The 57,060-nt window shown below is 64.2% G+C and carries 49 protein-coding genes and 2 tRNA genes; 31 read left to right on the top strand and 20 right to left on the bottom strand.

The features are described from left to right. Positions 1-852: 852 nt before the first annotated feature. From XH88_RS30955 to XH88_RS30945, 3 genes are all read right to left on the bottom strand, one after another. The gene (locus XH88_RS30955) at positions 853-1,074 is read right to left on the bottom strand and encodes an RNA-binding protein (RefSeq protein WP_271672017.1); all 222 of its coding nucleotides are present in this window, start codon (positions 1,072-1,074) and stop codon (positions 853-855) included. Between the two features lie 190 nt (positions 1,075-1,264). Further along, complete coding sequence (locus XH88_RS30950) at positions 1,265-1,492, bottom strand: hypothetical protein (RefSeq protein ID WP_271672016.1); 228 nt, start codon at positions 1,490-1,492, stop codon at positions 1,265-1,267. 124 nt (positions 1,493-1,616) lie between these two features. Beyond that, positions 1,617-1,775 carry a hypothetical protein gene (locus XH88_RS30945; protein ID WP_271672015.1) on the bottom strand — a complete coding sequence of 53 codons (159 nt, stop codon included), beginning with the start codon at positions 1,773-1,775 and terminating at the stop codon, positions 1,617-1,619. Between the two features lie 309 nt (positions 1,776-2,084). Between XH88_RS30945 and XH88_RS30940 the strand changes: the two genes are divergently transcribed. Further along, positions 2,085-2,279: a hypothetical protein gene (locus XH88_RS30940; protein ID WP_271672014.1), complete on the top strand. Its 195-nt coding sequence runs from the start codon at positions 2,085-2,087 to the stop codon at positions 2,277-2,279. A gap of 15 nt (positions 2,280-2,294) precedes the next feature. Here XH88_RS30940 and XH88_RS30935 read toward each other — a convergent pair whose 3' ends face one another. Together XH88_RS30935 and XH88_RS30930 are read right to left on the bottom strand one after the other, a co-directional pair. Continuing rightward, positions 2,295-2,720, bottom strand: coding sequence for a translational machinery protein (locus XH88_RS30935; RefSeq protein ID WP_271672013.1), 426 nt, complete (start codon positions 2,718-2,720; stop codon positions 2,295-2,297). A 165-nt stretch (positions 2,721-2,885) separates the two neighbouring features. After that, positions 2,886-4,064 carry an OpgC domain-containing protein gene (locus XH88_RS30930; RefSeq protein ID WP_271672012.1) on the bottom strand — a complete coding sequence of 393 codons (1,179 nt, stop codon included), beginning with the start codon at positions 4,062-4,064 and terminating at the stop codon, positions 2,886-2,888. Positions 4,065-4,317: 253 nt separating this feature from the next. On the opposite strand from XH88_RS30930, the gene XH88_RS30925 reads away from it, so the two are divergent. The 3 genes from XH88_RS30925 (at position 4,318) to XH88_RS30915 (ending at position 5,839) form a co-directional block, all read left to right on the top strand. Further along, entirely contained in the window at positions 4,318-4,623 is a 306-nt protein-coding gene (locus XH88_RS30925) for an ETC complex I subunit (RefSeq protein WP_271672011.1), read from the top strand. A gap of 204 nt (positions 4,624-4,827) precedes the next feature. After that, positions 4,828-5,322 carry an Lrp/AsnC family transcriptional regulator gene (locus XH88_RS30920; RefSeq protein ID WP_271672010.1) on the top strand — a complete coding sequence of 165 codons (495 nt, stop codon included), beginning with the start codon at positions 4,828-4,830 and terminating at the stop codon, positions 5,320-5,322. A 220-nt stretch (positions 5,323-5,542) separates the two neighbouring features. Further along, positions 5,543-5,839, top strand: a complete 297-nt coding sequence (locus tag XH88_RS30915; protein WP_271672009.1) for a DUF3551 domain-containing protein — start codon at positions 5,543-5,545, stop codon at positions 5,837-5,839. A 92-nt stretch (positions 5,840-5,931) separates the two neighbouring features. Here XH88_RS30915 and XH88_RS30910 read toward each other — a convergent pair whose 3' ends face one another. Further along, entirely contained in the window at positions 5,932-6,969 is a 1,038-nt protein-coding gene (locus tag XH88_RS30910; RefSeq protein WP_271672008.1) for an AraC family transcriptional regulator, read from the bottom strand. A gap of 169 nt (positions 6,970-7,138) precedes the next feature. Between XH88_RS30910 and XH88_RS30905 the strand changes: the two genes are divergently transcribed. From XH88_RS30905 to XH88_RS30890, 4 genes are read left to right on the top strand one after another with little or no spacing between them, the layout of a single operon-like run. Further along, positions 7,139-8,266, top strand: coding sequence for an isovaleryl-CoA dehydrogenase (locus XH88_RS30905; protein WP_271672097.1), 1,128 nt, complete (start codon positions 7,139-7,141; stop codon positions 8,264-8,266). Between the two features lie 24 nt (positions 8,267-8,290). Further along, positions 8,291-9,895: a carboxyl transferase domain-containing protein gene (locus XH88_RS30900; protein ID WP_271672007.1), complete on the top strand. Its 1,605-nt coding sequence runs from the start codon at positions 8,291-8,293 to the stop codon at positions 9,893-9,895. Positions 9,896-9,899: 4 nt separating this feature from the next. After that, a complete protein-coding gene (locus XH88_RS30895; protein WP_271672006.1) occupies positions 9,900-11,903 on the top strand; it encodes an acetyl/propionyl/methylcrotonyl-CoA carboxylase subunit alpha in 2,004 nt (667 codons plus the stop codon). 1 nt (position 11,904) lies between these two features. Next, positions 11,905-12,816: a hydroxymethylglutaryl-CoA lyase gene (locus XH88_RS30890; RefSeq protein WP_271672005.1), complete on the top strand. Its 912-nt coding sequence runs from the start codon at positions 11,905-11,907 to the stop codon at positions 12,814-12,816. A 108-nt stretch (positions 12,817-12,924) separates the two neighbouring features. On the opposite strand, the gene XH88_RS30885 is transcribed toward XH88_RS30890, so the two are convergent. Genes XH88_RS30885 through XH88_RS30875 form a run of 3 tightly spaced genes read right to left on the bottom strand, consistent with a single transcriptional unit; the run spans position 12,925 to position 15,853 of the window. Then, the gene (locus tag XH88_RS30885; protein WP_271672004.1) at positions 12,925-14,283 is read right to left on the bottom strand and encodes a TRAP transporter large permease; all 1,359 of its coding nucleotides are present in this window, start codon (positions 14,281-14,283) and stop codon (positions 12,925-12,927) included. After that, positions 14,280-14,834, bottom strand: coding sequence for a TRAP transporter small permease (locus XH88_RS30880; protein ID WP_271672003.1), 555 nt, complete (start codon positions 14,832-14,834; stop codon positions 14,280-14,282). Before XH88_RS30880 ends, XH88_RS30885 begins: the two co-directional genes overlap by 4 nt. Then, entirely contained in the window at positions 14,831-15,853 is a 1,023-nt protein-coding gene (locus XH88_RS30875; RefSeq protein WP_271672002.1) for a TRAP transporter substrate-binding protein, read from the bottom strand. Before XH88_RS30875 ends, XH88_RS30880 begins: the two co-directional genes overlap by 4 nt. A 342-nt stretch (positions 15,854-16,195) precedes the next feature. On the opposite strand from XH88_RS30875, the gene XH88_RS30870 reads away from it, so the two are divergent. Then, positions 16,196-16,438, top strand: a complete 243-nt coding sequence (locus XH88_RS30870) for a pentapeptide MXKDX repeat protein (protein WP_271672001.1) — start codon at positions 16,196-16,198, stop codon at positions 16,436-16,438. A 158-nt stretch (positions 16,439-16,596) separates the two neighbouring features. Here XH88_RS30870 and XH88_RS30865 read toward each other — a convergent pair whose 3' ends face one another. Beyond that, positions 16,597-16,944 (bottom strand): DUF6481 family protein, encoded by a 348-nt coding sequence (locus tag XH88_RS30865; RefSeq protein ID WP_271672000.1) that lies wholly within the window; start codon positions 16,942-16,944, stop codon positions 16,597-16,599. Positions 16,945-17,209: 265 nt separating this feature from the next. Here XH88_RS30865 and XH88_RS30860 point away from each other — a divergent pair, with 265 nt between their 5' ends. The 6 genes from XH88_RS30860 to XH88_RS30835 all read left to right on the top strand — a co-directional run bounded on the left by XH88_RS30860 (position 17,210) and on the right by XH88_RS30835 (position 21,611). Further along, the gene (locus XH88_RS30860) at positions 17,210-17,446 is read left to right on the top strand and encodes a hypothetical protein (RefSeq protein WP_271671999.1); all 237 of its coding nucleotides are present in this window, start codon (positions 17,210-17,212) and stop codon (positions 17,444-17,446) included. A 65-nt stretch (positions 17,447-17,511) separates the two neighbouring features. Then, positions 17,512-17,736 carry a DUF2273 domain-containing protein gene (locus tag XH88_RS30855; protein ID WP_271671998.1) on the top strand — a complete coding sequence of 75 codons (225 nt, stop codon included), beginning with the start codon at positions 17,512-17,514 and terminating at the stop codon, positions 17,734-17,736. A 201-nt stretch (positions 17,737-17,937) separates the two neighbouring features. Beyond that, on the top strand, positions 17,938-18,723 hold the full coding sequence (locus XH88_RS30850) for a hypothetical protein (RefSeq protein ID WP_271671997.1): 786 nt from the start codon (positions 17,938-17,940) through the stop codon (positions 18,721-18,723). A 667-nt stretch (positions 18,724-19,390) separates the two neighbouring features. After that, positions 19,391-19,609 carry a hypothetical protein gene (locus tag XH88_RS30845; protein ID WP_271671996.1) on the top strand — a complete coding sequence of 73 codons (219 nt, stop codon included), beginning with the start codon at positions 19,391-19,393 and terminating at the stop codon, positions 19,607-19,609. 185 nt (positions 19,610-19,794) lie between these two features. Then, entirely contained in the window at positions 19,795-21,072 is a 1,278-nt protein-coding gene (locus XH88_RS30840) for a hypothetical protein (protein WP_271671995.1), read from the top strand. 134 nt (positions 21,073-21,206) lie between these two features. Further along, positions 21,207-21,611, top strand: a complete 405-nt coding sequence (locus tag XH88_RS30835; protein ID WP_271671994.1) for a hypothetical protein — start codon at positions 21,207-21,209, stop codon at positions 21,609-21,611. Positions 21,612-21,659: 48 nt separating this feature from the next. Here XH88_RS30835 and XH88_RS30830 read toward each other — a convergent pair whose 3' ends face one another. The 3 genes from XH88_RS30830 to XH88_RS30820 all read right to left on the bottom strand — a co-directional run bounded on the left by XH88_RS30830 (position 21,660) and on the right by XH88_RS30820 (position 22,583). After that, positions 21,660-21,896: a hypothetical protein gene (locus XH88_RS30830; RefSeq protein WP_271671993.1), complete on the bottom strand. Its 237-nt coding sequence runs from the start codon at positions 21,894-21,896 to the stop codon at positions 21,660-21,662. A gap of 194 nt (positions 21,897-22,090) precedes the next feature. Then, a complete protein-coding gene (locus XH88_RS30825) occupies positions 22,091-22,306 on the bottom strand; it encodes a hypothetical protein (RefSeq protein ID WP_271671992.1) in 216 nt (71 codons plus the stop codon). A gap of 200 nt (positions 22,307-22,506) precedes the next feature. Further along, positions 22,507-22,583: transfer RNA gene (locus XH88_RS30820), tRNA-Arg, on the bottom strand. A 402-nt stretch (positions 22,584-22,985) separates the two neighbouring features. On the opposite strand from XH88_RS30820, the gene XH88_RS30815 reads away from it, so the two are divergent. The 6 genes from XH88_RS30815 (at position 22,986) to XH88_RS30790 (ending at position 34,162) form a co-directional block, all read left to right on the top strand. Next, positions 22,986-28,190, top strand: a complete 5,205-nt coding sequence (locus XH88_RS30815; RefSeq protein WP_271671991.1) for an alpha-2-macroglobulin family protein — start codon at positions 22,986-22,988, stop codon at positions 28,188-28,190. 147 nt (positions 28,191-28,337) lie between these two features. Beyond that, positions 28,338-30,398 (top strand): penicillin-binding protein 1C, encoded by a 2,061-nt coding sequence (gene pbpC / locus XH88_RS30810; RefSeq protein ID WP_271671990.1) that lies wholly within the window; start codon positions 28,338-28,340, stop codon positions 30,396-30,398. Positions 30,399-30,448: 50 nt separating this feature from the next. Continuing rightward, entirely contained in the window at positions 30,449-32,191 is a 1,743-nt protein-coding gene (locus XH88_RS30805; RefSeq protein ID WP_271671989.1) for an ArnT family glycosyltransferase, read from the top strand. Between the two features lies 1 nt (position 32,192). Next, on the top strand, positions 32,193-33,026 hold the full coding sequence (locus XH88_RS30800; RefSeq protein ID WP_271671988.1) for a phosphatase PAP2 family protein: 834 nt from the start codon (positions 32,193-32,195) through the stop codon (positions 33,024-33,026). 66 nt (positions 33,027-33,092) lie between these two features. Continuing rightward, entirely contained in the window at positions 33,093-33,827 is a 735-nt protein-coding gene (locus XH88_RS30795; protein WP_271671987.1) for a glycosyltransferase family 2 protein, read from the top strand. After that, on the top strand, positions 33,824-34,162 hold the full coding sequence (locus XH88_RS30790; RefSeq protein WP_271671986.1) for a lipid-A-disaccharide synthase N-terminal domain-containing protein: 339 nt from the start codon (positions 33,824-33,826) through the stop codon (positions 34,160-34,162). The genes XH88_RS30795 and XH88_RS30790 overlap by 4 nt, the downstream gene beginning before the upstream one ends. Before the next feature lie 9 nt (positions 34,163-34,171). Here XH88_RS30790 and XH88_RS30785 read toward each other — a convergent pair whose 3' ends face one another. Continuing rightward, complete coding sequence (locus XH88_RS30785) at positions 34,172-35,860, bottom strand: Na/Pi cotransporter family protein (protein ID WP_271671985.1); 1,689 nt, start codon at positions 35,858-35,860, stop codon at positions 34,172-34,174. Positions 35,861-36,013: 153 nt separating this feature from the next. Then, complete coding sequence (metC, locus tag XH88_RS30780) at positions 36,014-37,198, bottom strand: cystathionine beta-lyase (RefSeq protein WP_271671984.1); 1,185 nt, start codon at positions 37,196-37,198, stop codon at positions 36,014-36,016. A 397-nt stretch (positions 37,199-37,595) separates the two neighbouring features. Between metC and XH88_RS30775 the strand changes: the two genes are divergently transcribed. The 4 genes from XH88_RS30775 to XH88_RS30760 are packed head-to-tail and all read left to right on the top strand — an operon-like array spanning position 37,596 to position 42,108. Next, positions 37,596-38,612 (top strand): amino acid ABC transporter substrate-binding protein, encoded by a 1,017-nt coding sequence (locus XH88_RS30775; protein WP_271671983.1) that lies wholly within the window; start codon positions 37,596-37,598, stop codon positions 38,610-38,612. A gap of 24 nt (positions 38,613-38,636) precedes the next feature. Next, the gene (locus XH88_RS30770) at positions 38,637-39,842 is read left to right on the top strand and encodes an amino acid ABC transporter permease (protein WP_271671982.1); all 1,206 of its coding nucleotides are present in this window, start codon (positions 38,637-38,639) and stop codon (positions 39,840-39,842) included. Further along, the gene (locus XH88_RS30765; protein WP_271671981.1) at positions 39,839-41,359 is read left to right on the top strand and encodes an amino acid ABC transporter permease; all 1,521 of its coding nucleotides are present in this window, start codon (positions 39,839-39,841) and stop codon (positions 41,357-41,359) included. Before XH88_RS30770 ends, XH88_RS30765 begins: the two co-directional genes overlap by 4 nt. Before the next feature lie 11 nt (positions 41,360-41,370). Further along, positions 41,371-42,108: an amino acid ABC transporter ATP-binding protein gene (locus XH88_RS30760; RefSeq protein WP_271671980.1), complete on the top strand. Its 738-nt coding sequence runs from the start codon at positions 41,371-41,373 to the stop codon at positions 42,106-42,108. A gap of 225 nt (positions 42,109-42,333) precedes the next feature. Here the strand turns inward: XH88_RS30760 and XH88_RS30755 are convergent, their stop codons facing one another. After that, positions 42,334-43,368, bottom strand: coding sequence for a cysteine synthase A (locus XH88_RS30755; RefSeq protein ID WP_271671979.1), 1,035 nt, complete (start codon positions 43,366-43,368; stop codon positions 42,334-42,336). Between the two features lie 83 nt (positions 43,369-43,451). Then, entirely contained in the window at positions 43,452-44,681 is a 1,230-nt protein-coding gene (locus tag XH88_RS30750) for an SAM-dependent methyltransferase (protein WP_271671978.1), read from the bottom strand. Positions 44,682-45,461: 780 nt separating this feature from the next. Here XH88_RS30750 and XH88_RS30745 point away from each other — a divergent pair. From XH88_RS30745 to XH88_RS30725, 5 genes are read left to right on the top strand one after another with little or no spacing between them, the layout of a single operon-like run. Continuing rightward, complete coding sequence (locus tag XH88_RS30745; RefSeq protein WP_271671977.1) at positions 45,462-46,904, top strand: efflux transporter outer membrane subunit; 1,443 nt, start codon at positions 45,462-45,464, stop codon at positions 46,902-46,904. After that, positions 46,894-48,303: an efflux RND transporter periplasmic adaptor subunit gene (locus XH88_RS30740; protein WP_271671976.1), complete on the top strand. Its 1,410-nt coding sequence runs from the start codon at positions 46,894-46,896 to the stop codon at positions 48,301-48,303. Before XH88_RS30745 ends, XH88_RS30740 begins: the two co-directional genes overlap by 11 nt. A 36-nt stretch (positions 48,304-48,339) precedes the next feature. Beyond that, positions 48,340-51,489 (top strand): efflux RND transporter permease subunit, encoded by a 3,150-nt coding sequence (locus tag XH88_RS30735; protein WP_271671975.1) that lies wholly within the window; start codon positions 48,340-48,342, stop codon positions 51,487-51,489. Beyond that, a complete protein-coding gene (locus XH88_RS30730; protein ID WP_271671974.1) occupies positions 51,489-54,593 on the top strand; it encodes an efflux RND transporter permease subunit in 3,105 nt (1,034 codons plus the stop codon). Before XH88_RS30735 ends, XH88_RS30730 begins: the two co-directional genes overlap by 1 nt. A 37-nt stretch (positions 54,594-54,630) precedes the next feature. Continuing rightward, entirely contained in the window at positions 54,631-55,371 is a 741-nt protein-coding gene (locus XH88_RS30725) for a tRNA-uridine aminocarboxypropyltransferase (RefSeq protein ID WP_271671973.1), read from the top strand. Between the two features lie 9 nt (positions 55,372-55,380). Here XH88_RS30725 and XH88_RS30720 read toward each other — a convergent pair whose 3' ends face one another. The 3 genes from XH88_RS30720 to XH88_RS30710 form a co-directional block, all read right to left on the bottom strand. Beyond that, complete coding sequence (locus XH88_RS30720) at positions 55,381-55,527, bottom strand: hypothetical protein (RefSeq protein WP_271671972.1); 147 nt, start codon at positions 55,525-55,527, stop codon at positions 55,381-55,383. Positions 55,528-55,715: 188 nt separating this feature from the next. Further along, positions 55,716-55,789: transfer RNA gene (locus XH88_RS30715), tRNA-Cys, on the bottom strand. 85 nt (positions 55,790-55,874) lie between these two features. Then, positions 55,875-56,066, bottom strand: coding sequence for a hypothetical protein (locus XH88_RS30710; RefSeq protein ID WP_271671971.1), 192 nt, complete (start codon positions 56,064-56,066; stop codon positions 55,875-55,877). Between the two features lie 257 nt (positions 56,067-56,323). Between XH88_RS30710 and XH88_RS30705 the strand changes: the two genes are divergently transcribed. Beyond that, on the top strand, positions 56,324-56,587 hold the full coding sequence (locus XH88_RS30705; protein ID WP_271671970.1) for a hypothetical protein: 264 nt from the start codon (positions 56,324-56,326) through the stop codon (positions 56,585-56,587). Positions 56,588-57,060: the final 473 nt, after the last annotated feature.

The following is a 57,060-nucleotide window of genomic DNA, read 5'->3' as shown; positions in this document are numbered from 1 at the left end:
CTTGGTGTGAGCTAGCTCAATCTAAGCTTGTACCTCGAAGAGTATCGAGGACGCGGGAGCTACGCTAGAGGTTTCTCCGGATGCACTGGCCCTTGCGACATCGCGGTTACAGAGTTTCGGCCCATATGCCGGACTAGTCGCCGCCGTTCGTCTCGGAAATCTGAGATATCGATGCCAATGTGTATGCCTTTGCACGAACCGACAGCGTGGCATCTTCGATTCTTAGGCCTGTTTCCGGACGCCGAGGCAGCCGCAAACCCCGCTAATGCAGCTCTTTAACAATGTTGGCCAGTACGGCGGTGGTCGCCATGCAGCAACTGAAGAGGCTAAGAAGGCGTTGAGAGTCGGGCTGAGTTGAGCGCCCAAGTAGAATTCGCTTTTCTTGGGCCTTCCCGATCATCAATAAATGCCGGTAGGTCGAGATTGATATCGATTAACGCGGGGCGTGCCGTAGCGGTTCATTACATGCGGGTTAGCAGGCTCGCTCGGTGCTCTCGTTGCTTGCTCCAATGCGATACAAAACACCTCAAAGAAGCTCGTACGAGGTGCATGAGACGTTCAGCGCGCCGCCTGTGCCGCTGGACACCTGATATCGATGCGTGTTGTGCACTCGCTGCAAGCCGCAGCCTTCTTTGTCACGCTCTCCTCTAAGCACATGGTGCTTTGCCCCGGATTGATGCGAATACAATTACCATGACTTCGGCACGAAGGGCCCGATACAGCTGATCAGTCCGATCCAAGGCGTGACCGTGGCTCATCTCTAGGACACGATCCATGCTGCAATGATCGGCGTGAACTACCACTATTGATGTGATGGGCAGGGCCGGCGCGCCACGCCGGCCGGCACAGACTTCAGAACAACGCCCAATTCGCCAGGCGCCAGGCCAGCCAGCCCAGCGCGCAGATCCAGCCCATCATCGCGATCGCCGCGATCCCGAGCCAGCAGACTGCAAACAGTGACGTCCGGGGCTCTTTAGCCGCGGACAATTTCCCGGTCGTCTCAGCTTGGCTCACAGCATCCCCTTGGCCAGCGGCCTGTTCTTCATTGGTCTCGCATTGCTCGCGAAAATTCACCGGCCACGCTCCAGGTCACACGGACGTGAGACGGGATGACTGTCCATTGATGGCGTACCGAAGCTCATGGCGTAGGGAGGCGGGCGGCGAGCTGCTCGCAGGCATGTGGAAGGTGGGAAAACCCTGTAACGCGTGGCAGGGGGATTGGTTGCTTCCCGGAGGCGGAGGTGCGAGTGCGCGTCGACATGTTTCACGCATGCTTGGTTGAAGGGGTAAGACGGCACGCTAGCGCCGTGCCCTCGAATATCCCTTCAGGCGGGGTTTCCATGTCGATCGGTGCCATTGCCTCTTCGGTCAAGGCGTGGTCGCAAGGCCGGTCAGCCGCGACGTCAAACCCTCGGCGCCCCTCCTTCTCGTCGACGACCTTCTGCGCGATTTCCGCAAGGATTTGAATCGGTTGACGGCGCAGAATTGTCAAATCTTCTTCGAACCTTTGGGCGTCGCCATAGACACATGAGTGTTGGGGATTTCAGCGCCCAACGTCTAAACGGACGCCGCCAAGCGATGATACTCCGCTTGCGCGGCGTTGCGCCTTTTCCGATTCAATTCGAGGCGTGCCAGCCCGCCGGAAACGGGATCAGCGGCCAGACCGGATAATTGTCGTTGGCAACCTTCGGCGGCCTGTCCTGGGTCGGCTTGGTCATGGGTGCCAGGGGCGGCGAAATCATCGCCAGACGCAAATAGGCAGATTGGAAATCCATGAACGTCAACCAGCGCAATGAGCTTCTCAGAAAAGTTCAGTCCGAGCTCGAAATCACGAGGGCGGGCTTCCCAGGGCCTGCCTATTCTCAAATTGCGCAGATATCTTAGGAAAGACCGGCAAGCCTTTCAACCGGCAAGGCAGCTGCATGTCGGCGGGTAAGGTTGATCGGTTAGGTTAAACGCGAGCTGTCGTTGCGGCCGTCTTGATGACTGCTATCAAGGCGGTCCCGGCACGCGACGACGCCGCATCTGCGGCTCAGACGAGATCACATTCGTCGCGGCGTTTCGTCTCGCGCGAGTTGTTCGTCATGGCTTTCGATCTCAGCTCGAAAACTCCCCGCCAACCGTCGGATTGGACCGAGATCTGGCACCTCTGGACCGTTATCGTGCCGCGCCGCTCGATCAACGGGCAGCTCGCCTACGGCAAGGTCTGGCGCCGTCACGACGGCCGTGACTGGATCTACAAGAAATTCACCGAATACGACGGCGAGGCGGCGGCCTGAACTGGAGGCAATGCCTCAACCGGCGTGTCGCTCGCCCGCGGCCGCTCCTGGCGCCTGAATGCGTGGCAGCGGCAATTTGAAGTGACGTTTTGCGTAGGCGACGATCTCGTTGTCCGAGGGATGATCGGCTGCCTCCACCGCGGCAATCCGCTTGGCGACATCGGGCGCATGAGCGCGGATGTGGCTGGCGAGCTCCGCCTTCGCACCCGCCGGACCGATGATGAGGATCTCGCCGGCATCGGTGATGGCCTTGGTCACCTCGGCATAAAAGGCCTTGTCAGGTGCGGCATGACCACTGCCGATGGCGTTGGCCTTGTGATGAAGATGCCGCGTCGCGAGCTGCGGGTGCAAGGTGACTTCGTCGGAGCCGCTGAGGCCGAGATGGAAGATCCGGGCCTGCGAATGATCGATCCAGACGACGGCGTGAAAATGAGAGGGCATGTGCTTGGGCCTTGTCCGAGGGGAAGGCCGCCAACATCGCGGCGGCGTCTGTCGACCAGACACTAAGTCGGCCGGCGCCGCCGCCGGTTGACGCAGGTCAAGTCGCTCCTGAACTAGAAAGGCAGGGCAATCGACGTTCGACGCTCGCTTGAAAAAGCGGGCGTCTCAGGCTGCCTTGGCTGCCGGGCTCGCCGCGGGCTTCGCCGGCGGCGGCTTCAGCGGCTTGTCCTGCCGCTTCGACCAGGAGATGTAATAGGCGACCGTCGTCATGATCGCGATGCCCGCGATGGAGACGAACAGCTGCGCGAACACCGAGCCCGAGCTCATCGACAGCTCGAAATGGCCGACGAAGGACAGGAATACGCCGACGCAGAACACGGCAAGCGATTGCTGGCCGCAGACGATCAGCGGATCGAAGATCTTCCATTCCAGGCCCGGCCATTCCTTCGGCACGAAGCGGATCACCAGGATCACGATCACGACGAAATGGATGAAGCGGTAGGGCGCGAGGTTGGTCTTGTCGTTCGGATTGAACGTCGAGAACAGCCATTCCGGGAACATGCCCCCGAGGGTAGGGAAGCGGCCGGCCATGGTCATGACGAGCGCGAACAGAAGATAGCCGAGGCAGAGCCACAGCGTGACGGGCGCGTTGATCAGCGTCATCGAGCGGCGTGCGCCGCCCATCGCGCACCAGGCACCGAACACGAACAGCACCTGCCAGCAATAGGGGTTGAAGTACCACTGGCCGGCCGGATAGGCGTTCAGGTTCAGGTTGAAATGACGCGCAGTCAGCCAGAGAATGATGGACAGCCCCATCGTCAGATCGGGCTTGCGCAGCATGAACCAGAGCACCGGCGGAAACAGGCCCATCAGCACGATGTAGAGCGGCAGCACGTCGAGATTGAGCGGCTTGAAGCGCAGGAACAGCCCCTGGCGCAGCGTCTCGGTGGCGTTGTCGACGAGGCCGGCGACGTTGAACTCGTTGATCATCTCGGAATCGCCGAAGCGCAGCGCAAGATAGCTGATCGAAGCGATGTAGATCACGAACAGGATGATGTGGGCGACGTAGAGCTGCCAGACCCGCTTGGTGAGACGGGTGGCACCGACGATGAAGCCGCGCTCCAGCATCATGCGGGCATAGACGAAGGAGGCGGTGTAGCCGGAGATGAAGACGAACAGGTCGGCGGCGTCGGAAAAGCCGTAGTTGCGCGTCGTGATCCAGTTCACGATGTTGTCGGGGATGTGATCGAGGAAGATCGCCCAATTGGCGATGCCGCGGAACAGGTCGAGCCTGAGGTCACGGCCCTTTTCGGGCAGCGTGGCATTGATGTTCAGAAAGGCCATGCGACGGACGCTCTCGAAGGGGACGGATATGCTGGTGTTGGCGAGGCACAGCCGCCGGGCGGGATTCCCGGGCGGAAGGTGGGTACGCAATTGTCACAGTGCAGCATAATGACTATACCCATCGCTGAGGGACCCGGAGGGCCGGAATCACCGATCAGTTCCCGAAGGTGTCTCTATACTATGCCCACGGTTTCCACCAATCGCTACCGTGACGCACTAAAATCGAACGAAAGACCAAGAGGCCGGACCGCCAATGACCGCACGCATTTTCAAGCCCGCCAAGAACGCGATGCAATCCGGCCGGTCCAAGACCAAGGAATGGCAGCTCGACTACGAGCCGGAGCAGCCGCGCGCGGTCGAGCCGCTGATGGGCTGGACCTCGTCCGGCGACATGAAGCAGCAGATCACGCTGCGCTTCCACACCAGGGACGAGGCGGTCGCCTATTGCGAGCGGAAGGGCATCGCCTACCAGGTGATCGAGCCCAAGGAATCGCTGCAACGCCAGATCGCCTACGCCGATAATTTCTCCTTCCGCCGCGGCGAGCCCTGGACGCACTGAAGTCCACTTCACAATCCTCGACTTGGTCATGCCCGGGTTCGTCGCGGGCATCCGCGTCTTTGGGCAGCGTGAAAGAGCGTCGATGGCCGGGACAAGCCCGGCCATGACGACCTGGAAGGGGCGGTCGCCCGAGCCGGGCCCTTGGCACCCATCCCGCCGCGTGCTTCGCTGATGCGCATGACGGGACCATGATGAGGGCAGGGGATGGCCGGGCGTGACCAGCTCGACGGCGTCGATCTGAAGATCTTATCGGAGCTGCAGCAGGACGGGCGGGTTCGCAACAACGAGCTGGCACTGCGCGTCGGCGTGTCCGCGCCGAACTGCCTGCGGCGGCTCAAATCGCTGTTCAGCCGCGGCGTGATCCGCGCGGTGCGCGCCGTCATCGACGAGCGGCTGCTCGGCTACGAGGTGGTGTCGTTCGTCTCGATCCAGCTCGGCAGCCAGTCCCAGCCGGTGCTGGAAGCATTCGAGGGCTCGATATCAGCGATCCCGCGGATCCAGCAGTGCTGGCGCATTTCGGGCGACACCGACTATCTCCTCAAATGCGTCGCGCCGAGTGTCGAGAGCATGCGCCAGCAACTTTTGCATTTTGCCGCCATGCCGAACGTGAAAAACGTCCGCAGCTTTCCGGTGCTGGGCGTTGCCAAGGACGTGCCGCTTCCCGTGCCTGATGTCGTGGCTGCGACATCCGCAGGGTAGGGACCGGCGAAGCTCGCTTTCATGACAGGAATTATACAGCTTTGTGGAATTATCTAGCTTAGTAAATCACGTAACAAAGACATGTTATTTGCGAAGTGCTGCAATGCGCCGAGCCGTGATTGTCGGCTCACGGGCGCGGCCTACATCCGGGGTGTGAAGCCTCAGCCTGCGTCGCATGCCGAGGACTGTTTTGTGGGACTCCTTAAACAGGAAAGACAACATGACCTCGATATCGAAGACGTTTGCAGCTTCCGCTGCGACGCTGTTTGCATCTGCGTTCCTGGTTCTGACGGCGCCGACCGCAAAGGCTGACGACTACTGCATTACCAACGGCGCCCAGGCAGCTCACGGCTGCGGCTATCCGACCATGGAAGCCTGCCGGTCCGCAGCCAGCGGCATCGGCGGCACCTGCTCGCAGAGCGGCGGCGCGAAGACCACGAACGACGCGCTTGCCTTCCAGCCGAAGCAGACCAGGCATCCGAAGCTTCGTCCGGGCGCCCAGACCAAATCGAACTAACGCCAGGCGTTAGAAGCCGTTTCGAGCTTTGCGGCCTCCGAGGTGATCTCGGGGGCCGTAAATTTGTGACAAGCACGCGACACGCGGGCGCCTCAACGGTACCGCCCGCGAAACTCACGCGGGCTGGCGCCGGTCCAGTTGCGGAAAGCCCGCGAAAAGCTCTTCTCGTTGCGGAATCCCGCGATCTCCGCGATCCGCTTGATCGGGGCGCGACCGCGCATCAGCTCCAGCTTGGCGAGCTCGAGCTTTGCTTCCTCCTTGAGCTCGCGCAGCGAGGTTGCCTCCTCGCGCAGCCGGCGATGCATGGTGCGGGTGGACAGCGCGAGCTCGCTGGCCACATCCTCGGCGCCGAGACTGCGTCCGCGCGAGGCGCGCAGCACGCGCCGGACGCGCTCGACCAGGAGCCGGTCGCGGCGATAGGGCCGATAGGGCAGCACGGTCAGGCGCAGCGCGCCCTTGAGCATGCTGTCGAGGTCGGCTGCACTGCGCGTGAGCGGCAGCGAAAGATAGTGCCGGTCAAAGCAGATGCCGGCGCGGTCCGCGCCGAAGCGGACGGCCTTGCAGAAGATCGTCGGGTAGACCGAGACGTGGCCGGGCTCGTCATAGGGGAATTCCGCCGCGCGCAGCGCGATCGTGGAATCGACCGCCCAGCAAGAGAAGCCGAGCACATAGCGGAGCAGGGTGACGAGGCAGAACTCGCGCAAATCGCCGAGCTGGCGCTGCTCCCGAATCGAGATGGTCGCGGTCTCCTCGCCGACGGCCAGCTCGAACAGCACGTCTTCGGTCAGGAGGCGATGATGCCGGCACCAGCGCTTGAGCGCGACCTCGAGTGTGGGCGCGGTGATCGAGGCGCGGCACAGCATGCCATAGCTGCCCCAAGGCAGCCGGCGCGAGAACCAGCCGAGGGCCTCGTCGTCGAGCTCGCGCATGGCGTGGCCAGCGAGCGCCTCGAACTGGGCGGCCGTCACCCGCCCATCGCCCGATATGACGAGATCAGGGAGGACCTGACCCCTGTTCAACGCCTCGGCCGGATCCTTGCCGTAGCGGGCATAGGCCGCGACCACGCCCCGGACGAAGGCGGCGGGGGTCATGGCGCGGCGGGGGGTGCCGGTCGCGGCTTGAAGGGGCATCGAAAAATCCTTTGGAAAATCCTCGCCAAACTTGGCGGAAAATGCAACCTTTTCGACCGCCGGGGTGCCCAGGTGGGGGTAGGTTCGGACCGCAAGAACTTGCAAGATCCTTGGAGGAATCGCCTTGAACATCCCGAGCATCGATTTCGATCTGGGCGAAGACATCAGCATGCTGCGCGACACCGTGCGCGCCTTTGTCGAGGCCGAGGTGGCCCCGCGCGCGGCCGAGGTCGAGAAGGCCAATCTGTTTCCCGCCGACCTCTGGAAGCGCTTTGGCGACCTCGGCCTGCTCGGCATGACCGCGCCCGAGCAATATGGCGGCTCCAACATGGGCTATCTCGCCCATGTGGTCGCCATGGAGGAGATTTCGCGCGGCTCGGCCGCGGTCGGGCTGTCCTATGGCGCCCACTCCAACCTCTGCGTCAACCAGATCCGCCGCAACGGCAATGACGCGCAGCGCCAGCGCTATCTGCCGAAGCTGATATCAGGCGAATATGTCGGCGCGCTCGCGATGTCCGAGCCGGGCGCCGGCTCTGACGTCGTCTCGATGAAGCTGCGCGCCGACAAGCGCGGCGATCGCTACGTGCTCAACGGCTCGAAGATGTGGATCACCAACGGCGGTGACGCCGACGTGCTGGTTGTCTACGCCAAGACCGATCCCGAGGCCGGCCCGCGCGGCATGACCGCCTTCCTGATTGAAAAAGGCTTCAAGGGCTTCACCCACGGCCAGCATCTCGACAAGCTCGGCATGCGCGGCTCCAACACCTACCCGTTGTTCTTCGACGAATGCGAGGTGCCGGAAGAGAATGTGCTCGGCAAGGTGGGCGAGGGCGTCAAGGTGCTGATGTCCGGCCTCGACTATGAGCGCGCGGTGCTGTCCGGCGGCCCGCTCGGCATCATGGCGGCCTGTATGGATGCCGTGGTGCCCTACATGCACGAACGCAAGCAATTCGGCCAGCCGATCGGCGATTTCCAGCTGATGCAGGGCAAGCTCGCCGACATGTATTCGACCTGGCAGGCCACGCGTGCCTATGTCTATGCCGTCGGAAAGGCCTGCGACCGCGCCGATCACGCGCGCAGCCTGCGCAAGGACGCGGCCGCCGCGATCCTCTATTCCGCGGAGAAGGCGACGTGGATGGCGGGTGAAGCGATCCAGGCGCTCGGCGGCGTCGGCTATACGTCCGAGTTTCCGGTCGGCCGCCTCTGGCGCGATGCCAAGCTCTACGAGATCGGGGCGGGGACCTCCGAGGTCCGCCGCATGCTGATCGGCCGCGAGTTGATGTCCGAGACGGCCTAAAATCTTCACCTCATTGGAATCAACATGCCGCTCCATTCCAGCATCGATCCATCGTCGTCAGATTTTTCGCGCAATGCCGACGCCATGCGCGCGCTCGTCGCGGACTTGCGCGAGAAGCTCGCCCAGGTCGCTGGTGGCGGCGGCGAGGCCTCGCGCAAACGCCACACCGCGCGCGGCAAGATGCTGGCGCGCGAGCGCGTCGATCTGCTGATCGATTCCGGCACCTCGTTCCTGGAGCTGTCGCCGCTGGCGGCCCATGGCCTCTATGGCGGCGACGTGCATTCGGCGAGCATCGTCACCGGGGTCGGTCGCATCTCGGGCCGCGAATGCGTTGTTGTCGCCAACGACGCCACCATCAAGGGTGGCACCTATTATCCGATGACCGTGAAGAAGCATCTGCGTGCGCAGGACATCGCGCGGCAGAACAATCTTCCTTGCGTCTACCTGGTCGATTCCGGCGGCGCCTTCCTGCCGCTGCAGGACGAGATCTTTCCGGACGAGCGGCATTTCGGCCGCATCTTTTACAACCAGGCGCAGATGTCCTCAGCTGGCATTCCGCAGCTTGCGATCGTGATGGGCTCCTGCACCGCCGGCGGCGCCTACGTGCCTGCGATGTCGGATGAGAGCATCATCGTCCGCAACCAGGGCACCATCTTCCTCGGCGGCCCGCCGCTGGTGAAGGCCGCGACGGGCGAGGTCGTCAGCGCCGAGGAACTCGGCGGCGCCGACGTGCATTCGCGCCAGTCGGGCGTGACCGACCACTACGCCCAGAACGATGCGCATGCGATCGGCATTGCCCGCCGCATCGTCGGCACGCTCAAGCCATCAGTGCGGCCGAACCTCAACATGCACAAGCCGCGCGATCCGTTGTTTGCGGCGGAGGAGATTTACGGCGTGGTGCCGGTCGATGGCCGGAAACCGTTCGATGTGCGCGACATCATCGCCCGCGTTGTCGACGGCTCGGAGTTCGACGAGTTCAAGAAGCTCTACGGCACGACGCTGGTGTGCGGCTTCGCCCATATCTGGGGCTATCCGGTCGGCATCATCGCCAACAACGGCATTCTGTTCAGCGAGAGCTCGCTGAAGGGGGCGCATTTCATCGAGCTGTGCTGCCAGCGCGGCATTCCCTTGGTGTTCCTGCAGAACATCACCGGCTTCATGGTTGGCAAGAAATACGAGGCCGGCGGCATCGCGCGCGACGGCGCCAAGCTGGTGACGGCGGTTGCGACCGCCTCCGTGCCGAAATTCACCGTGGTGATCGGCGGCTCCTACGGCGCCGGCAATTACGGCATGTGCGGCCGCGCCTATTCGCCGCGCTTCCTCTGGATGTGGCCGAACGCGCGCATCTCGGTGATGGGCGGCGAGCAGGCCTCGATGGTGCTGAGCCAGGTCCGCCGCGACAATATCGAGGCCAAGGGCGACAGCTGGTCCAGGGAAGAGGAAGACAAATTCCGTGAGCCGATCCGCGCGCAATATGAGAGCCAGGGACACCCTTATTACGCGACCGCGCGGCTGTGGGACGATGGGGTGATCGACCCGGCCGACACCCGCCTCGTGCTCGGCCTCGGGCTCTCGGCGGCGTCGAACGCGCCGATCGAGCCGACGAAATTCGGCCTGTTCAGGATGTGATGCGATGGACCGTTCAAAGCTCTACCGTCGTTTTCGCACCCTCCTGATCGCCAACCGCGGCGAAATCGCCTGCCGCGTCATCCGCACAGCCCGCGCCATGGGCCTGCGCACCGTCGCTGTTTATTCCGAGGCCGACCGCGATGCGACGCATGTCGCGCTCGCGGACGAGGCCGTGCTGATCGGGCCCGCACGCGCCCGCGACAGCTACCTCAATGTCGAGCGGCTGATCGAGGCCGCGCGCAAGACCGGCGCTGAAGCCGTGCATCCCGGTTACGGCTTCCTGTCCGAGAACGCCGAGTTCGCGCGGGCCTGCTTCGATGCCGGCCTCGTCTTTGTCGGCCCGACCGCCGGGATGATGACGGCGATGGGCTCGAAGTCCGGCTCGAAAGCGCTGATGGAGAAGGCCGGCGTACCGCTGGTGCCGGGCTATCACGGCGAGGCTCAGGACGATGCGACGCTGGCTAAGGCCGCGGACAAGATCGGCTTCCCCATTCTGGTGAAGGCGTCCGCCGGCGGCGGTGGCCGCGGCATGCGCATCGTGCGCTCGGCGGCCGAGCTTGCGCCCGCGATCGTCAGCGCCAAGCGCGAAGCCAAGGCTGCGTTCGGGGACGATCGCATGCTGATCGAAAGATATGTCGACAATCCCCGGCATATCGAGGTGCAGATCATCGGCGACAGCCACGGCAATCTGCTCTCGCTGTTCGAGCGCGAATGCACCCTGCAGCGCCGCCATCAGAAGGTGATCGAGGAGGCGCCGTCGCCGACGCTCAGCCCCGCCCAACGCGAGATCGTCTGCGCTGCCGCGCGAAAGGCGGCGGGCGCCGTGAACTATGTCGGCGCCGGTACCATCGAGTTCGTCTCCGACGGCAAGGACGTGTTCTTCATCGAGATGAACACGCGCCTGCAGGTCGAGCATCCCGTGACCGAGCTGATCACGGGCATCGATCTCGTCGAATGGCAGCTGCGCGTCGCGTTCGGCGAGGCGCTGCCCTTGAAGCAGGACGAGATCAAGCTCAACGGCCACGCCGTCGAGGCGCGCGTCTACGCGGAAAATCCGACCAAGAACTTCATGCCGTCGGTCGGCAGGATCTCGACCTGGCGGCTGCCGGCCGAGACCGGCGGCCTGCGCATTGACGCCGGTTACCGCGAGGGCGATAGCGTCTCGCCGTATTACGACGCAATGCTCGCCAAAATGATCGCATGGGCACCGACGCGGGATGTGGCGATCGACCGGCTCAACCGCGCCCTGGAGGACTCCGACGTTCGCGGGATCGTCACCAACATTCCGTTCCTGTCGGCGCTGATCACGCATCCGAAGGTGCGCGCGAACGCGATCGACACCGGCTTCATCGAGCGCGAGCTCGCGGCCTTGACGCAGACCGCGTCCGCGCCCGGCGAGCTCGAGCTCTGCGCCGCAGTGGCCGCGATCGTCAATGACGAGGAGCGCGCCACGCAAGGCGAGGCGAGTTCGCCGTGGCAGACGTTTGGCTGGATGCCGGTCGGCCGCCGCCAGCGCAGCTTTGCCTTCCGCGTTGGCCACGGCCCCGAGCAGAAGATCACGCTCAATTACGGCAGCGGGCCGTCGACGCTGGTGATTGGCGAACGCGAACTGGCTTTCGCGGTGGTACCGAAGGATGCCGGTTTTGATCTGACGCTCGATGGCGTCAAATCCTCGGTCGCCGCCGTGATCGACGGGCATGAGCTGTATTTGCGCACGCGCAACGGCCGCTTCGACCTGCATTGGGTCGACCCGTTCGGCGGCGAGAGCGAGGAGCATGTCGGCGAGGACAAGATCGTTGCTCCCTTGCCAGGCACGGTCGTCGCCGTGCTGGCCGAAGAGGGGGCGAAGCTCGAGAAGGGCGCGCCGATCCTCACCCTGGAAGTCATGAAGATGGAGCAGACGCTGCGCGCGCCGTTTGCGGGCGTCCTGAAGACGGTCAAGTGCAAGGTCGGCGACATCGTCCAGGAAGGCGTCGAGCTCGCCGTGGTCGAGCCGTCGGAGGAGTGACATGAGCGACTCCGTCCGCATCATCGAGATGGGGCCTCGCGACGGCCTCCAGAACGAGAAGGCATCAATCAGCGTCGAGGCCCGCATCGCCTTCATCGAGGCGCTGGTCGCGGCCGGGCTCGACACGGTCGAGGTCGGCGCCTTCGTCTCGCCCAAGGCGATCCCGCAGATGGCAAGCTCGGATGCCGTGCTGCGAGGCATCGATCATCTGACCGGCGCCGAATTCCACGTGCTGGTGCCGAACGAGAAGGGCTATGACGCCGCGCGCGCGGCCGGCGCACAGGTCGTCTCGGTCTTCGCGGCAGCCTCGGAAGGTTTTTCCCGCGCCAACATCAATTGCACGGTCGCGGAATCCATCGAGCGGTTCAAGCCGGTTCTGGCGCGCGCCAAGGCCGACGGCGTCAAGGTGCGCGGCTACATCTCCTGCGTGCTCGGCTGCCCCTTTGACGGCGAGATCAAGCCGAAGGCCGTGGCCGACCTCGCCAGCACGTTGTGGGAGCGCGGCTGCTACGAGATTTCACTCGGCGACACCATCGGCGTCGGCACGCCAGCCAAGGCCAAGGAGATGCTGCGCGCGGTGGCTGCCAATGTTCCCGCTGCGAAGCTCGCGATGCATTTCCACGACACGTACGGCCAGGCGCTGGCCAATCTCTATGCGGGGCTAGAGGAGGGCATTCGCGTCATCGATGCCGCTGCGGGCGGGCTCGGCGGTTGTCCCTACGCGCCCGGGGCGACGGGCAACGTTGCGACCGAGGATGTCGTCTACATGCTCGAGGGCATGGGCGTGAGTACCGGCGTCGATTTGGAGAAGCTGCTGGCGGCGACGAACGCGATGAGCGTCGTGCTGGGCAAGCCACCGGTGAGCCGCGTCGCGACGGCGCTGAACGCGAAGAAGAAGCGGGCAGTCCCCTAGTTCTCCGTCATTGTGAGCGTAGCGAAGCAATCCAGAGCGGTTCCGTCGAGGCAGTCCGGATTGCTTCGTCGCAAGAGCTCCTCGCAGCAATGACGGGACGATTCGGCGCTACCTGCTCCCGTCCGGCCCCATCACCAGATCCGGCAGCCAGGTCGAGATTTCCGGCACGAGGCACAGCAGCAGCACCGCGCCCATCATCAGGAGCACGAAGGGCAGCGTGCCCCAGATCACCTCGCTCAGCGAAATATCAGGCGCGACGTTGCGGATGACGAAGATGTTGAGGCCGACGGGGGGATGGATCAGCCCCATCTCCATCACGATGGTCATGACGACGCCGAACCAGATGATGTCGAAATTGGCGGCGCGCAGCGGTGGCAGGATGATCGGTGCAGTCATCAGGATGATCGAGACCGGCGGGAGAAAGAAGCCGAGCACGACGACCATGACGAGAATCGCAAACAACAGCCCCCAGCGCGGCAGATGCATCGCGACGACGGATTCGGCCGCCGATTGCGAGATGTGCAGATAGCTCATCACGTAGGAATAGAGCAGCGACATGCCGATGATCATCATCAGCATGGTGGATTCCCGGATCGTCGATTTCATGATCGGGCCGAGGTCTTCCGGTCGCCACACACCGTAGATGGCTGCAATTAATCCCAGTGCGAGAAGGCCGCCGAGGCCGGCGGTCTCCGACGGCGTGGCAAAGCCGCCATAGAGCGCGGCCATCACACCGGTCAGCAGCAGGACGAATGGGATCACGCGGGGTAGCACACTGAAGCGTTCGGCGAGTGTGTACTCGTCCCGCGCGAGGATTGCCGCCTCCGGGCCGCCGTTCTTGTAGATCGCTTCGGCCGCGGCATATTCCCGGCGAAAACGGAACACCGCGTAGAATCCGAACAGGGAGACCAGCAGCAGGCCGGGGCCGATGCCGGCGAGAAACAGGCGTCCGAGCGATTTTTCAGCGGCCACCGCAAACAGGATCATGGTGATCGAGGGCGGCAGCAGAATGCCGAGCGTGCCGCCGGCGGCGATGATGCCGGCAGCAAAACCGCCGGAGTAGCCGCGCTTGCGCATCTCGGGGATCCCGGCCGAGCCGATCGCAGAGCAGGTCGCGGGGCTCGAGCCCGCCATCGCCGCGAACAGCGCGCAGGCGAACACGTTGGCAACGCCGAGGCCGCCGGGCACGCGATGCAGCCAGGCATGCAGCGCCGAATAGAGATCCTGGCCGGCGCGCGATTTGCCGATTGCGGCACCCTTCAGGATGAAGAGCGGGATCGACAGCAGCGTGATCGAGGCCATCTCCTCGTAGACGTTTTGCGTCACCGTATCGAGCGACGCCGAGGGCATGTAGATGCCCATGAACACGACCGCGACTGCGCCGAGTGCGAACGCAATCGGCATGCCCGAAAACATCACGAGCAGCGTCGCGACTCCGTAAGCGATACCGATGCCGAAAACGCTCATGGACGCCTGGTTCCTGCGAAAGGCAGCGCCAACTGAACGAGGATCTGGACGCAGAGCAGGCTCATGCCGAGCGCCATCAGGGAATAGGGAATGGCAAGCGGCGGCGACCACATCGAGTTCGAGACCTGGCCGTCGACGTAGGCTTCATGCGCCAGCGTCCAGGACTTCCACGTAAAGAAGGCGCAGAACATCAACGTCACGGCGTCGACGAACCAGAGCCGGATCCTGTTCGCCAGCGGGGACAAGAGCCCGACGAAGGCCTCGATGCCGATGTGGCCACGGTTCTGCTGCACATAGGCCGCCGTCATGAAGGTGGCGCCGACCAGCAGGAACACGGCGGCTTCATCCTGCCAGTAATTGGCGGCCTTGAACAGCGCGCGGCTCAGCACGCTGTAGCTCAGGATCGCACAGGCCGCGACCAGCGCCAGCGCGGCAAACACGACGATGATGCGGTTGAGGATGGCGAGGCCGCGATCGAGCGCTGCCGCAAGGCCGGTGCTTGCAGCAGCATTCGCCTGATCGTCTCGATCCGGAAGCGGACCGTGGCTCATGCAGCGACGTCGGAGGCGAGCTTGAGCAGGTTCGCAGCGGTCGCGGTCTTGGCGCCGTAATCCTTCCACGCGGTGTCGCGGGCGATGTCGCGCCACTTGCCGACGGTCGCGGCATCGAGCGCCGAAACCTTGGCGCCGGCCTTCTCGTAGACCTTCGCGACCTCGACGTCGTCATCCTGCGCGCCCTTGCGGCCGAAAGCTTCGAGCTCTGCGCCCACAGCGACCAGGATGTCCTGCTGGTTCTTCGGCAGTTTGTCGAAGATCGCCTTCGACATCATCAGCGGCTCGAGCATGAACCAGTAGGACGCGCCGGCGCCCGAGGTCAGCGACTTCGCGACCTCTTCGAGGCGGAACGAAATCAGGCTGGTGGAGGAAGTGATGCCGGCGTCGCAGGCGCCGGTCTGCATCGCCGCGTAGATTTCGTTGGAGGGGACAGAGAGGACCGAGGCGCCGGCGGTCTGCAGCACCATGTCCATCTCGCGCGAACCGCCGCGCACCTTCATGCCCTTGGCATCTTCCGGTGCCACGATCGGCTTGGAGCGGCTGGCGACGCCGCCGGCCTGCCACACCCAGGTCAGGAGGATGATGCCCTTGTCGGCGAGGAAGTCTGTCAGCGCCTTGCCGACCGGCTCCTTCTTCCAGCGCATGCCCTGATCGTAAGTGGTGACGAGGCCGGGCATCAGGCCGATATTGGTCTCGGGCAATTCGCCGCCGGCATAGGGCATCGGATACAGAGAGATGTCGAGCGCGCCCTTGCGCATGGCGGAGAACTGCGCGTTGGTCTTGATCAGCGAGGAGTTTGGATAGATTTCCGCGGCGATGTCGCCGTTGCTACGCTTGCTGACTTCGGCTGCAAACATGCGGCAGAGCCGGTCGCGAAAATCGCCCTTGTCGATGGTGCCGCCCGGGAATTGGTGCGAGATCTTCAGCGTGGTCGCGGCATGCGCGGTGCCAATGCCGAAACGGAGAATGGCGGGCGCAGCGACGGCGGTCGCGAGCAGATGGCGGCGCGTGAACATGGTAGATCCCCTTGGACGGTTCTTAGGACTATTCTTGCTTGAGCTGATCTGGGTGGGTCATGAGACCGGCGCGGAGGCCCATCCTATCCGGTCTTGGACGTCGAGTTATCTCATTTGATAGTTCGAGACGTAATGCCGCGGCAAGGGTTGGCCTTGCTGCGCTGCACACGCCGGTGACACCGTCCCATCGCTAATGCTGTGCATCAGGCGCGATCGCGCGAGGCGCGCCGAAGACATCCAAAAAGATCTGCGGCCTCGCGTAACAAGCATAGGCGTCGATCCGTCGAGACTGGGTAGCGGCACACGTCGCTGACAAACATCACCTCGAAGGGAAGATTTCTCATGACCATTCGCACCCGCATCGCGCTCGGCGTCTCGGCTGCCGCTCTCTCGCTTGGCCTGGCGCTGTCGCCGGCCGCCTTTGCTCAGGACAAGATGGGCAAGGATGACGGCATGATGAAAAAGGACACGATGTCCAAGGACAGCATGAAGAAAGACACCATGTCCAAGGACGACGGCATGAAGAAGGATCACATGTCGAAGGACGGCGTGAAGAAGGACGACGGGATGATGAAGAAGAACTGATCTTCGCGTCCGCCCGGTCGTCCAACGTGGCGAACCGGGCATGCGCTCCGCCGGTTCGCCTCAAGGTCCATCATCGTGTCGCGCATTCGCGCGGACCCGGCCGGGACATCATGATCTGACCTGAAGCGGGTGCGCTTCAGGTCAAATTCCGTTGAAGCTTACTTCCGCTTGGCCTTGCGGGCGGCGTAACGGGCGTCGCGCTTGGCCTTCTGCTCGGCTTCGAGCGCGGCCTGCCTGGCAATTGCTTCTTCAGCTTCGCGTGCGATGCGCGCCGCCTCAGCGGCCTTGGCTTCTTCGTCGAGGCGCTTTTGCTCGGCCTTTTCGGCTTCGCGAGCGGCCTTGGCCTCGGCGCGCTTGGCGGCGAGGGCCTCCCGCTCGGCGCGGCGAGCGACCACCGCCGGATCGTCGGGGCCCGGCTGCGACTTGAATTTGTTCAACAGATTTTTGCGTGCGTCCTGCGCCGCCTTTTGCCGGTCTGCGAAGCCGGGTTCCCTGAATCCACTCATCGACGAGCCTTGTCTTCCTCGCTTTCGATCCTACATCACTGCCTGTTGGTACGTCGGCTGGGCACAAGCAGGCGCCACGCGACGCAGAAGCGTGTACATCGCCGCGCGCCGTGAAGCCACCCATAATCGCAGCCGATCAGGTCAACGAAATCGCTGGACCCAGCCGATCCTTCGTAGCCCGGAAAAACTGCCGAATTGTGATGTCCCTCATAAGGGCACCCAGCGGCGGCGCCTAGCGTCCGCCCCAACGAGACGGAGCACGGGCATGATCTCTTTCCGGCTGAGCGCGAAGGCCCTTGCAATCACGGCCGCCGCAGTGGCGGTCGCCGGCGCGCTGCTCTTGGCCGGCCGGCCGCAACCCATCGAGAGTAGCGTTTTGGGTGCCAATTGGGAGTGCACCCAGACCGCGTTCATTCTCACGAGCTGCGCACCGCGCGCGCAGCATGCAATCCCGGCAGTCGAGACCTCGCGCAAAGAGCCGATGAAGCCGACCAGGGGGTAAGCCGCGTCGGATGTGACGGGACGCAGCAGAGGTGATACAGGGGCCCACCGAGCGACAAGGCCCCCATGCCGCAGCCTGAGTCCAAATCTGACCCGACCGCAAAGCCCGGCGCGCCGCCGAAAGCCCAATCCGGCGGAAGCCGCCGCGGCGCAATCGCGGGGTTGATCATTGCTGCCGTCATCCTCGGGATCGGCTTGTGGCTCGCCCGCAACCTCACCGCGGCCAGCAAGATGCAGGACTGCCTGATGTCAGGGCGCAGCAATTGCAATGTGATCGAGCCGGCCCGCTAGAGGCGCTTTGGTGAGTCGTCGCCGAACGAAAAATTGCCGTGATCTTAATCATTTGTAACGGGACACAGCCGGGTTGGCAGGTCAATTCCGACAGGTCACTTTTGGCAGGTCAGTTATGGCATCCGGCATCCGCCGGGCGCGATCCGAATCGTTTATCGCGCCTGGATCACGGCAATTTCTGAAAGTAGGGGGTAGGCACGGATGAGTGCGTCCAGCCGCATGAAGATTATCGTTCCCATGGTCTCGGCCATGTCGTTGCTGGCGCTATCAGCGCAAGCGCAGGACGCAGGTCCGCCGAAGGGCGCCGACCAGCCGCCGGGGCAGGGTACCGGCGCGCCGCCCCAGACCAATCAGAAGATCCGCAAGGGGCCTCCGCCGCAGCAGGCCGCACGGCCCGCGCCCCAGCCTGGTAACCAGGCTCATGTGGCACCAGTCCCAGGCCCGCACCGAGCCGGTGGCCCGGCTCCGCGACCCGGGCGCCACGTGGCACGCGGCCCGGCGCCGACGCGCGACTGGGATGGACATCCCTATCGAGGCAATCTTGCCTGGGAGGGCGGACGCTGGCGCCATGAGGTCCACAATGGCCGGTCCGGCTGGTGGTGGGACGTCGGTGGCGTCTGGTACTATTATCCGCAGCGGATGGACGGTCCGCCCGCCTACATCTCTGAAGACTATATCGACGACGTGCCGGTGGCCTACGCGCCGCCCGGCCCGCCAGTCGCTTATGAACCGCCGCCGCCCCCGCCGCCGCCGGCCGATCCCGGCGCGAGCGCGCTCGGCGGAGCCATCGTTGGTGGGGTGCTCGGTGGCTTGCTGTCTGGCAACGCTTCGGGTGCGGCCGCTGGCGCCGTCATCGGCGGCGCCACCGGAGCAATCGCAGGCGCAACCGCCGCTTCGCGGCCCGGCTACTATTGGGCCGAGGACGTTTGTTATTACCGCTATCCGAGCGGCCAGTATGTGCAGGCTGATCCCCGCGCCTGCTACTGAACCTCTAGCGTGCAATCCAGCATGAACGAGGCGGGCCCGTGCCCGCCTCGTTTTCGTTGGACCCGCCTGGATTGCTATGGAATGAGGAAAATACGAAGACCGCCGGTAGCGCGACCTCGCCGCGGGCGCGCGCAAAATCGATCGTGGTAATATCGTGCGGAAGCGCACGGCGGGAGATTTTTTCCTCCGCAATCATACGGACGAAATTGCCACGCACTTGTCCATATCGGCCGGCTAGAGTCGGTCTTATGTGTACGAAGTACGACCCACAACTTGAAGCCGAGGCGGCGATGAGGCGGGCGGCGGAATCCGAAGGCGCCGACCGGCAACGACTCATCGAGCTGGCCCTGGCTTGGCATCAGCTCGCCCGCGATCGTCGCGACGACGAGCAGAGAGACTGATTTTCGCCTGACCGAATCATTTGCCCGGACTTCATCCCCATTCATGAGAAAGCCCCGTGCTCGGGGGGAAAGCACGGGGCCCTTCAAAGCCGACCGGGGTTGGCGGGTCGGCACCACTCTATTTCATCGCAGACAACACGGTGGTCGCGATCCCGTTCCACGCGATCTTCGCATGTTGTCGACCGGCGCTCGCCACGACGCGCGAATGCTTCGCGCCACCATAGCTCGCAATAGGAACATCTGTTCCCGGCCGACGTTGGCCTGACATGACAGACCTTGAATTGCGCGCACAGTCCTTCCAGATCGCCTGGAAATATCTCGACCGGTCCGGTCTGCTCACGGGCGAGCGCACGGATGCTGCCCGCTTCATCCTGAACAGGATCGACCGCATGATGATCCGCGGCGAGCGGCGCAGACTGCTGCTCTCGAACGCCGCGATCGACGCGTATCGGATGCGGCCTGTGTTTGTGCCGCTCGAAGCTTGACCAACTCAAGCTGCAGAAACGCGGCGTTAAGACTCCTCAAGGAGGAGATTTCGCTGTCTCGATTCGTGCTCCGGGAACGAAGCGGAGTCGGATCGTGAACGAACGAAACGCCGCCGTTGGACCTCCAGCACACGCCAAGCGTTGAAGAGCGATGGAAGCTTTCCGACCGTGACATCAAGACGCGCATGGAGACCATTGAAGCCTATCTGGATCGCAAGCACAGGGAAATCGGGCTGCTGAACGGTTGCCTGAAGAACCCGCGGCGCTTGCCCCGGCCGCGATCGGTGGATGAGGTCATCAAGACAAAATTCCAGCTCACCGCCATGCTGCATGCGGAGCATGCGCTGCAGGACTGGAAGGCGACGGAGACGGCGTGGTCGGCATCGGCCTGTCCCACCAGCGGTCCGTTCGCTTTCAGCTATGACTACCAGCGGGCAGATCTCAGTGTCGCTGGCCCTTCGTTCTATGAACTCGGGCATGGCTGCGCCGGCGAGACGCTCTATTCCGCGTCCGGCATGGCCGCGATCTCGACGCTGCTGCTGGCTTCCGCATCAACTTTCTCCAACGGAGACATCCTGGTGCTGCCGGGCTCCTACGGCGAGACGCTGGAGCTCATCAAGCGTTTTGTCCCAACCTTGCGTCTCGTCCCGCTGAAACTGCCGCTCCTGGGCGCGTTTGCACGGACAGGCGCGCCGCGAATTCTGCTGCTGGATTCGTGCGTCTCTGCCGGCGCGTTCGAAGCCGTCCTGCACTGCGACGCGGCCGCGCTCGACCTGCTGGTATTCGACACGACCTGCCTCGCCGGACGGTCGGGACGCATCCGGCGCGTGCTGCGCTGGGCAAAGCGATCCAAGCTTCCGGTCGTGATGGTGCGAAGCCATAACAAGCTGGATTCGCTCGGCGCGGAATACGGCAGGCTCGGTTCTGCGGTTTTGGTCAGCTGGAGCGAGCAGGGCGCCAAACCGTGCCGTTCGATGGTCGAGCAGATGGCAGCGGACACTCGCGACGCAATCCGGCTCCTGGGGGGCGCGGCGCTGCCGGCGCATTTCCCGCCCTATGTGGGCAGCGACGCCTATTGGGCGTTAACGAAGACGCGTGTCGCAGCCATCCTGCGCAATGGTCGCCATGCGGCCAGGCTTTTTGCGCACGAGCTTGCTTCGCTCGCGGCCGAACTCCACTTCACCCACGGCCTCTACGTCACGCTCCGCGCTGGCCATCCCCTTGACGAGACAAGTGCGCGGCAAGCAGCAGAGGCCATGAGCCACGACCTCAGCCGGAAGGGACATCCCATCCGCCACGCCGGCAGCTTCGGTTTCGACTTCGCCGCGACCGAATGGTTTCACGACGCGACCACGGACCGGTACAGCGTCCGGGTCGCGGTCCCGGATCTGCCGACCAAGCCGTGGAATGACCTCGCAGCGGCGATTGCGGAGTGGTGGCGATCGAACCAATGCCGGCTCTGATCGTCACGCCGCGGCACGTCGTCAATTTGCCGGCCGACTTATTGCCGTGCCGGCATCACTCGATCGCTGATGGTTGCTTCTGATCGCCTCGATGCGTCCAGGCCTGAACGGTGGAGGCGAGCTGATGCCGGCTCATGGCGACATCCGCGATGGAAGCCTGCATCGTCTCGATTCGCTTCGTGATCGCGCTGGAGTTAACGTCCACGATTGCATCGAGCGCCAGAAACGAAATTGCCACGATCGCCACCGCGAAGGCGATTCCCATTCTCATTAGTTCAGTTCGCGGCATCGACAGTCCTTCTCGGGCAAAGCTCGCCCGCCGCCGATACATAGGGCGCATCCGTCTGGTTCAAAGCCCGGGACGAACCAACCCACGCGTTCGTGAATGGCAGCGGGTTGGCAAGGGAGCGACACGTGGCGCGTTAATCATGAACGCCGGTACTGCGACCTTGAGCAGGACGCAGCTTGTTACCGGATTCCTCGACTCTCCTGAGCCGACGCAGAAGTCGGCGCCGATTGTGCAGCTACATCGGCCCTGAAATTTTCCGACAAATCGAACGCCCGCCGGTTCACGTTGGCGGGTCTATTCAGCGCCACTCGTTCTCGGGCAGCGTCACTTGTGGCAGTCGGAGCTGCGCTAGCCCTTGCTCGATTACTCGCAGGTCCTTCCGAACCTCCTCAAGGGCCCGGCGCGAATCGAAGCCGGACGCAGCCTGCAGATCTTTGAGCAGCTCGTGCCGAAGGTCACGCATATCGTCCAGCGCCCGCCGGTTCTTCAAACGTACGTAAGCGGAAACGATCAATTCAATGGTGGCCGATGGCATGGGGTGGTTCCTCAAAAAATAACCAGGGCTGACGAAAGAAGCGCTGTTGGGCTCGAAATACAGGTCCCGGCAGCGCTTTATTCTCTGCAACGGCCATGCCACAGGCATGTGACATGCCGTACCTCTAAGGAGGTACCCCTTGCTCGTCGCCCTCGCCACCATCCTGTCGATGGCAATTGCGTAAGGCCCTCTGGTCAGCCAACGGCCACCCTTCGATTATCCCGCGCATAATTCGCGCGAACATCGTCGCCAAGTTGAGGGCTTCCTCGCGGATCATCTGCTCCGGCCGCAACTGACGCGACGGAAAGTCCGTCGACGTAGAAGTAGACACTCCGGCGACCATCAGCGAAGCGCACTTCAAAGCTTCCGGTGTCCGGCATGGCTTCGTGCTTGATGAGACGGATGGTCATCCCACCATCAAAGCGTCATCGCGCGGCTCCCATGAACACATCGCGAAAGCTGGTGTTGCCGCCGTGTTGCGTGGAGCGATTTGTAATGTCGGGTCAGGCGCTGAAATCATTGCAACGGGCTGGGAACGCCGCGCAACACGAATCACGCTGAAGAACGGAGGCGAAACGCCGCCAAGATGGTGATTTGAAAACTGAAAGACTGGCGATCCCGGCAGGAATCGAACCTGCAACCCTCAGAGTAGAAATCTGATGCTCTATCCAGTTGAGCTACGGGACCGTCCTGAGCCGCCCGCCTTGGGCGGGCCGCTGTTCGTATAGCATGCCAATATGAAAAATCCGGCGCTTCGCCAAGTCTGAACCGAACCGTTTTCCTCTCTGGGACGACAAAACGGACGGTGAAGTGTCAGGGTGCCGGGTTGAGCGGCAGCGGACTGGACGACGGATCACGTCGCCGGCAACGCTGGCTAGCTTCCGGGACACGGTCACCGGTCGACTGGTCTGATATTGGCTGCGCCACAGGACGGCGCGCGCGGTGGTATCTTGATCGGTCTCCTCTGGGCGTGGCTTGCCATGGCGAATGTGACGTTTTGCACCTCTGGTTCCATCGCCTTGAGTCTGTCACCTTTCCGCGCACTTATCGCCGCCGCGGCCTTCGTCCGCGATTTCCGGGAGTCCATTCATGATCGGTCTGGTTCGCGCCGTCACCCTCTGCGCCACGCTGGCGTTCGGCCTGAGTGCTGCGCACGCCGCTGAAAAAGCGTTCAAGCGCGATGATCTCGCCGATTCCGCGATCAAGCTGGAAGCGCAGATCAGGAGCGAAGCGGGGCCAGTCGCCAAGACCAATGCGACGCTGCGCACCGACGCCGACGCCGCCTTCAAGCGCTTCGATTTCCGCACGGGCCTGTCGGTGCTCGGTCAGATCGCCGCGACCACGCCGGAGGATGCCGGCAACTGGTTGCGGCTCGCCAGAGCCATTTTCCAGATCACGCCGAAGAGCTCGAGCGAACAGACTTTCCTGCTGGAACGTGCCTCGACCGCCGCTTACATCGCCTATATGCGCGCCGGCAATCCGGGCGAGGAGGCCGACGCGCTCGCCGTGCTCGGCAGGGCGTTGGCCGAACGGCATTTATTCCGGCCGGCGCTGGATTCGCTCCGACTGTCGCTCGATACCAAGGAGGTCGCCGACGTTCGCGGTCAATATGAGAAGCTGCGCGACGAGCATGGCTTCCGGCTGCTCGACTATACCGTGGACTCGGATTCGGCGAGCCCGCGCGCGTGCTTCCAGTTCTCCGAGGAGCTCGCCAAGCGCACCGATTTCGCGCCGTTCCTGGCGCTGGCGGGCCAGGACAAGCCGGCGCTGTCGGCCGAGGGCAAGCAGCTCTGCATCGACGGGCTGAAGCACGGCGAGCGCTACAACATCAACTTGCGCGCCGGCCTGCCATCCACCGTGAAGGAGGGGCTGCCGAAATCGGCCGAGTTCAACATCTATGTGCGCGACCGCAAACCGTTCGTGCGCTTCACCAGCCGCGCCTATGTGCTGCCGCGCACCGGCCAGCGCGGCATTCCCGTGGTCGGCGTCAACACGCCCGCGGTGAACATCAACGTCTTCCGCATCGGCGACCGCAATTTGATCAACACGGTGGTCGACAGCGACTTCCAGAAGACATTGTCGAAATATCAGCTCTCCGAACTCGGTAACGAGCGGGGCGTCAAGGTCTGGTCCGGCGAGCTGGCGACCGCGATGACGCTGAACCAGGACATCACGACTGCATTCCCGGTCGACGAGGCGCTCGGCGAGCTGCAGCCCGGCGTCTATGTGATGACCGCCGCTGCCAAGGGGCCTGGCTCGGACGACGATTACCAGCTCGCCACGCAATGGTTCATCGTCTCTGATCTCGGCGTCACCGCCTATTCCGGCAATGACGGCATCCACGTCTTCGTCAACTCGCTGGCCTCGACCGACCCGGTCGGCAAGGCCGAGGTGCGGCTGGTCGCCCGCAACAACGAGATTTTGGCGATGCGCACGACCGACGCCGCCGGCCACGTTCTGTTCGAGACAGGGCTCGCACGCGGCGAGGGCGGCCTGTCGCCGGCGATGCTGACCGTCACCGGCGAGAAGGCCGACTATGCCTTCCTCAGCCTCAAGACCTCCGCCTTCGACCTCAGCGACCGCGGCGTTGCGGGGCGCGCGGTGCCCTCGGGCGCCGATGCCTTCGTCTATGCCGAGCGCGGCGTCTACCGCTCCAGCGAGACCGTCTATCTGACCGCACTGCTGCGCGATGGGCAGGGCAATGCCGTCAATGGCGGGCCGCTGACCCTGGTGATCGAGCGCCCCGACGGCGTCGAATTTCGCCGCGCTCAGCTCGCCGACCAGGGCGCCGGCGGCCGCACGCTCGCTGTGCCGCTCAATTCGGCCGTGCCGACCGGCACCTGGCGGGTGCGCGCCTTCACCGATCCGAAGGGCTCTTCGGTCGGTGAGACCACGTTCATGGTCGAGGACTACGTTCCTGACAGGATCGAATTCGACTTGTCCGCCAAGGACAAGCTGATCAAAGCTAATACTCCTGTAGAACTCAAGGCAGATGGCCATTTCCTCTATGGCGCGCCGGCGTCCGGCCTCCAGCTCGAGGGCGATTTGCTGATTGCGCCGGCTGCCGAGCGGCCAGGCTTTTCCGGCTATCAGTTCGGCGTCGCCGACGAAGAGACCACCTCGAATGAGCGTACACCGCTGGAGAATCTGCCCGAGGCCGACGCCAATGGCGTTGCGACCTTTCCCGTAACGCTGGACAAGCAGCCGGCATCGACCCGCCCGCAGGAGGCGCAGATCTTCGTCCGCATGGTCGAGACCGGAGGGCGCGCCGTCGAACGCAAGCTGGTGCTGCCGGTCGCGCCCGCGACCGCCCTGATTGGCATCAAGCCGCTGTTCGCAGACAAGAACGTCGCGGAAGGCGACAAGGCCGAGTTCGACGTCGTGTTCGTCTCGCCCGAGGGCAAGACCCTTGCCCGAGACGGCCTGCGCTATGAACTCCTGAAGATGGAGTCGCGCTATCAGTGGTATCGCCAGAACAATTACTGGGAGTACGAGCCGGTCAAGTCGACCTCGCGTGTGGCCGATGGCGACGTTGCCATCGCCGCCGACAAGCCCACCCGCATCTCCCTGGCGCCGCGCCCCGGCCGCTACCGTCTCGACGTGAAGTCGAACGACGCTGACGGCCCGGTGACCTCGGTGCAGTTCGACGTCGGCTGGTATTCCGACGGCAGCGCCGACACGCCGGATCTGCTGGAGACCTCGATCGACAAGCCGCAATACGCTTCCGGCGACACCATGACGGTGTCGGTCAATGCCCGCACCGCTGGCAAGCTCACCGTCAATGTTGTCGGCGACCGCCTGCTGACGACGCAAACCATCGACATCAAGGAAGGCACCGCGCAGTTGAAGATCCCGGTCGGCAGGGACTGGGGCACGGGCGCCTATGTGGTGGCGACGCTGCGCCGTCCGCTCGATGCGGCCGCCCAGCGCATGCCGGGCCGTGCGATTGGCCTGAAATGGTTCGGGATCGACAAGCAGGCCCGCACGCTCCAGGTGAAGCTGACGCCCCCGACGCTGATCCGGCCGAATTCGATGCTGAAGATTCCGGTCAAGCTCGACGGACTCAATCCAGGCGAGGACGCCAAGGTGGTCATCGCCGCCGTCGATGTCGGCATTCTCAACCTCACCAATTACAAGCCGCCGGCGCCGGATGACTATTATCTCGGCCAGCGCCAGCTCTCCGCGGAGATCCGCGATCTCTATGGGCAGCTGATCGACGGCATGTCGGGCACGCGCGGCCAGATCAAGTCGGGCGGTGACGCCGGCGCAGCCGAGCTCCAGGGCTCGCCGCCTGCGCAGAAGCCGCTGGCGCTTTATTCGGGCATCGTCACCGTCGGCGCCGACGGCAGCGCCGAGGTGAGCTTCGACATACCTGAGTTCGCCGGCACCGCTCGCGTGATGGCGGTGGCGTGGACCGCCACCAAGCTCGGCCGCGCCAACACCGACGTCGTGATCCGCGACCCTGTCGTGCTGACCACGACATTGCCGCGCTTCCTGCTCAATGGCGACCACGGCACGGTCAACCTCGAGATCGACAATGTCGAGGGGCAGGCCGGCGACTACGTGATCAAGGTGAAGACCGGCGGCCCGGTGAAGATGACCGGCAATGCCGCCACCGCCGTCAAGCTCGCGGCCAAGCAGCGCAATTCGTTCGCGCTCGCGCTCGATGCGACAGCGGCTGGGCAGGCGACGCTCGACGTCGACATCAAGGGGCCGAATGGCCTCGCGCTGGCGCGTCACTATGCGTTCGACGTCAAGGCGGCGACGCAGGTGCTGGCGCGGCGCTCGATCCGCACCCTGGCGAAGGGCGAGAGCCTGACGCTGACCTCGGACATGTTCTCCGACCTCGTGCCGGGTACCGGCAGCGTCTCGGTCTCGGCGAGCCTGTCGACGGCGCTCGATGCGGCGACGATCCTCAAGGCGCTCGACCGCTATCCCTATGGCTGCTCGGAGCAGATCACGAGCCGCGCGATGCCGCTACTCTACGTCAACGACCTCGCGGCCGGGGCGCATCTCGCCATGGATACCGAGGTCGACCAGCGTATCCGGGACGCCATCGAGCGGCTTTTGGCCCGTCAGGGCTCCAATGGCTCGTTCGGCCTGTGGTCGGCGGGCGGCGACGATGCCTGGCTCGATGCCTATGTGACAGACTTCCTCACCCGTGCCCGTGAAAAGGGCTTTGTGGTACCGGACGTCCTGTTCAAGAACGCGCTGGATCGGATTCGCAACTCCGTCGTCAACGGCAATGAGCCGGAGAAGGACGGCGGCCGCGATCTCGCCTATGGCCTCTACGTGCTCGCCCGCAATGGCGCTGCTCCCATCGGCGATCTGCGCTATCTCGCCGACACCAAGCTGAACAATCTCGCTACCCCGATTGCGAAGTCTCAGCTTGCGGCGGCGCTGGCGCTGGTCGGCGACCGCAACCGCGCGGAGCGGGTCTATGGCGCGGCGCTCGACAGCCTCGCGCCAAAGCCGGTACTGGAATTCGGCCGCGCCGACTATGGCTCGCAGCTGCGCGATGCCGCTGCCCTCGTCTCGCTCGCGAGCGAAGGCAATGCGCCGAAGGCGACGCTGACGCAAGCGGTGGCGCGGGTCGAGACCGCGCGCGGGCTTACGCCCTACACCTCCACGCAGGAGAATGCGTGGCTGGTGCTGGCGGCGCGCGCGCTGGCCAAGGAGAATCTCTCGATCGAGGTCGATGGCCAGCCGATCAAGACCGCGCTCTACCGCAGCTACAAGTCGGACACGCTGAGCGGCAAGCCGCTGAAGATCACCAACACCGGCGATGCGCCTGTGCAGGCGGTGGTCTCGGTGTCCGGTTCGCCTGTGACCCTGGAGCCGGCCGCGTCTAACGGCTTCAAGATCGAGCGGAACTATTTCACGCTCGATGGCAAGCCGGCCGATATCAGCAAGGTCAAGCAGAACGATCGCTTCGCCGTGGTGTTGAAGATCACGGAGGCAAAGCCGGAGTACGGCCACATCATGGTGTCCGATTATCTGCCGGCCGGCCTCGAGATCGACAACCCGAAGCTGGTATCGTCGGGCGACAGCGGCACGCTGGACTGGATCGAGGACGGTGCGGAGCCTGAGAACACCGAGTTCCGCGACGACCGCTTCACGGCGGCCGTCGATCGCGCCTCGGATTCCAAGGCGGTGTTCACCGTCGCCTATGTCGTGCGTGTGGTCTCGCCCGGCAAATATGTGCTGCCGCAGGCCTATGTCGAGGACATGTACAATCCCTCGCGCTATGGCCGCACCGGCACGGGCACCGTCGAGGTGCGGGCGGCGAAGTGAGTGCTTTGGATGAATAGCGTTCCGCACGTGCCACAATCTTCGTCGTCATGCCCGGGCTTGTCCCGGGCCTCCACGGACTTTGGCTCGGCTAGCAAGAGCGTGGATGGCCGGGACAAGCCCGGCCATGACGGAGGAGGGCGCACGAGCATGCGCTTCCTCTCCGCCCTCGCGCTCGCCTTCATCCTCACCGTCGTCGGCTTCGTCGGCTGGGTCTATTCCCTCGGTCCGCTGCCGCTCGATGAAGCCCGGCGCGTTTCGACCACCGTCGTCGACCGCAACGGAAAGCTGTTGCGCGCCTACGCTATGGCCGACGGACGCTGGCGGTTGCCGGTCGATGCCAAATCCGATGTCGATCCGACTTACCTCAAGCTGCTGTTCGCCTATGAGGACCAGCGCTTCTATGCCCATGACGGCATCGATCCGCTGGCGCTGGCCCGCGCCGCGATCCAGCTGTCGACGCGCGGCCATATCGTGTCCGGCGGTTCGACCATCTCAATGCAGCTCGCTCGGCTGATGGAGCCGCGGCGGCAGCGCTCGCTCTACGCAAAACTGCACCAGATCGTCCGCGCGATCGAGCTGGAGCGCAGCTTGAGCAAGGACGAGATCCTCAACCTCTATCTCGCGCTGGCGCCCTATGGCGGCAATCTCGAAGGCATCCGCGCCGCATCGATTGCCTATCTCGGCAAGGAGCCGAAGCGGCTGTCGCTGGCCGAGGCGGCTCTGCTGGTGGCTCTGCCGCAATCGCCGGAGACGCGCCGGCTCGATCGCCATCCGGATATCGCTCGTATCGCGCGCGATCGTGTGCTCGACCGCATGGTCGAGGACCACGTGGTGAGCGCGGACGATGCCAGGCAGGCGAAGGCCGTACCCATTCCAAAGCTGCGCAAGCCGATGCCGATTCTGGCGCCGCATGCCTCCGACACCGCGCTTGCGACCGTCAAGGATGCCCCGGTCATCAAGCTGACGCTCGACTCCAATCTCCAGAAGGTGCTCGAGCCGCTGGCGCGCGACCGCGCGATCGCATTGGGACCGAACGTCTCGGTCGGCATCATCGTGGTCGACAACGACAGCGGTGACGTGCTCGCCCGTGTCGGCTCGGCGGATTATTTCGACGAGAGCCGGGCAGGGCAGGTCGACATGACCCGCGCCATCCGCTCGCCGGGCTCGACGCTGAAACCGTTCATCTACGGCCTCGCCTTCGAGGACGGTTTTGTTCACCCCGATAGTTTGATCGACGACCGTCCAGTGCGTTTCGGCTCCTACGCTCCGGAAAATTTCGACATGACGTTCCAGGGCACGGTGCCGGTAAAGAAGGCGTTGCAGATGTCGCTGAACGTGCCGGCGATCGTGCTGCTCGACCGCGTCGGCTCGAGCCGTCTGGCCGCGCGGCTGCGACAGGCCGGCGGCAATCTGGTCCTGCCCAAAGATGAAGCACCGGGGCTCGCCATGGGTCTCGGCGGCGTCGGTGTCACGCTCCAGGACCTCGTGCAACTGTATGCAGGTTTCCCCCGGCTCGGCACCACCAAGCCGCTGCGCGAGATCATGAGCGCCAGGGACGATCGCGAGCCGCTGCGGCTGCTGGATCAGGTTGCAGCTTGGCAGGTCGGCAATGTGCTGTTGGGAACCCCGCCGCCGGAAAATGCCGTCCATAACCGCATCGCCTTCAAGACCGGCACCTCCTACGGCTATCGTGACGCCTGGTCGGTTGGATTCGACGGCCGGATGACCGTCGGCGTCTGGGTCGGCAGGCCCGATGGCGCGCCGGTTCCCGGCCTGATCGGCCGGGTGGCCGCAGCGCCCATCCTGTTCGATGCCTTCGCGCGCACCGGCAAGACGCTGGTTCCGCTGCCGAAGGCGCCCAAGGGAACCCTGGTGGCCAGCAACGCGAAGTTGCCGTTGCCGCTGAAGCGGTTTCGCCCGGTTGGAGAACTCATCCGCACCGGCGGCGAACAGGTGCTCCACATCCAGTTCCCGCTGAATGGCGCCCGGATCGACGTAGATCGCTCAGGCGGCACAGAAGCCGCGGCCATGCCCGTCAAGGTCGCCGGCGGGGTGTTGCCGATGACCGTCATGGTCAACGGAACCGCGCGCGGCGAGATCGATGGACGCCGCCAGCGCCTGATCGACCCGCCCGGCCCGGGCTTTGCACGGCTGACTGTGATCGACGCCACGGGCGCCGCGGACACAGTCGTCATTCGAATTCAATGAGAGCGGCTTAAGCGGTTGTGGCGATGGCGGTTTCAGCGTAAGCGGAACCAATGGCCGAGACCTATCCGACTCCCCGTTTTGGAGCGCCCCGAGAGCCGAAAATGCCGGTAAATCCGGGCGGTCGGCTCGTGCTGATGCTCGATTTTGTCACCGGCAGCCACGCCCGTGCCGTGGGCTTCCTGGTGCTGTGCGCGCTGCTGCTGTTTCTGCCCGGATTCTTCACCATCCCGCCCGTCGACCGCGACGAGGCGCGCTTTGCGCAGGCCACCAAGCAGATGGTCGAGAGTGGCGATTACGTCGACATCCGCTTCCAGGAGGACGTTCGCTACAAGAAACCGGTCGGCATCTACTGGTTGCAATCGGCGGCGGTCGAGACCGCGACAGCGCTGAAGCTGCCGAAGGCCGAGTTGCGGATCTGGGTCTATCGGCTGCCCTCGCTGATCGGCGCCATCGGCGCGGTGCTGATGACCTATTGGACCGCGCTCGGCTTCGTCACGCGGCGCGCGGCAGTGCTTGCCGCGCTGCTGATGGCCGCCTCGGTGCTGCTCGGTGTCGAGGCCCGGCTCGCCAAGACGGATGCCGTGCTGCTGCTCTCAGTGGTCGCCGCGATGGGCGCGATGTCGCGCGCCTATCTGTCCTGGCAGCGTGCCGAGGACGAGACCCATCCGCCCTGGAGCTGGCCCGCGATCTTCTGGACCGCGCTCGCTGTCGGCATCCTGATCAAGGGCCCGCTGATCCTGATGTTCGCAGGACTCACCATCGTCGCGCTCGCGATCCAGGACCGCGATTCCTCGTGGCTCTGGCGCTTGCGCCCGGTCTGGGGCCTGATGTGGATGCTGGTGCTGGTGTTGCCCTGGTTCGTCGCCATCTTCTGGCGGGCGGGCGATGCCTTTTTCGCCGATTCAGTCGGCGGCGACATGCTGAGCAAGCTCGGTGCGCAGGAATCACACGGCGCGCCGCCCGGACTTTACCTGGCGCTGTTCTGGATCACGTTCTGGCCCGGTGCGCCGCTCGCGGCCATGGCGGCGCCCGCGGTGTGGCGGGCGCGGCGTGAGCCCGGCGCGCAGTTCCTGCTGTCCTGGCTGATCCCGTCCTGGATCGTGTTCGAGGCGGTGCTGACCAAGCTGCCGCATTACGTGCTGCCGCTCTATCCGGCGATTGCGATCCTCACGGCCGGCGCGCTGGAGCGGAACGTGCTGTCGCGCTCGTGGCTCGCACGCGGCTCGGCCTGGTGGTTCGCAATTCCCGCGGGCGGTTCGATCATCGCGGTGGTCGGCGCCGTGGTGCTGACCCGGCAGCCGGCTTTCGTGGCTTGGCCGTTCATCGCGGCCTCGCTGATCTTCGGCCTGTTTGCCTGGTGGCTGTACGACAATAATCGCGCGGAGCGCTCGTTGCTCAACGCACTGGTCGCCGCACTGATGCTGGCGGTGGTGGTCTATGGCATCGTGCTGCCGTCGCTGACGCCGCTGTTTCCGAGCATCGAGATCGCGCGCGCCTTGCGCAACGTGACCTGCGTCGGCCCGCGGGCGGCCTCGGCCGGCTATGCCGAGCCGAGCCTCGTCTTCCTGACGGGAACGCGGACGTTGCTGACCGACGGATCGGGCGCTGCCGATTTCCTGAGGCAGGGAAGCTGCCGGTTTGCGCTGATCGAGCAGCGTTCGGAGCGCAGCTTCGCGCAGCGCGCCGAGGCGATCGGATTGCGCTACAAGGTCGGCCCGCGCATCGACGGCTACAATTTCTCCCAAGGACGCGCGATCTCGATCTCGATCTTCCGCTCCGAGGGCACGGAATAGGATGTCGGACTCCACCTCCATCGCGCCGCGTGCGAGCTACCCGCTGCAGCTGCTCACGGTCTCGGGGCACGCGCTGGCGCAGCTCGTGCGCCCGCCCTCGCATTCGCGCCGAGCCGCGGCCGCGCGAAAGCTGGCGCGGCATTCGCTTTGGCTCAGTGCGGCGGGTGCGGCGCTGATCATCTTGCTGATGCTCGCGTTTGACCGAACCGAGATCCAGTTGATGCCGGCGCGCGGCACGCCGTCGCTCTGGCCGATCCGCATTCTCACCGATTTCGGCAAGGACGAGAATGTGCTCGCGGTCCTGGGTGTTGCGCTGGTCATCGTGGCGCTCGTGGCCGCCGGGATGCACGGCACGCGCCGCGCAGTGCTGCTCGGCTTCGGCACAAGGCTGCAATATCTGTTTCTGTCCGTTGCCGTGTCGGTGTTCGTCGCCGAGATCCTGAAATATCTCATCGGCCGCGGACGGCCGTTCGTCGGCGGCAAGGCGGATCCCTTCAACTTCATTCCCTTCGAGGGGACCGGGGCTTATACCAGCCTCCCGTCGGGCCATGCGGTGACGGCGTTCGCATTGGCGTTTGCTGTCTCGGCGCTTTGGCCACGCCTGCGCGTGGTCATGTTCACTTACGCGATCGCGATCCTGCTGACGCGTCTTGTCCTGCTCGCACATCATCCGAGCGACGTCACGGCCGGCGCGCTGGTCGGCATGGTCGGCGCCATGGCGGTCCGCTACTGGTTTGCGGCGCGCCGGCTGGCTTTTGCCATCCAGGCGGACGGCACCATCGTGCCGCTTCCAGGGGGCTTCAAAAGGGTTGCCCGTAGCCCATCCGCCCCATAAAAGCGGCTGCTTGCCGGGGCCGCCGGTTCCCCAGGTCGCAGGCCAATCCAACCACGAGCGCTCGATTTGTCGTCGTCCCAGCCTTCGGTTTCCATTGTCGTCCCCGTGCGCAACGAAGCCGACAACATTGCTCCCCTGATCGAGGAGATCACGGCCGCGCTCGATGGCCGCTGGGCCTATGAGATCATCTATGTCAACGACGGCTCGACCGATGCGACCGGCGAGCGGCTTGCGGCGATCATGGCGCGGCGGGACAATTTGCGGCAGTTGCGCCATGCGAAGTCAGGTGGCCAGTCGGCGGCAGTGCGCAGCGGCGTGCGCGCGGCCCGCGGCGCCATCGTGGCGACGCTCGATGGTGACGGCCAGAACAACCCCGCCTTCCTGCCGGACCTGATCGCGGCGGTCGAGAAGGGCGCCAATGTCGGGCTTGCCGCGGGACAACGCGTCGGGCGCAAAGACACCGGCTTCAAGAAATTGCAGTCGCGGGTCGCCAACAAGATCCGAAATGCCATCCTCAAGGACGGCACGCGCGACACCGGCTGCGGGCTGAAGGCGTTCCGTCGCGAGGTGTTCCTGATGATGCCCTATTTCGACGGGCTGCATCGTTTTCTGCCTGCGCTGATGCGCCGCGAAGGATTTGAGATCGCCTATGTCGACGTGATCGACCGGCCGCGCCATTCCGGCGTGTCCAATTACGGATTCTTCGACCGGCTGTGGATCGGGATCATGGATCTCGCCGGCGTGTGGTGGCTGATCCGCCGCAAGAAACCGACGCCTGAAGTGACCGAGGTGAAGGCATGATCATCCAGTACGGCCAGGCGCTGAGCAACTATCTCTACGACGTCTTCGTCGCCAAGTTCGATTTCTGGCTCGCCTTCGGGCTTGTCGCGCAACTGTTCTTCACCGCGCGCTTCCTGGTGCAGTGGATCGCGAGCGAGCGCGCCGGCAACAGCGTGGTGCCGATGGCCTTCTGGTTCTGCTCGATGGGCGGCGGCCTGATGACGCTGGTCTATGGCGTCGTGAAGCGCGAGCCCATCATCATCCTCGGGCAGGCGCTGGCAACCATCATCTATGTCCGCAACATCATGCTGATCATCAAGAACCGCGGCCGCGCGTCGAAGACGCTGGACCGCTGATCGGACGCATCAGCGCGGCAGCGCCGTCGCGCCTGAGGCGGGCAGGGCGGCCGTTTCCGCCTCGGTCCGGCGATAGGGCTCGCCGGCTGCATCCAGCACCGGATAGGCGACCGAGCAGATATGCGAGTGGATGCGCCTGAGATCGCGCAGCACGTCGAGATGCAGCGACGTGGTCTCGATGGTCTCCGGGCGACCCTCGCGCAGTCGGTCGAGATGGCGTTCGACAGCGGCGAGTTCGGTGTTCTTCAGCGCGGTCTTTTCCACCAGCAGCCTGCGCGCCTCGTTGGCATCGCCCGACATGAACACGCCGAACGCGATCCGTAAGGAATCCATCGTGCGCTTGTGGAAGGCGGCGAGCTCGTCGGCGCCCTCGGGCGAGAACTGCAAGCGCCGCTTGATCTTCTTGGTGGCGAGCTCGCTCAGGTTCTTGTCGATGATGTCGCCGATATGCTCCAGGTTGATCGCGAAGGAGATGATCTCCATCGCCCGCCGGCCCTCGCTCTCGTCGAGACTGCCGCGGGTCAGCTTCGTGACGTAGAGCTTGATGGCCTCGTCCAGGCTGTCGACGATATTGTCCGTCTTCGAGACCTGGTCGACCAGCGAGCGGTCGCCCGTCATCATCGCGGCCATCACCTTGCGCAGCATGGTTTCGACGAGATCGCCCATGCGCAGCGTCTCGCGCGCAGCATCGGCGAGCGCGAGCGAGGGCGTCTCCAGCGCGCTTTCGTCGAGATAGCGCGGCCGGGCCGGATCGGTGTCCTGCACGCGATCGGGCAGCAGGCGGGTCAGCAGGTGCGACATGGTATCGAGCAGGCCGATGAAGATGATGGCGGTGCCAACGTTGAAGGCGATGTGAAACGCCGCAATCATCCTGGCGAGGTCGGGTTGCCAGGCGTGCATATGGCTCGCGATCGTGCCCAGGAACGGCAGGGCCAGTGCAATGCCGATGACACGATTGACGAGATTGCCCACCGGCAGGCGGTAGCTCGCCGGATCGTCGCGCCTTGCGCCTTCAAACACGGGGTTGACAGCACTGCCGAGATTGGCACCCAACACCAGCGCCAGCGCCGCATCAGGCGTGATGAACTGCGAATAGGCCAGCGACATGATCAGCAGCACGCTGGCGACGCTCGAATGCACGGCCCAGGTGATCGACGCCGCGACAACGATGCACAGGACGGGGTCGCCTGTTATCGCCGACATCACGACACGCACACCAGGCGCATTCTCCGCAGGCGCCAGCGTGTCGAGCAGGATATGCAGCGACAGCAGCATCAAGCCGAGGCCGATGCAAAGCCGGCCGACATCCTTGATCCGCGAGCGCGGGCCGGAACGAAAGGCGACGAGGCCGAGCACGAACAGCACGGGCGCAATTGCGGCGATGTTGAACGACAGCGCCTGCACGATGAGCGTCGTGCCGACGTTGGCGCCCAGCATGATGGCAAGCGCGGCGACCAGGCTGAGCAGGCCCTCTGCGGCAAAGGAGCTGGTGAGCAGCGCGGTCGCCGTGCTGCTCTGAAGCAGTGCGGTGAGGCCCAGGCCTGCGGCAAATGCGCTGAAGCGGTTGCCGAGGGCCCTGCCGAGCAGGCGTCGCAGATCGGGGCCAAAGGCGCGCAGGATGCCGCTCTGGACCATGTGCAGGCCCCACAGCAGCAACGCCACGCCGCCCATCAGATCGAGCAGAACCAACGTTCCCATGCTCCGTGTCCGGATGAGAGTCGACTGGTGAGGCTAGCGCCAAATGCTTGAGGTTCAAACCATTTGTTGGCGCATCGGCGCTAACGTTTGCGTCGGTTGCTCGTTCCTGCGGCGAGGCTTGGCGTCCGCAGGCGCATTGCCACGTGAGCAGGCTTACATTGCCGCTTTGAGGGCAGCGAAGCCGCGATCGAGGTCGGCCTTGAGATCGTCGACGTTCTCGAGCCCGATGTGGAGGCGCAGTGTCGGGCCGCCCGGTGCCCACTTGGTCGCGGTGCGATAAGCGTCGCAGTCGAAGGGAATGGCCAGGCTCTCGAAGCCGCCCCAGGAAAAGCCCATGCCGAACAGCTTGAGCGTGTTGAGCATGGTGTCGACCGCGCTCTGCGGGGCCGGTTTCAGCACGATGCTGAACAGGCCCGAGGCGCCGGTGAAATCGCGCTTCCAGATCGCATGACCCGGATCGGTCTCGAGCCCTGGATGCAGCACGCGCGCGACTTCAGGTCTCGCCGCGAGCCAGCGCGCCATGTCGAGGCCGGAGCGATGATGCTGCGCCAGCCGCACCGACAACGTGCGGAGGCCGCGCAGCGCCAGGAAGACGTCATCAGGACCGGCACAGACGCCGAGCAGGCGGATGCCTTCCGAGATCTGAGGCCAGGCCTTGGCATTGGCCGAGATGGTGCCGAACATGATGTCGGAATGGCCGCCGATATATTTGGTGGCGGCCTGCATGGAGATGTCGACGCCCTGCTCGAGCGAGCGGTGATAGAGCGGCGTTGCCCAGGTGTTGTCGTCAATGACGAGTGCGCCCTTCGCGTGCGCGACCTGGGCGATGGCGCGGATATCGGGCATCTCGAACGACTGCGAGCCCGGAGCCTCGACGAGCACGGCACGGGTACTGGGTTTGAACAGCTTTTCGATGCCCGCACCGATCAGCGGATCGAAATAGGTGGTCTCGACGCCGTAGCGGGCGAGCATGCCGTTGCAGAAATTGCGCGAGGGCCGGTAGATATTGTCGACGACCAGAAGATGGTCGCCCGTCTTCAGCACCGAGAGCAGGGTGGTGGAGATCGCCGAGAGCCCCGAGGGCACGATGCCGACGCCGGCGCATTGCGGCCCCTCCAACGCCATCAGCGTGTCCTGGAACGCCCGGGTGGTCGGGGTCCCATGGCGGCCATAGGTGAACTCGCCGCGATGGGCATGCAGGTCCTCGGCGGTCGGATAGAGCACGGTCGAGCCATGGAACACCGGCGGATTGACGAACCCCTTCTGCGCCTTGGTGTCGCGACCGGAGGTAACCAGCCGGGTTTCGGCCTGCTGCTGTGCGGGGTGCGAGGAATCCATGCGTCTGCTTTCAAAAAGCGCGTTGCCGCCGGGCGCGGATCGCACGGTCGGGACGGCCTTAAGGCCGCAATTGTTAATAACAGAACACAGAAGAGTCCCGTCAACCCCTTGACCCGGCTCGCCAGTCGTTCTGTGATGCGCAGGTGCTATTCAGTCGCTGCATGTTGAGGGGCAGCCGCGACCTTCGATCCATCGTCTGACCGGACCTTGCGTCACAGCCGTAAAGGCGGGCGCCTGCGGCGGGGATTAGGGTATGGCCTCTCAGGATGGGCGAGTGTTCGGCAAGGTTTTCCAGCATGACTCTTGCAAGGCAGGTCTTAGTAGGATTTGCCCCGGCAGAGACGATCCTGAGACAACATTCCTGACCTTGAGACGATCTTTGAAAGGCCTTCAGCCCATGAAACGCGTAACCCTGGCTCTCTCTCTTGCTCTCGCCGCCGGCCTCTCTGCCCAGGCCGCCGAGGCGCAAACGCTCAAGACCATCAAGGACCGCGGCATGCTGTCCTGCGGCGTCAGCCAGGGCCTGCCCGGCTTCTCCTCGCCCGACGACAAGGGCAACTGGACCGGCATCGATGTCGATGTCTGCCGCGCGATCGCGGCGGCGGTCCTGAACGACCCGACCAAGATCAAGTTCGTGCCGCTGTCGGCCAAGGACCGCTTCACGGCGCTGCAATCCGGCGAGATCGACGTGCTGTCGCGCAACACCACCTGGACGGTATCGCGCGATACCTCGCTCGGCGCCAACTTCACCGGGGTTACCTATTATGACGGGCAGGGCTTCATGGTGAAGAAGTCGCTCAAGGTCAATTCCGCGCTGGAGCTCAACAGCGCCTCGGTTTGCGTCCAGACCGGCACCACCACCGAATTGAACCTGGCCGACTACTTCAAGGCCAACAACATGAAGTACGAGGTGATCGCGTTCGGCACGATCGACGAAGCGATCAAGGCCTACGAGTCGGGCCGCTGCGACGTCTTCACGGACGATTCATCCGGCCTCTATGCCAGCCGCCTGAAGCTCACCAATCCGGCCGATCATGTCGTGCTGCCCGAGATCATTTCCAAGGAACCGCTGGGGCCGATGGTGCGCCATGGCGACGATCAGTGGTTCGACATCGTGAAATGGACGCTGTTCGCGATGGTCACGGCCGAGGAGCTCGGCATCACGCAGAAGAACGTCGACGAAATGGCGAAATCCGACAAGCCGGAGCTGAAGCGGGTGCTCGGCACCGACGGCAATCTCGGCGAACAGCTGGGCCTCACCAAGGACTGGGTGATCCGGATCGTGAAGGCGGTCGGCAATTATGGCGAGTCGTTCGATCGCAATGTCGGCGCCGGCTCGCCGCTCAAGATCAGCCGCGGTCTCAATAATCTCTGGACCAAGGGCGGCCTGCAATACGCGCCGCCGATCCGCTGATCGGCAGACGCGCAGGCTGCGCCGATGGGCGTCGGGGCCCGGAAACCGCCACCGCAACTCGCGCTGAAGCTGAGGCGCGCGCTCGGTGGCAGGGCAGGCTGGAACGGCGTTGCCGTCCAGCTTGTCTTTGGCGCGATCCTGGCTTGGATCGCCTATGAGGTCATATCGAACGCCCGGACCAACCTGGAAACCCAGCACATCGCTGCGGGCTTCGGGTTCCTGCAAAACAGCGCCAGCTTCGACGTCAACCAGACCCTGATTTCCTATTCGGGGTCCGATACCTACTTCCGCGTCTTTTTGGTCGGCATCCTGAACACGCTGCTTGTCTCGGTGGTCGGCATTGTCTTTGCCACCGTGATCGGTTTCGGCGTCGCACTCTGCCGTTTGTCGCCCAACTGGCTGGTGTCGCGCGTCGGCGGTCTCTATGTCGAGGCCATCCGCAACCTGCCGCTCCTATTCCAGATCCTGTTCTGGTATCTCGCCGTGCTCGCGGCACTGCCGGCGCCGCGGCAGAGCCTCTCCATCTTCAGTGCGATCTTCCTGAATAATCGCGGCGTGATCGTGCCGTCGCCACTCGCGCAGCCCGGGCTCGTTGCATTCCTCGCGGCGCTGGCGCTCGGCATCGTCACCTCGCTGGCGTTGCGCAGCTACGCGCGGCAAATGCTGTTTGGTCAAGGCCGCGCGATCCGAATCTGGCCGTACGTGCTGACATTGCTCGTCGGATTGCCGCTCGTCACGATGCTTGCGTTCGGTCCGCCCGTCACGTTCGAATTTCCGCAGCTGAGGGGATTCAACTTCGCCGGCGGCACGCGGATCATTCCGGAACTCGTCGCATTGACGGTCGGGCTGTCGACCTATACGGCGGCGTTCATCGCCGAGATCGTCCGTGCCGGCATCCTGTCGGTCCATAAGGGACAGATGGAGGCGGGCTCGTCGCTGGGCCTCAGCCGAGGCGCGACGTTGCGGCTGATCGTAGTGCCGCAGGCCATGCGCGTGATCGTACCGCCGCTCACCAACCAGTACCTCAACCTGACCAAGAACTCGTCGCTTGCGGTCGCGATCGGCTATCCCGATCTGGTCTCGGTGTTTGCCGGCACTGCGCTCAGCCAGACCGGACAGGCGATCGAGATCCTCGTCATGACGATGGGCGTCTATCTCCTGATCTCGCTCGCCACCAGCGCCATCATGAGCGTCTATGGCTGGCGCATCAGCCGGAGCCTTGGCGCATGAGCGATCTGGCCGCGTCCTCCTTTGTCCGGCGGGATCTGGTTGCCGAGCGCCCGGCGCCGGTGACGACAACCGGTTTCCTCGGCTTTGCGCGCACGCGCCTGTTGAACTCTCCGACCAATATCCTGCTGACGATCCTCGGCCTGTTGCTGGTCTGGTACACCGTCGTTCCCACCATCAAGTTCCTGCTGGTCGATGCGGTCTGGAGCGGCAAGGATCGCACGGCCTGCCTCGCCGAGAATGCAGGCCATCCGGTTGGCGCCTGCTGGCCCTTCATCCAGGCCAAGTTCACTCAGCTTTTCTACGGCTTCTATCCCGCGGCCGAGCTCTGGCGGGTCAACCTGACCTTCGCGCTCGGCGCAGTGCTGCTCTTGCCGCTGCTCATTCCGAAGCTTCCTTCCAAGGGCTTGAATGCCGGGCTGTTCTTCTTCGCCTTTCCCGCGGTCGCATTCTTCCTGCTGCATGGCGGCGGCATCACCGGCTTCGGCGTGAGCTGGGTGGCGGACCTGCTGCAATTGTTCGCCGACAGCATCAGCGGAGTCGGTGAGGTTCTGGTCGGCCTGAGCAAGACGTCGGCCGTCGGCCCGCTGCTCTGGGCGATCGGCGGCATTATCGCGCTGGTCGGCACGTTGCTGCACTGGGTGATCTTTCCATTGACCTGGCTGCGCGATCAGATGCAGGCGGCAGGACAGGGGCCTTGGCTCGACTTCCTGATCACTGCCGTGATCGTATCGGTGATCCTGTTCGTGCTCGGTGGCGGAGCGCGCGGAGGTTCGCGGCCCTTGGTCGGCAGCCTCGCCACGTTCGCGGCAATGGCCGCGGTGATCAAGCTGATGGGGCTGGATCACGGCGGCCTGCCGATCGTCGATACGCGGCTGTGGGGCGGGTTGCTGGTGACGCTGGTGATCGCAATTACCGGCATCGTGGCGTCATTGCCGATCGGCATTGCGCTGGCGCTCGGCCGGCGATCGACCATTCCCCTGATCCGGATCTTCTCGATCACCTATATCGAATTCTGGCGCGGGGTGCCGTTGATCACCGTGCTGTTCTTCGCGACCTACATGCTGCCCTTGTTCCTGCCGGGGAACTTCACCGTCGACGGCCTGGTACGCGCACTGATCGGCGTTTCGCTGTTCACCGGCGCCTATCAGGCCGAGAACTTGCGCGGCGGTCTGGCGGCGGTGCCGCGCGGGCAGGGCGAGGCAGCCTCCGCGCTCGGCTTGTCCTGGTGGAAGACGACTTCGCTGATCGTGCTGCCACAGGCGTTGCGCCACGTCATTCCCGCGATCGTCAACAGCTTCATCTCGCTGTTCAAGGACACGTCGCTGGTCTCGATCGTCGCATTGTTCGATCTGCTCGGCTCGCTGCGCGCCTCATTCGCCGATCCGGTCTGGACCACGCCCTCGACCGCCTTCACCGGATTTGCGTTCACCGGAATCATCTACTTCACCTTCTGCTTTGGCATGTCGCGCTATTCGCTCTTCGTCGAGCGTCGTCTCAACGCCCACCGCCGCAACTGATGGAGCTCACCATGTCCGACCCCATCGTCAAGATATCCGGCCTCAACAAATGGTACGGCGACTTTCACGTGCTGCGCGACATCGACCTCGAGGTCGAGAAGGGCGAGCGGATCGTGATCTGCGGTCCGTCGGGCTCGGGCAAGTCGACGCTGATCCGCTGCATCAATGCGCTGGAGGAGTTCCAGGAGGGCGAGATCGTCGTCGACGGCATCGAGCTCGGGCCGAACCTCAAGCATGTCGACGCGGTGCGCCGCGAGGTCGGCATGGTGTTCCAGAGTTTCAATCTGTTTCCGCATCTCACCGTGCTCGACAACTGCACGCTGGCACCGATCTGGGTCCGCAACATTCCCAAGAAGGATGCCGAGGAGACCGCGATGAAGTTCCTGGAGCGGGTCAAGATCCCGCATCAGGCCAACAAGTTTCCCGGTCAGATGTCCGGCGGTCAGCAGCAACGGGTCGCGATCGCACGCGCCCTGACGATGAATCCGAAGGTGATGCTGTTCGACGAGCCAACCTCGGCGCTCGATCCTGAAATGGTCAAGGAGGTTCTCGACACCATGGTCGACCTGGCGAAAGAGGGCATGACCATGCTGGTCGTGACCCACGAGATGGGCTTTGCCCGCGAGGTCGCCAACCGCGTCATTTTCATGGATGCCGGCCAGATCATCGAGGCCAACACGCCGAACGAATTCTTCGCCACCCCGCAGCATGCCCGCACAAAACTGTTCCTCAGCCAGATTCTGCGCTGATTGCCGCAAGATTCCGGAGGCACGGCCATCTGGCCAAGCTGCGCGCGGGCTTGCCAGCACAGATCGCAGCTTCGCCCGCCGGCAATGTCGAGATCTACGCGAGCAGGGTAGAGGCGGCCTATCGCCGGTTCTGGCGCGATTATTGTGCGACGATGACCGCATAATCGGTCCCGCAGGGGCCGCCCCATGGAACTGCGCCGAGCTCGAGCCGAACCCCTCTTGGACTTAGACGAACGGCAGCTTGATGTTGCTGCGTTTCTCCAGCCATTCCGGCACCGGCAGGTTCTTGGCGCGCATGAAGTCGGCATTGAACAGCTTTGACTGATAGCGGCTGCCGGAATCGCACAGGATGGTAACGATGGTCTTGCCCGGCCCGAGCTGCTTAGCGAGGCGCAGCGCGCCGACGATGTTGATGCCGGTGGAGCCGCCGAGGCACAGGCCTTCGTGCTGGAGCAGCTCGTAGATCATCGTGACAGCTTCAGCGTCGGGGATGAGATAGGCATCGTCGACCTTCGCGCTTTCGACGATCGCGGTTTTGCGGCCGAGCCCGATGCCTTCCGTGATGGAGTCACCGGGCGTCGCCTTGGCTTCGCCGGTCCTGAAGTATTCGAACATGCCGGCTCCGTGCGGATCGGCGCAGGCAATCCGGATGTCCTTGTTCTTCTCTTTCAGAAAGCGGCTGATGCCGGCGAGCGTACCGCCGCTGCCGACTGAACAGACGAACCCGTCGATCTTGCCGCCGGTCTGCGCCCAGATCTCGGGGCCGGTCGAGTCGTAATGCGCCTTCGCGTTGTCGAGGTTGTTCCACTGGTCGGCGAACAGCACGCCGTTCGGCTCGGTCTTGCGCAGCTCGTCGGCAAGGCGGCGGCCGACATGCTGGTAGTTGTTGGGATTGGAGTAGGGCAGTGCCGGCGATTCCAGGAGCTCGGCACCGCACAGCTTCAGAAAGTCCTTCTTCTCCTGGCTCTGCGTCTCCGGAATCACGATCAGCGTGCGATAGCCGCGCGCGCTTGCCACCACGGCAAGGCCGATGCCGGTGTTGCCGGCGGTTGCTTCGACCACGAGGCCCCCCGGCTTCAGCTCGCCGCGTTTCTCGGCTTCCAGGATCATCCATTTGCCGGCACGATCCTTGACCGACTGGCCGGGATTCATGAACTCGGCCTTGCCGAGGATCGTGCAGCCGGTCAGTTCGGACGCGCGCTTGAGCTTGATGAGCGGAGTGTTGCCGATGGCTTCGACAACGTCGTTTTTGATGGTCATGTCAGGCAATTACCGGCTGGTTCACGATATGGGCGCGACCCTAAAGTAGGGTCGCGGGCCACACAAGGCGAGGGCGCAAACTCTTATTGCTGCTTTGCGAAGATGACCTGTCGGACGTCGATATTGCCGGAGAGGAATCCGGCCTCGCAATAAGCGAGATAGTACTCCCACAGCCGCCGGAACCTGTCGTCGAAACCGAGCGGCACGAGACCCGGCCACGCCGCGCGGAAATTACTTCGCCAGGTGGCGAGCGTCTTGGCATAATCTTGCCCGAAGATGTGCTCGCGGATGACAGGAACGCCGAACCGGTCTCCGAGCGACTTCAACACCGCCGGCGAGGGCAGCATCCCGCCGGGAAAGACATAGCGCTGGATGAAGTCGACCTCACGCCGGTAGCCCTGGAAAAGTCTGTCCTGGATCGTGATGGCCTGGATGCCGGCCAATCCGCCCGGCAGCAGCCGATCACGCAGCTGTGCGAAATAGCGCGGCCAGAACTGCTCGCCGACCGCCTCGATCATCTCGATCGAGGCGATCCGGTCGTACCGGTCACGTTCATCGCGATAGTCCTGCAGGCGAATTTCGACTTTCTCGGCGAGGCCGGCTTCGTGGATGCGCTTCTGCGCGAAGTCGCGCTGCTCAGTCGAGATCGTCAATCCAACCACGCGCGCGCCATAAGTCTTGGCGGCAAATTCGGCGAAGCCGCCCCAGCCACAGCCGATCTCGAGCAGCTTCTGGCCCGGCTTCAGGTCGAGCGCCTCGGCGAGGCGGCGATATTTGTTGGTCTGGGCGGCCGTGAGGTCCGTGGTCGATTCCTCGAACAAGGCCGACGAATAGGTCATGCTCGGATCGAGCCAGGCCGAGTAGAATTCATTGCCGATGTCGTAATGGGCGTGGATGTTGCGCCGGGCCTGGCGGCGCGTGTTGCGGTTGAACCAGTGCTGCACCATCTGAACGAACCGCATCAGCGGCTTGTCACGCAACATGGCCTGGATCAGCTCGTGGTTCAGGCAGAACAGGTAGAGAAACTGCGTCAGATCGGGTGTATCCCAATCGCTGGCGAGATAGGCCTCCGCAATGCCGATGTCGCCGCCGTTGATCAGACGCGAGGCAAAGCCATAATTGTGCAGGCGCATGGCGGCGTTTGGACCCGGCTCGAGTCCGCCGAGCCGGATCACGCGCCCATCTGGCAGAGTGACATCGAGCGTGCCGCGCCGCAGTCGCGAGCCGAAGGTAAGCGCAAGGCGAACGATGCGCGGCAGGTCCGCGAGCACGGTTTCGACGTCATCAGGTGTCACCGAGACGGCATTCGACATCGGCAGATCCATAGCCCCAACGGATACTGCCCGAGCGCGCCCATCCCGCTCCTATCGCTGGACCAGAGCGCGCCCCGGCAAATGGTCAGCGATCAATAATATAGGGGCGTGTTTTGCCGCGCGCCAAGATGGTTTCACGGTTACGCTGCCCTGCGGCATCTGGACGAGGCGCCGATTGTCTCCCCTTCGGCCAAAACCGCGCGATACGGAAGGATTCTATTCGGAATAACCGATGACGATGGATGTCGCGGCCGCGCGGTTCTGCGTCGGCGAGCATCGCAGCATCTAATCGCTATGCGCGGCGATGACGCATGGTCAAAGCTCTCGTGACGGCCATGGCTATGGCCGCCGGTCGCGGTCAACGGACGGTCGGGCCGGTTCCGACGACCACGAGAGATGACGACCGTGCGTTGCGGGCGAGCCGAGCTCCCGGTTCGGCGCCTCGGGGCAACTGTGGCTGCAATATCACATGAAATCTTGGTAAGCTGGACCGCGTTTCCGACTGTTTCGGAAGCGGAAGAAGTCCTTGCGAGACAAGGACATCTTTCGCTCGAGTCGTTCTCGCCTCGCTTTGGCTGGCTGTGCGCTTAGCAGGTGCGGGACTGTCCCGCGGTTCCGCACCCGGCTAATATGGATTTCAGGTTGCGCAGAAAGCATCACGCTGTGAACGAGTTTCAGAAAGGCCTCCGGCCGTCCGCCAGCGAATCGGCCAATCCGGCCGTGCGGCGATGGCACGGTCTGGCCGGCAGGGGGGTGGACTGGACACAGCGGATTCCAGCCATGCGGCAGTTCATTGGACCTGCATCCCGAACGCTGCGTGCGGTCGCGGTGGTGTGCCTTGCGTCGAGCTTGGGTGCCTGCGTGCTGACCCAGGACCTGCCCGATCCCGCGCTGGATGTGCCCGCGCAATACAAATACGCCGGAAAGGCCGATGCGCCGCCGTCGCTGGATTGGTGGCGCGGCTTCCGCTCGGCGGAGCTGTCGCAGCTGATGGAGGAGGCGCAGACCGTCAACCTCGACATCGCCGCAGCCGTGTCGCGCATCGTCGAGGCCGACGCGCAAGCGCGGCAGGCGGGCGCGGCATTGTTGCCGAGCCTGTCGGGGACCGGACAAGAGGCTTATTCGCGCACCTCCGGCTCCTCGGCTTCGGGACTCACCAACGGCGGCCGCGAGGTCGTCAATTACCAGGCTTCGCTGAGTGCCAGCTACCAGCTCGACTTCTGGGGGCAGAACCGCGACGCGCTGCAAACGGCGGAGGAGACCGCCCATGCCAACCGCTTCGACCGCGACACCGTCGCGCTGACGACGCTTGCAGCCGTTGCCAATGCCTATTTCCAGGTGCTGGCCTCGCAGGACCGCCTGCGCACCGCCCAGCGCAACATCGCCAGCGCCCAACGCATCCTCGATGCCATCCGCGAGCGCCGCAAGGCGGGGACGGGGACCGATCTCGATGTCGCCCAGCAGGAGAGCGTGCTGGCCAATCAGAAAGCGCTGGTGCCGCCGTTGCGCCAGACCCTCGACCAGAACACCAATGCGCTCGCGGTGCTGGTATCGCGACCGCCGGAGAGCGTGCGCCTCGCGGGCGGCTCGCTGGACCGGATCGCGATCCCGCGCGTCACGCCGGGCCTGCCGTCGGAGCTGTTGACGCAGCGGCCCGACATCCGCCGGCAGGAGGCCCAGCTCGCCTCCGCAACAGCCAATATCGGCAATGCCCGCGCGCAGTTCTTCCCGACCATCCAGCTCACCGGCAATGGCGGCTATCAGAGCTCGGCGCTGGTCTCGCTGTTCCAGCCGCACGCGGCGTTCTTCCAGCTGGTCGGCAGCGCGACACAGCCGATCTTCGACGGTGGCAGGATCCTCGGCAATTTCGAATATGCCAAGGCGCGGAAGGACGAGTTGCTGCAGACCTACCGCAAGACCATCGTCCAGGCCTTTACCGACGTCGACAACGCGCTGTTTTCGATCAAGCAGACCACGCTCAAGCTGCAATTGCAGCGCGATGTCGTCAACGCGTCACGGCGCGCCTTCGACCTCGCCGAGCAGCAGCTGCGCGCCGGCACGGCCGATATCGTTACCGTGCTCAACACCCAGCTGACGCTGTTCCAGGCCGAAGACGCGCTGTCGCAAGCGCAGCTCGCACGGCTTCTTGCCATCGTTAGCCTGTATCAGGCGCTTGGTGGCGGCTGGGAGCCGCGAATGGAGAAACCGGTCAATGCTCTTTAAGCCGGATACGAAGGACGGCGCGAAAGACGGGACGGCGAAAAAGTCGCGCGGCCGCGGCTTCGTCATGACCCTGATCACACTCGCGATCCTCGGCGGCCTTGGTTATCTCGGCTGGACCATCATGCATCAGCAGCCGCAGCAGGCGAACGGCCGCAACCAGCGGCCCGATCTCCCGGTGCCGGTGCTTGCGGCGACGCCCAAGGTCCAGGATGTTCCTGTTTATCTCGACGGCGTCGGCGCGATCCGCGCGCTCAATACGGTCACCGTGCGCTCCCAGGTCGACGGCAAACTGATCGCGGTGAAATTCACCGAGGGCCAGGACGTCAAGAAGGGCGACGTGCTTGGCGAGATCGACCCCGCGCTCTACCAGGCGACCTATGACCAGGCCGTCGCCAAGAAAGCGCAGGACGAGGCCCAGCTCGCCAATCAGCGCATCGACCTGACGCGCTACGAGCAGCTCGCCGCCTCCAATGCCGGCTCCAAGCAGCAGGCCGACACCCAGCGCGCGCTGGTCGCGCAGACCGAGGCGCTGGTCAAGGCGGACCAGGCCGCGATCGACAACGCGGCGGCGACGCTGAGCTACACCAAGATCGTCGCGCCGATCTCGGGCCGCGTCGGTCTGCGCCAGGTCGACCAGGGCAACATCATCCACGCCTCCGACACCACCGGCCTCGTCGTCATCACGCAATTGCAGCCGATCGCGGTGTGGTTCAGCCTGCCGCAGCAGCAGATCATGCGCGTCAATGCGGCCGCGGCGAAAGGCGCGCTGTCGGTCGATGTGTTCGGCAATGACGGCGTCACCGTGATCGACACCGGCAAGCTGACCGGTATCGACAACCAGGTCGACCAGACCACCGGCACGCTCAGGCTCAAGGCCGAGTTCCCCAACGCGAATTACCAGCTCTGGCCGGGCCAGTTCGTCAATGTCCGCCTCAAGGTCGAGACCTTGACACAGGCGCTGGTGGTGCCGACATCGGCGGTGCAACGCGGGCCGATCGGCACCTTCAGCTACGTCATCGGCGAGGGCGACATTGTCTCGGCCAAGCCCGTGACGGTGACCCAGCAGAACGAGCACGACGCGGTCATAGCGAGCGGTCTGACGGCGAACGACAAGGTCGTCACCACGGGCTTTGCCAATCTCTCCGACGGCTCCAAGGTCATCATCGGCCGCGACGAGCAGACCCCGTCGGCCGATCTCGCCCCGCGCAAGCGCACACGTGCGCCCGACGCTCAGAACAAGAATGGCGCCAAGAACGGTCAGAAGGACGGCCAGAGCAAGGACACCGAGTTCCGCGCCAAGCGAAAGAGCAGCGAAGGCGACCAGAAGGGCCAGACTGGACCGGCACCGGGGCCAGGAGCAAGTCCGAGTGCATCCGGACCTGGAGCCAAGCAGCCATGATCCCGACAACAGCCGCTTGAGCGGCAGGCCTATCCCATGGGTGTCTCCGAACCCTTCATTCGCCGTCCGATCGCGACCTCGCTGCTCGGCATTGCGCTGCTGATCGGCGGCCTGCTCGGCTATTTCGCGCTGCCGGTCTCGGCGCTGCCGCAGGTCGACTTCCCGACCGTTCAGGTGACGACGCAGCTGCCGGGGGCGAGCCCCGACGTGATCGCCTCGCTGATCACCGCGCCCCTGGAGCGGCAGCTCGGCCAGATCCCGTCGCTCACGGCGATAAACTCGACCAGCTCGTTCGGCGTCAGCCAGATCTCGCTGCAGTTCGACCTCAACCGCGACATCGACGGCGCCACCCAGGACGTGCAGGCCGCGATCAATGCCGCCGCCGGCGTCCTGCCCAAGACGCTGCCTTATCCGCCGACCTACGCCAAGGTGAACCCGGCGGACGCGCCCGTCATGACGCTAGCGCTGCGCTCGGACACGATCTCCCTGCGTGCGATGAGCGACATCGCCGACACGCTGCTGGCCCAACGTCTCAGCCAGATCTCCGGCGTCGGCCGTGTCTCGGTGCTCGGCGGGCTGAAGCCGGCCGTGCGCATCCAGGCCGATTTGGCGCGGCTTGCCGCCTACGGCATCGCCATGGAGGATCTGCGCGCCGCGATCGCCAACGCCAACGTCTCCGGGCCCAAGGGCTCGCTCGACGGCGCACAGCAATCCTACATCATCGCCGCCAACGACCAGATCGCTGCTGCCGACGCCTATAGGCCGATCATCATCGCCTACCGCAACGGCTCGCCTGTGACGATCGGCGACGTCGCGCAGATCGTCGATGGACTCGAGAACGACCGCACCGGCGGCTGGTACCAGGGCACGCCGGCCGTCATCATCGACATCCAGCGTCAGCCCGGCGCCAACGTCATCGACGTCGTCAAGCAGATCCGCACCGAAATCCCGAAGGTGCAGCGTGCCATTCCGGCCGGCGTAAAACTGACCATCGTCTCCGACCGCACCGTCACCATTCGCGCTTCTGTCCACGACGTGCAGTTCACGCTGGTCCTCAGCGTGGTGCTGGTGACGCTGGTGGTGCTTTTGTTCCTGCGCTCGCTGCGCGCCACGCTGATCGCGGGCGTGGCGCTGCCGCTATCGCTGATCACGAGCTTCGGCATCATGTATTTTGCCGGCTTCAGCCTCGACAACCTCTCCCTAATGGCGCTCACCATCGGTACCGGCTTCGTCGTCGACGACGCCATCGTGATGATCGAGAACATCGTCCGCCACATGGAGAATGGCGACGACGCGATGCAGGCGTCGCTGAAGGGCGCCAGCGAGATCGGCTTCACCGTGATCTCGCTGACGGTATCGCTGATCGCGGTTTTCATCCCGCTCTTGTTCATGTCGGGTCTTGTCGGGCGCATGTTCCGCGAATTCGCGCTGACGCTGACGATTGCGGTCGTCACCTCGGCCGTGGTGTCGCTGACGCTGACGCCGATGATGTGCTCGCGCCTGCTGCGACATGCTCATCAGGAGCTTGCGGTGCCGGGGCTTGCCGCCGTCAGCCGCTTCATCGACCGCACCGTCGAATTCTACCACCACACGCTGCTCTGGGTGCTGGAGCGCCAGCGCGCCACGCTGCTCGCGACCTTCGCGACGCTGATCGCAACGCTGCTCCTCTACGTCGTCGCGCCCAAGGGGTTCCTGCCGCTCCAGGACACCGCCTCGATCACGGCGGTGACGGAGGCGGGGCCGGATGTGTCGTTCGCGGAGATGCAGAAGCGCCAGGCCGAGGCCGCCGACGCCATCAAGGCCGATCCTGACGTGACAGGCGTGGTCTCGGTGATCGGCGCGGGCTCGGTCAATCCGACCATCAATGTCGGACGCCTCGTCATGACGCTGAAGCCGCGCGGCGAGCGGCGCGACGATGTCGGTGTGGTCGTGACCCGGCTGAAGCAACGGGTCTCCGGCATTCCCGGCATGACCGTGTACTTCCAGCCGGTGCAGGACGTGCAGATATCGACCCAGTCGAGCCGTTCGCAATACCAGTACACGCTGACCGGCACCGATGCGACGCTGGTCTCCGAATGGGCACGCAAGCTCGTCGACGAGATGCGGCGCGAGCCCTTGTTCCGTGACGTCTCTTCAGAGGCGCAGGAAGGCGGCCTGCGCGCGCAGCTCGAGGTCGATCGCACCCGCGCCGGCCAGCTCGGCGTCAGCCTGCAGGCCATAACCGACACGCTGAACGACGCGTTTGCCCAGCGGCAGATCTCGACCATCTACGGCCAGGCCAACCAGTACCGCGTGGTGCTGGAGGCGCTGCCGATGTACCAGCGCGATCCCTCGATCCTGTCGAAGCTCTATCTGCCGGGCGGGGCGAGTGCCACGGCTGGCGCACCGAATGCGCAGGTGCCGCTGTCCGCGGTGGCGACGCTCAAACGCACCACGGCGCCGCTCGCGATCTCGCACCAGGCGCAATTCCCGGCGGTCTCGCTCAGCTTCAATCTCGCCCCGGGCGCCGCGCTCGGCGATGCCGTTGAGGCGGTGAAGACGATCGAGACCCGCATCGGGATGCCCAACAGCATCGTCGGCGTGTACGCAGGGGATGCCGCCGAATTCGCCAAGGCGCTGGCCGGCCAGCCCTGGCTGCTGCTCGCCGCCGTGATCACGATCTATATCGTGCTGGGCGTGCTCTATGAGAGCTACATCCACCCGATCACGATCCTGTCGACGCTGCCCTCTGCCGGCGTCGGCGCGATCCTGGCGCTGATCCTGTGCGGCCAGGACCTCTCGGTGATCGGCCTGATCGGCATCATCCTACTGATGGGCATCGTCAAGAAGAACGCGATCATGATGATCGACTTCGCGCTCGAGGCCGAGCGCGGGCAGGGCATGCCGGCGCATGAGGCGATCGTGCAGGCGTGCCTGTTGCGCTTCCGCCCGATCATGATGACGACGCTGGCCGCGCTGTTCGGCGCGCTGCCGCTGGCAATCGAGAGCGGCACCGGTGCCGAGCTGCGCTTTCCGCTCGGCATCTCCATCATCGGCGGCCTGCTGCTGAGCCAGCTGCTGACGCTCTACACCACGCCCGTGATCTACCTCGCCCTCGACCGCATCAACCGCCGCCTCGAGCAGGCATTGCCGCCGCCGGAGCCCGAGGGACCGCCCACGGCCGGCGCGACCGAGGGGATGCAGTAATGGCATCGATCTCGGAGCCCTTCATCCGCCGCCCCGTCGCGACCACGCTGCTGTCGATCGGACTGTTCCTCCTCGGTGTCGTTGCATACGAATTCCTGCCTGTCGCCTCGGTCCCCAATGTCGACTTTCCCGCCATCTTCGTGTCGGCCAGTCGGCCCGGCGCCGATCCGTCGGTGATGGCAGCGACCGTTGCCTCCCCGCTGGAACGGCGGTTAGGTGAGATCGCCGGTATCAACCAGATCACCTCGACCTCGTCGCTCGGCACCACCAGCATCCAGCTCCAGTTCGATATCAGCCGCAACATCGACAAGGCCGCGCGTGACGTACAGGCGGCGATCAACGCCGCCTTGGTCGACCTGCCCAGCGATCTGCCGACGCTGCCGCGGTTCCGGAAAGCGAACACCGCCGGCGCGCCAGTCTTCGTGCTGGCGCTGACCTCGAAGACACTGTCCGGCAGCGCAATCTACGACGTTGCCGACAGCGTCCTGGCGCAACGCATCTCGCAGGTGCCGGGCGTCGGCAACGTGACCATCGCAGGCGCCGATCAGCCGGCAGTGCGCATCCAACTCAATCCGGTTGCGCTATCCAACGCCGGCATTGCCACCGACGATGTCCGAACTGCGATCATCAATGCCAACCCGCTCGGGCCCGTCGGCATTTTCGGCGGCGAACGCCAGAGCGAGACACTTGGGCTCAACCGCCAGATGCGCACGGCCAAGGAGTTTGCCGACATCGTCATCCGAAGCGCGAATGGCAATTTCGTGCGGCTCTCCGACGTCGCCGAGATCGAGGACTCCGTCAAGAATGTCCGCTCCATCGCCTGGTTCAACAAGCAGCCGGCGGTGATCATCCAGATCACCAAGCAGGGCGACGCCAACGTCATTGACACCGTCGACCGGGTCAAGGCGCTGATCCCGGAGCTGAAGCAGTGGATCCCGGCGGGGATCGAGATCTCGACCCTTGTCGATCGCACCAGCACCATCCGCGCCAGCGTCGAGGACATGCAGTGGACGCTGCTTGCCACAGCGCTTCTGGTGATGGTCGTCGTGTTCGTGTTCCTGCGCCGGATGACGCCGATGATCGCGGCCGGCATTTCCGTGCCGCTGACGCTCGCCGGCACCTGTGCCGGGATGTGGGTCGCCGGCTATTCGATCGACAACCTCTCGCTGATGGCGCTCGCCATTTCGGTCGGCTTCGTGGTCGACGACGCCATCGTGATGATCGAGAACATGTTCCGCAATCTCGAGCACGGCATGCGGCCGATGCGGGCGGCGCTGGAGGGCGCCAGGCAGATCGGCTTCACCGTGCTGTCCATCTCCTTGTCGCTGATCGCTGCGTTCACGCCGCTGATCTTCATGGATGGTATCGTCGGCCGCCTGTTGCGCGAATTCTCCCTGACGTTGACCTTTGCGATCGTGGTCTCGACAGTGGTTTCGCTCACCGTCACGCCGATGATCTGCGCCCATTACGTCCGGCACACGACCTCGGGGACCGCGACCCTGTTCGACCGCCTGATTGAGGGCTCGCTGTCGCGCCTCGTCGGCTTCTATGCGCGGACGCTACGCACGGTGCTGGAATTTCCGCTGCTCACGCTTCTGGTGTTCTTCGCGACCATCGCGCTGACGGTGACGCTCTACATCAAGGTTCCGAAGGGTTATTTCCCGACCGACGATTCCGGCTTCGTGATCGGCGCGACGCGGGCCTCCGCCGATATCTCGTTCCAATCCATGCGCGGGCTCCAGCAACAGCTTGCCGACATCGTGATGGCTGACCCGGCGGTCGCGGGCATCGCCTCGGTGCTGCCAAGCGGGGGCGGACCGGGCGGAGCGGCCTCGAATCGCGGCACCATGTTCATCACGCTCAAGCCGCCGGCGGAACGTGACCATGTCTCGACCGAAACGGTGATCGACCGCCTTCGCCGCAATCTTTATCGGGTGCCCGGCATCCGCCTCTTCATGTTCGCCGCCCAGGACGTCCGTGCCGGCGGCAGACAGAGCGATTCCAATTACCAGTACACGTTGACGAGTACCGATCTCGATCTCTTGCAGAAATGGGCGCCGTTGGTTGCCAAGCGCATGGAGACGGTCGAAGGCATCACCGACGTGTCCGCCGATCGCGATCCCGGCGGCTTGCAACTCACGCTGGCGATCGACCGCCAGGCCGCCTCGCGGCTCGGTGTCCGTGTGCAGGACATCAACAACGCGCTCAACAACGCGTTCTCCCAGCGTCAGATCTCGATCATCTACACCCAACGCAACCAGTACATGATCGTGCTGGAGACCGATCCGAAATTCCAGGTCGATCCGTCCAATCTCGACCGCATCTATGTTGCCGGCGCAGGCGACGTGCAGGTGCCGCTCTCGGCCGTGGTGCACGCAACGCGTGGGCTGGCCGCGCTCGCCGTGTTTCACTCCCAAGGATTTCCCTCGACCACCGTGTCGTTCAATACGCTGCCCAACGTCACGCTCCAGACTGCGACGCAGAATATCCAGCGCGCGGTCGACGAACTGCATATGCCCGAGGGCATCCGCGGCAGCTTTGACGGCAATGCCGGCGATTTCGCCAGGACCAGTGGGCGTCAACCGCTTTTGATCCTCGGGGCGCTGGTAGCGATGTATATCGTGCTCGGGGTGCTCTACGAGAGTCTTGCCCATCCGCTCACGATCATCTCGACGTTGCCGTCGGCCGGCCTTGGCGCGCTGCTTGCGCTGCAGATCACCAACACGCCGCTGACGGTGATCGCCTTTGTCGGCATCATCCTCTTGATCGGCATCGTCAAGAAGAACGGCATCATGATGGTCGATTTCGCGCTCGATGCCGAGCGTCAGCGCGGCCTTTCCTCGGCGGAAGCGATCTTCGAGGCCTGCCAGGCGCGTTTCCGCCCGATCCTGATGACGACCATGGCGGCGCTGTTCGCCGGCATTCCGCTGGTGGTGGCGACCGGGCCGGGTACGGAGTTGCGGCGCCCGCTTGGCATCACCATTATCGGCGGCCTGTTCGTGTCGCAGGTCCTGACGCTCTACACCACGCCGGTCATTTACCTGTTGATCGACCGCCTGCGCCGGCGGTCCGAACCACGCGCGCTGGCGGCGCCGGCGGAATAGGTTGTTGATCCGCCGTGCGAAGCGTATAGCCGCGATCATGTCGAACCCAGCTGAAATCACGGCCGCAACGCCGGAGCCGATCCCCGAATGCCCGCACTGTCAGAAGCCGATGCCGCTCTGCATCTGCGACAGTGTCACACCGATCGAGAACAAGCTGTCGCTTCTGATCCTCCAGCATCCGCAGGAGCAGGACAGGGCGCTAGGCACGGCGCGGCTCCTCGCCAAACATTTCGCCGATGCGACCGTGCGGGTTGGCCTGTCATGGCCGAGCCTGTCCAAGGCACTCGGGCACTCGATCGAGAACGCCTCGCATTGGGCCGTGCTCTATCTCGGCTCGGCGCGCGCGGCCGACCTCGAGGCGGAGGGCGAGATCGTCGCGCTCAACCGCAAGGGCGAGGTTGCGGATAACCAGCGGGCTATTTTCAACAAGCTCGAAGGCGTGGTGCTGCTCGACGGCACCTGGAGCCAGGCCAAGGCGCTGTGGTGGCGCAATCCCTGGATGCTGAAATGCCAGCGCGTGATCCTCAATCCTGCGCGGCCGTCGCGTTACGGGCGGTTGCGCAAGGAGCCGCGCAAGGATGGACTGTCGACCATCGAGGCGGCGGCGATCATCCTGGCGGGGCTCGAGCGGCGCCCCGACATCGCCGCGACGCTCAACGCCAGTTTTGAACGCATGCTGGCGCGCTATCGCGAGGTGCAGGCGGAGATGCCCGAACTGGCGCCGAAGCCGGCACCAAAAGGCCGCCGTCGTGATTTCCGCCGCGGCAAGAAGGCATGACCCGCACGGCTAGTTCTTGACGCTTTCCTCGCTCGTCTGCGGCACCTCGTGGGAGGCGGACGGCGGGAAGATGCTGTCATAGATCGCGCGCGCCTCGCGAATGAGGCGAGCCCGTTCCTGCTCGGCCTTCGGTACAAATCGGATGATCTCGCCCACGTGCTCTCCAGCGCTCGTTTGTTGGGACTGCATCCCTGGCTGATGCGAAGGTCATGCCAGGTGATCTGAATCGGGGGGGCCGATCATCCCGGGCAAACCCGGTGACCGCACCCGGACAGACGAGCTCCGCCGGAGCGGCGGGGTCGGCGCAGGGGCCGATTTTATGCTGAGATATTAATCAGTTGTGATGGAGGCCACGACCAGAATTGAACTGGTGTACACGGTTTTGCAGACCGTTGCGTAACCACTCCGCCACGTGGCCTCAACGAGGGCGGACCAATATAGGGGATCAGCGGTTTAGGCAACCCCGCGGGCCGTCTTGCAACCTCGCGCCTGGCGGCGAGGTTTCAGCACGCCGCGTACCAGCCGTCCGGAAAGGGCAACAGGGGCCAGGCGCCCTCATTGTCGTTGGCGGCTTTGGGCGTTGCGTCGAAGCTCCACGAGCGTGGCACGAATTCCTCCGGCGCGGGCACGAAATCTTCATTGGTCATGGCGTCGCGGACGGCATCCAGCATCAAGTTGAATTCGGCTTCGCTCATCACACCCTCCGGACCACGGATGGCGCACAGTCGCAAAGCCGGCTTGTTTCCCGATTGACCCGATCGGTCGCATTTTAACGATCCGGCGATCGGGATCCGATTGGTTAGCGATTCCTGAAAATCCCCTGGGGAACTCTAGGTTCCCACTCAGCCGCGCGAGTGTGAAAGAGATCACATGTCCCGGGATTTATTCCGCCTACGCCTTGCCCACACTGGCCAACAACAGGCCGGGCGGCAGGGCAGACGGGAGACCGGTCATGAAGGCGAGGTTCTTGCGGTTTGCGAGTGTGAGAAGCCGGGCAGGCCGTGCCTCCACGGTCGGGTTGTTCCTGACCCTGTTTTCGCCTGTCGCCCAGGCGCAGCAGGGCACGCCCGAGCAGCGGCGGGCCTGCACGCCCGACGTCTACCGGTTCTGCGCCGGCGAAATCCCCAATGTCCGCGCCATCACGGCATGCCTGCGGCGCAACCGGTCCGGCTTGAGCGAAGCCTGCCGCGCCGTGTTCGACCAGCGCGGGAGTTGAGTAGCCTTGTGGATTTGTGCGCAGCAAGTGCTTTGGGATACTGATACAAATCCGTCGGACCGCAGCTGTGGATATGCTGCGGACAAGCTGTTGATTGGTGCAAATCCGGCGCAGATCAGAGAGCCTCAGAAGCATATCTGACAGATTCATGACGCAGTTGCGTCTGCCGTCAAAACCATCTGATGAGTCTATCTGGGTTCGTCGGGCGGAGGGGGGAGCCTGGTGCCACGCCTGTCTCCGCGGAGATCGAGCGCCCGATGGGTCTACGGCCTCTGTGTTGCCTGTCGGGCAAAACACACGAGCGGTGGGGCAATTCATCGGCGTAAAAAATATTCGCCTTTACAGAATTTGTGATTTTGCGGTGGAAAGAGCGGCGCCTCAAGCGGGATGAGGTTAGGTTGAATCGATTTGGGATTCCCAAATCAGCTTCTTTCTGATTCACCATGCTGGCTGGAAGGAGGCCAGCATGGATG

Origin of the sequence: Bradyrhizobium sp. CCBAU 51627, assembly GCF_028128765.1 — a bacterium.
In the GTDB taxonomy this organism is placed as follows: domain Bacteria; phylum Pseudomonadota; class Alphaproteobacteria; order Rhizobiales; family Xanthobacteraceae; genus Bradyrhizobium.
The sequence above is the reverse complement of the archived record's forward strand: the minus strand, read 5'-3'. Positions and strand labels throughout refer to the sequence as shown.

What these genes read in the sequence shown, in the direction of transcription:
- XH88_RS30735 (WP_271671975.1), top strand. Translation starts at nt 48,340, where the DNA reads ATGGGTGTCTCCGAACCCTTCATTCGCCGTCCGATCGCGACCTCGCTG.
- XH88_RS30900 (WP_271672007.1), top strand. Translation starts at nt 8,291, where the DNA reads ATGCCGCTCCATTCCAGCATCGATCCATCGTCGTCAGATTTTTCGCGC.
- XH88_RS30935 (WP_271672013.1), bottom strand. Translation starts at nt 2,720, where the DNA reads ATGCCCTCTCATTTTCACGCCGTCGTCTGGATCGATCATTCGCAGGCC.
- XH88_RS30765 (WP_271671981.1), top strand. Translation starts at nt 39,839, where the DNA reads ATGAGCGATCTGGCCGCGTCCTCCTTTGTCCGGCGGGATCTGGTTGCC.
- XH88_RS30805 (WP_271671989.1), top strand. Translation starts at nt 30,449, where the DNA reads ATGGCCGAGACCTATCCGACTCCCCGTTTTGGAGCGCCCCGAGAGCCG.
- XH88_RS30710 (WP_271671971.1), bottom strand. Translation starts at nt 56,066, where the DNA reads ATGAGCGAAGCCGAATTCAACTTGATGCTGGATGCCGTCCGCGACGCC.
- XH88_RS30905 (WP_271672097.1), top strand. Translation starts at nt 7,139, where the DNA reads ATGCTGCGCGACACCGTGCGCGCCTTTGTCGAGGCCGAGGTGGCCCCG.
- XH88_RS30740 (WP_271671976.1), top strand. Translation starts at nt 46,894, where the DNA reads ATGCTCTTTAAGCCGGATACGAAGGACGGCGCGAAAGACGGGACGGCG.
- XH88_RS30845 (WP_271671996.1), top strand. Translation starts at nt 19,391, where the DNA reads ATGACAGACCTTGAATTGCGCGCACAGTCCTTCCAGATCGCCTGGAAA.
- XH88_RS30910 (WP_271672008.1), bottom strand. Translation starts at nt 6,969, where the DNA reads ATGCCCCTTCAAGCCGCGACCGGCACCCCCCGCCGCGCCATGACCCCC.
- XH88_RS30850 (WP_271671997.1), top strand. Translation starts at nt 17,938, where the DNA reads ATGAGTGCGTCCAGCCGCATGAAGATTATCGTTCCCATGGTCTCGGCC.
- XH88_RS30745 (WP_271671977.1), top strand. Translation starts at nt 45,462, where the DNA reads ATGCGGCAGTTCATTGGACCTGCATCCCGAACGCTGCGTGCGGTCGCG.
- XH88_RS30750 (WP_271671978.1), bottom strand. Translation starts at nt 44,681, where the DNA reads ATGTCGAATGCCGTCTCGGTGACACCTGATGACGTCGAAACCGTGCTC.
- XH88_RS30865 (WP_271672000.1), bottom strand. Translation starts at nt 16,944, where the DNA reads ATGAGTGGATTCAGGGAACCCGGCTTCGCAGACCGGCAAAAGGCGGCG.
- XH88_RS30825 (WP_271671992.1), bottom strand. Translation starts at nt 22,306, where the DNA reads ATGACCATCCGTCTCATCAAGCACGAAGCCATGCCGGACACCGGAAGC.
- XH88_RS30815 (WP_271671991.1), top strand. Translation starts at nt 22,986, where the DNA reads ATGATCGGTCTGGTTCGCGCCGTCACCCTCTGCGCCACGCTGGCGTTC.
- XH88_RS30725 (WP_271671973.1), top strand. Translation starts at nt 54,631, where the DNA reads ATGTCGAACCCAGCTGAAATCACGGCCGCAACGCCGGAGCCGATCCCC.
- XH88_RS30760 (WP_271671980.1), top strand. Translation starts at nt 41,371, where the DNA reads ATGTCCGACCCCATCGTCAAGATATCCGGCCTCAACAAATGGTACGGC.
- XH88_RS30875 (WP_271672002.1), bottom strand. Translation starts at nt 15,853, where the DNA reads ATGTTCACGCGCCGCCATCTGCTCGCGACCGCCGTCGCTGCGCCCGCC.
- XH88_RS30945 (WP_271672015.1), bottom strand. Translation starts at nt 1,775, where the DNA reads ATGGATTTCCAATCTGCCTATTTGCGTCTGGCGATGATTTCGCCGCCC.
- XH88_RS30930 (WP_271672012.1), bottom strand. Translation starts at nt 4,064, where the DNA reads ATGGCCTTTCTGAACATCAATGCCACGCTGCCCGAAAAGGGCCGTGAC.
- XH88_RS30755 (WP_271671979.1), bottom strand. Translation starts at nt 43,368, where the DNA reads ATGACCATCAAAAACGACGTTGTCGAAGCCATCGGCAACACTCCGCTC.
- XH88_RS30785 (WP_271671985.1), bottom strand. Translation starts at nt 35,860, where the DNA reads ATGGGAACGTTGGTTCTGCTCGATCTGATGGGCGGCGTGGCGTTGCTG.
- pbpC (WP_271671990.1), top strand. Translation starts at nt 28,338, where the DNA reads ATGCGCTTCCTCTCCGCCCTCGCGCTCGCCTTCATCCTCACCGTCGTC.
- XH88_RS30730 (WP_271671974.1), top strand. Translation starts at nt 51,489, where the DNA reads ATGGCATCGATCTCGGAGCCCTTCATCCGCCGCCCCGTCGCGACCACG.
- metC (WP_271671984.1), bottom strand. Translation starts at nt 37,198, where the DNA reads ATGGATTCCTCGCACCCCGCACAGCAGCAGGCCGAAACCCGGCTGGTT.
- XH88_RS30870 (WP_271672001.1), top strand. Translation starts at nt 16,196, where the DNA reads ATGACCATTCGCACCCGCATCGCGCTCGGCGTCTCGGCTGCCGCTCTC.
- XH88_RS30860 (WP_271671999.1), top strand. Translation starts at nt 17,210, where the DNA reads ATGATCTCTTTCCGGCTGAGCGCGAAGGCCCTTGCAATCACGGCCGCC.
- XH88_RS30915 (WP_271672009.1), top strand. Translation starts at nt 5,543, where the DNA reads ATGACCTCGATATCGAAGACGTTTGCAGCTTCCGCTGCGACGCTGTTT.
- XH88_RS30770 (WP_271671982.1), top strand. Translation starts at nt 38,637, where the DNA reads ATGGGCGTCGGGGCCCGGAAACCGCCACCGCAACTCGCGCTGAAGCTG.
- XH88_RS30855 (WP_271671998.1), top strand. Translation starts at nt 17,512, where the DNA reads ATGCCGCAGCCTGAGTCCAAATCTGACCCGACCGCAAAGCCCGGCGCG.
- XH88_RS30790 (WP_271671986.1), top strand. Translation starts at nt 33,824, where the DNA reads ATGATCATCCAGTACGGCCAGGCGCTGAGCAACTATCTCTACGACGTC.
- XH88_RS30830 (WP_271671993.1), bottom strand. Translation starts at nt 21,896, where the DNA reads ATGCCATCGGCCACCATTGAATTGATCGTTTCCGCTTACGTACGTTTG.
- XH88_RS30705 (WP_271671970.1), top strand. Translation starts at nt 56,324, where the DNA reads ATGAAGGCGAGGTTCTTGCGGTTTGCGAGTGTGAGAAGCCGGGCAGGC.
- XH88_RS30840 (WP_271671995.1), top strand. Translation starts at nt 19,795, where the DNA reads ATGGAGACCATTGAAGCCTATCTGGATCGCAAGCACAGGGAAATCGGG.
- XH88_RS30885 (WP_271672004.1), bottom strand. Translation starts at nt 14,283, where the DNA reads ATGAGCGTTTTCGGCATCGGTATCGCTTACGGAGTCGCGACGCTGCTC.
- XH88_RS30890 (WP_271672005.1), top strand. Translation starts at nt 11,905, where the DNA reads ATGAGCGACTCCGTCCGCATCATCGAGATGGGGCCTCGCGACGGCCTC.
- XH88_RS30925 (WP_271672011.1), top strand. Translation starts at nt 4,318, where the DNA reads ATGACCGCACGCATTTTCAAGCCCGCCAAGAACGCGATGCAATCCGGC.
- XH88_RS30800 (WP_271671988.1), top strand. Translation starts at nt 32,193, where the DNA reads ATGTCGGACTCCACCTCCATCGCGCCGCGTGCGAGCTACCCGCTGCAG.
- XH88_RS30920 (WP_271672010.1), top strand. Translation starts at nt 4,828, where the DNA reads ATGGCCGGGCGTGACCAGCTCGACGGCGTCGATCTGAAGATCTTATCG.
- XH88_RS30775 (WP_271671983.1), top strand. Translation starts at nt 37,596, where the DNA reads ATGAAACGCGTAACCCTGGCTCTCTCTCTTGCTCTCGCCGCCGGCCTC.
- XH88_RS30880 (WP_271672003.1), bottom strand. Translation starts at nt 14,834, where the DNA reads ATGAGCCACGGTCCGCTTCCGGATCGAGACGATCAGGCGAATGCTGCT.
- XH88_RS30835 (WP_271671994.1), top strand. Translation starts at nt 21,207, where the DNA reads ATGGCGACATCCGCGATGGAAGCCTGCATCGTCTCGATTCGCTTCGTG.
- XH88_RS30895 (WP_271672006.1), top strand. Translation starts at nt 9,900, where the DNA reads ATGGACCGTTCAAAGCTCTACCGTCGTTTTCGCACCCTCCTGATCGCC.
- XH88_RS30940 (WP_271672014.1), top strand. Translation starts at nt 2,085, where the DNA reads ATGGCTTTCGATCTCAGCTCGAAAACTCCCCGCCAACCGTCGGATTGG.